At 40.2% G+C, this 57,671-nt stretch carries 44 protein-coding genes (1 of these 44 running past the window's edge); 30 read left to right on the top strand and 14 right to left on the bottom strand.

The window, feature by feature from the left end; genetic code table 11:
* Nucleotides 1-495: 495 nt before the first annotated feature.
* Together DUT70_RS00705 and msrB are read right to left on the bottom strand one after the other, a co-directional pair.
* Nucleotides 496-1,065 (bottom strand): fasciclin domain-containing protein, encoded by a 570-nt coding sequence (locus tag DUT70_RS00705; protein ID WP_113645363.1) that lies wholly within the window; start codon nucleotides 1,063-1,065, stop codon nucleotides 496-498.
* 72 nt (nucleotides 1,066-1,137) lie between these two features.
* Nucleotides 1,138-1,668, bottom strand: coding sequence for a peptide-methionine (R)-S-oxide reductase MsrB (gene msrB / locus DUT70_RS00710; protein WP_113645365.1), 531 nt, complete (start codon nucleotides 1,666-1,668; stop codon nucleotides 1,138-1,140).
* A 105-nt stretch (nucleotides 1,669-1,773) separates the two neighbouring features.
* Here msrB and DUT70_RS00715 point away from each other — a divergent pair, with 105 nt between their 5' ends.
* Complete coding sequence (locus DUT70_RS00715) at nucleotides 1,774-2,325, top strand: RNA polymerase sigma factor (protein WP_113645366.1); 552 nt, start codon at nucleotides 1,774-1,776, stop codon at nucleotides 2,323-2,325.
* Between the two features lies 1 nt (nucleotide 2,326).
* Nucleotides 2,327-3,139: an anti-sigma factor gene (locus tag DUT70_RS00720; protein ID WP_113645368.1), complete on the top strand. Its 813-nt coding sequence runs from the start codon at nucleotides 2,327-2,329 to the stop codon at nucleotides 3,137-3,139.
* A 490-nt stretch (nucleotides 3,140-3,629) separates the two neighbouring features.
* On the opposite strand, the gene DUT70_RS00725 is transcribed toward DUT70_RS00720, so the two are convergent.
* A complete protein-coding gene (locus DUT70_RS00725) occupies nucleotides 3,630-4,604 on the bottom strand; it encodes a GntR family transcriptional regulator (RefSeq protein ID WP_113646517.1) in 975 nt (324 codons plus the stop codon).
* Nucleotides 4,605-4,970: 366 nt separating this feature from the next.
* Here DUT70_RS00725 and DUT70_RS00730 point away from each other — a divergent pair, with 366 nt between their 5' ends.
* The 14 genes from DUT70_RS00730 to DUT70_RS00795 all read left to right on the top strand — a co-directional run bounded on the left by DUT70_RS00730 (nucleotide 4,971) and on the right by DUT70_RS00795 (nucleotide 34,393).
* Nucleotides 4,971-7,478: a beta-glucosidase gene (locus DUT70_RS00730; protein ID WP_113645370.1), complete on the top strand. Its 2,508-nt coding sequence runs from the start codon at nucleotides 4,971-4,973 to the stop codon at nucleotides 7,476-7,478.
* A gap of 66 nt (nucleotides 7,479-7,544) precedes the next feature.
* On the top strand, nucleotides 7,545-10,688 hold the full coding sequence (locus tag DUT70_RS00735) for a SusC/RagA family TonB-linked outer membrane protein (protein ID WP_113645372.1): 3,144 nt from the start codon (nucleotides 7,545-7,547) through the stop codon (nucleotides 10,686-10,688).
* 25 nt (nucleotides 10,689-10,713) lie between these two features.
* The gene (locus DUT70_RS00740) at nucleotides 10,714-12,321 is read left to right on the top strand and encodes a RagB/SusD family nutrient uptake outer membrane protein (RefSeq protein ID WP_113645374.1); all 1,608 of its coding nucleotides are present in this window, start codon (nucleotides 10,714-10,716) and stop codon (nucleotides 12,319-12,321) included.
* A gap of 27 nt (nucleotides 12,322-12,348) precedes the next feature.
* Nucleotides 12,349-13,227, top strand: a complete 879-nt coding sequence (locus DUT70_RS00745) for a DUF5017 domain-containing protein (protein ID WP_162926546.1) — start codon at nucleotides 12,349-12,351, stop codon at nucleotides 13,225-13,227.
* Nucleotides 13,228-13,346: 119 nt separating this feature from the next.
* Nucleotides 13,347-15,971 (top strand): glycerophosphoryl diester phosphodiesterase, encoded by a 2,625-nt coding sequence (locus DUT70_RS00750; RefSeq protein WP_240431987.1) that lies wholly within the window; start codon nucleotides 13,347-13,349, stop codon nucleotides 15,969-15,971.
* A gap of 2 nt (nucleotides 15,972-15,973) precedes the next feature.
* Nucleotides 15,974-19,432, top strand: coding sequence for a hypothetical protein (locus DUT70_RS00755; RefSeq protein WP_128353265.1), 3,459 nt, complete (start codon nucleotides 15,974-15,976; stop codon nucleotides 19,430-19,432).
* Nucleotides 19,433-19,438: 6 nt separating this feature from the next.
* A complete protein-coding gene (locus DUT70_RS00760; RefSeq protein WP_113645379.1) occupies nucleotides 19,439-20,881 on the top strand; it encodes an SGNH/GDSL hydrolase family protein in 1,443 nt (480 codons plus the stop codon).
* 123 nt (nucleotides 20,882-21,004) lie between these two features.
* Complete coding sequence (locus tag DUT70_RS00765) at nucleotides 21,005-21,955, top strand: DUF4886 domain-containing protein (protein WP_240431988.1); 951 nt, start codon at nucleotides 21,005-21,007, stop codon at nucleotides 21,953-21,955.
* A 46-nt stretch (nucleotides 21,956-22,001) separates the two neighbouring features.
* Entirely contained in the window at nucleotides 22,002-23,687 is a 1,686-nt protein-coding gene (locus DUT70_RS00770) for a sodium:solute symporter family protein (protein ID WP_113645380.1), read from the top strand.
* Nucleotides 23,688-24,156: 469 nt separating this feature from the next.
* Nucleotides 24,157-25,221 (top strand): hypothetical protein, encoded by a 1,065-nt coding sequence (locus DUT70_RS00775; RefSeq protein WP_113645382.1) that lies wholly within the window; start codon nucleotides 24,157-24,159, stop codon nucleotides 25,219-25,221.
* A gap of 19 nt (nucleotides 25,222-25,240) precedes the next feature.
* Nucleotides 25,241-26,833 carry a T9SS type A sorting domain-containing protein gene (locus tag DUT70_RS00780; protein WP_162926547.1) on the top strand — a complete coding sequence of 531 codons (1,593 nt, stop codon included), beginning with the start codon at nucleotides 25,241-25,243 and terminating at the stop codon, nucleotides 26,831-26,833.
* A gap of 125 nt (nucleotides 26,834-26,958) precedes the next feature.
* Nucleotides 26,959-28,575, top strand: a complete 1,617-nt coding sequence (locus DUT70_RS00785) for a T9SS type A sorting domain-containing protein (RefSeq protein WP_113645386.1) — start codon at nucleotides 26,959-26,961, stop codon at nucleotides 28,573-28,575.
* A 10-nt stretch (nucleotides 28,576-28,585) separates the two neighbouring features.
* Nucleotides 28,586-31,996 (top strand): glycoside hydrolase family protein, encoded by a 3,411-nt coding sequence (locus tag DUT70_RS00790; RefSeq protein WP_205529706.1) that lies wholly within the window; start codon nucleotides 28,586-28,588, stop codon nucleotides 31,994-31,996.
* Nucleotides 31,997-32,116: 120 nt separating this feature from the next.
* Nucleotides 32,117-34,393 (top strand): FAD-dependent oxidoreductase, encoded by a 2,277-nt coding sequence (locus tag DUT70_RS00795; RefSeq protein ID WP_113645388.1) that lies wholly within the window; start codon nucleotides 32,117-32,119, stop codon nucleotides 34,391-34,393.
* Between the two features lie 92 nt (nucleotides 34,394-34,485).
* On the opposite strand, the gene DUT70_RS00800 is transcribed toward DUT70_RS00795, so the two are convergent.
* Entirely contained in the window at nucleotides 34,486-35,637 is a 1,152-nt protein-coding gene (locus tag DUT70_RS00800) for a galactokinase (RefSeq protein ID WP_113645390.1), read from the bottom strand.
* On the bottom strand, nucleotides 35,618-36,694 hold the full coding sequence (locus tag DUT70_RS00805; RefSeq protein WP_113645392.1) for a UDP-glucose--hexose-1-phosphate uridylyltransferase: 1,077 nt from the start codon (nucleotides 36,692-36,694) through the stop codon (nucleotides 35,618-35,620). The genes DUT70_RS00800 and DUT70_RS00805 overlap by 20 nt, the downstream gene beginning before the upstream one ends.
* A gap of 142 nt (nucleotides 36,695-36,836) precedes the next feature.
* On the opposite strand from DUT70_RS00805, the gene DUT70_RS00810 reads away from it, so the two are divergent.
* Nucleotides 36,837-37,532, top strand: coding sequence for an NUDIX hydrolase (locus tag DUT70_RS00810; protein WP_113645394.1), 696 nt, complete (start codon nucleotides 36,837-36,839; stop codon nucleotides 37,530-37,532).
* A gap of 2 nt (nucleotides 37,533-37,534) precedes the next feature.
* Here the strand turns inward: DUT70_RS00810 and DUT70_RS00815 are convergent, their stop codons facing one another.
* From DUT70_RS00815 to DUT70_RS00825, 3 genes are all read right to left on the bottom strand, one after another.
* Nucleotides 37,535-37,744, bottom strand: a complete 210-nt coding sequence (locus DUT70_RS00815; RefSeq protein WP_113645396.1) for a hypothetical protein — start codon at nucleotides 37,742-37,744, stop codon at nucleotides 37,535-37,537.
* A 17-nt stretch (nucleotides 37,745-37,761) separates the two neighbouring features.
* Entirely contained in the window at nucleotides 37,762-38,478 is a 717-nt protein-coding gene (locus DUT70_RS00820; RefSeq protein WP_113645398.1) for an FAD-binding oxidoreductase, read from the bottom strand.
* A gap of 72 nt (nucleotides 38,479-38,550) precedes the next feature.
* Nucleotides 38,551-39,408, bottom strand: a complete 858-nt coding sequence (locus DUT70_RS00825; protein WP_113645400.1) for a helix-turn-helix domain-containing protein — start codon at nucleotides 39,406-39,408, stop codon at nucleotides 38,551-38,553.
* Between the two features lie 82 nt (nucleotides 39,409-39,490).
* On the opposite strand from DUT70_RS00825, the gene DUT70_RS00830 reads away from it, so the two are divergent.
* On the top strand, nucleotides 39,491-40,354 hold the full coding sequence (locus DUT70_RS00830) for an AadS family aminoglycoside 6-adenylyltransferase (protein WP_113645402.1): 864 nt from the start codon (nucleotides 39,491-39,493) through the stop codon (nucleotides 40,352-40,354).
* Here the strand turns inward: DUT70_RS00830 and DUT70_RS00835 are convergent.
* The 4 genes from DUT70_RS00835 to DUT70_RS00850 all read right to left on the bottom strand — a co-directional run bounded on the left by DUT70_RS00835 (nucleotide 40,338) and on the right by DUT70_RS00850 (nucleotide 43,953).
* On the bottom strand, nucleotides 40,338-40,979 hold the full coding sequence (locus DUT70_RS00835; RefSeq protein ID WP_113645404.1) for a YceI family protein: 642 nt from the start codon (nucleotides 40,977-40,979) through the stop codon (nucleotides 40,338-40,340). The genes DUT70_RS00830 and DUT70_RS00835 overlap by 17 nt on opposite strands.
* The gene (locus DUT70_RS00840; RefSeq protein WP_113645406.1) at nucleotides 40,972-41,592 is read right to left on the bottom strand and encodes a dioxygenase family protein; all 621 of its coding nucleotides are present in this window, start codon (nucleotides 41,590-41,592) and stop codon (nucleotides 40,972-40,974) included. The genes DUT70_RS00835 and DUT70_RS00840 overlap by 8 nt, the downstream gene beginning before the upstream one ends.
* A gap of 82 nt (nucleotides 41,593-41,674) precedes the next feature.
* On the bottom strand, nucleotides 41,675-42,499 hold the full coding sequence (locus tag DUT70_RS00845; RefSeq protein WP_113645407.1) for a LytR/AlgR family response regulator transcription factor: 825 nt from the start codon (nucleotides 42,497-42,499) through the stop codon (nucleotides 41,675-41,677).
* A gap of 5 nt (nucleotides 42,500-42,504) precedes the next feature.
* A complete protein-coding gene (locus DUT70_RS00850) occupies nucleotides 42,505-43,953 on the bottom strand; it encodes a serine hydrolase domain-containing protein (protein WP_113645409.1) in 1,449 nt (482 codons plus the stop codon).
* 203 nt (nucleotides 43,954-44,156) lie between these two features.
* Between DUT70_RS00850 and DUT70_RS00855 the strand changes: the two genes are divergently transcribed.
* The 5 genes from DUT70_RS00855 to DUT70_RS00875 all read left to right on the top strand — a co-directional run bounded on the left by DUT70_RS00855 (nucleotide 44,157) and on the right by DUT70_RS00875 (nucleotide 47,556).
* Nucleotides 44,157-44,735, top strand: a complete 579-nt coding sequence (locus tag DUT70_RS00855) for a Crp/Fnr family transcriptional regulator (RefSeq protein WP_113645410.1) — start codon at nucleotides 44,157-44,159, stop codon at nucleotides 44,733-44,735.
* A 60-nt stretch (nucleotides 44,736-44,795) separates the two neighbouring features.
* Complete coding sequence (locus DUT70_RS00860; RefSeq protein ID WP_113645411.1) at nucleotides 44,796-45,650, top strand: alpha/beta fold hydrolase; 855 nt, start codon at nucleotides 44,796-44,798, stop codon at nucleotides 45,648-45,650.
* A 42-nt stretch (nucleotides 45,651-45,692) separates the two neighbouring features.
* The gene (locus DUT70_RS00865; protein WP_113645412.1) at nucleotides 45,693-46,130 is read left to right on the top strand and encodes a DUF1801 domain-containing protein; all 438 of its coding nucleotides are present in this window, start codon (nucleotides 45,693-45,695) and stop codon (nucleotides 46,128-46,130) included.
* A 648-nt stretch (nucleotides 46,131-46,778) separates the two neighbouring features.
* Complete coding sequence (locus tag DUT70_RS00870; protein WP_128353266.1) at nucleotides 46,779-47,141, top strand: hypothetical protein; 363 nt, start codon at nucleotides 46,779-46,781, stop codon at nucleotides 47,139-47,141.
* A gap of 19 nt (nucleotides 47,142-47,160) precedes the next feature.
* The gene (locus DUT70_RS00875) at nucleotides 47,161-47,556 is read left to right on the top strand and encodes a hypothetical protein (protein WP_113645415.1); all 396 of its coding nucleotides are present in this window, start codon (nucleotides 47,161-47,163) and stop codon (nucleotides 47,554-47,556) included.
* Between the two features lie 402 nt (nucleotides 47,557-47,958).
* Here the strand turns inward: DUT70_RS00875 and DUT70_RS00880 are convergent, their stop codons facing one another.
* Nucleotides 47,959-48,309: a hypothetical protein gene (locus tag DUT70_RS00880; RefSeq protein WP_113645416.1), complete on the bottom strand. Its 351-nt coding sequence runs from the start codon at nucleotides 48,307-48,309 to the stop codon at nucleotides 47,959-47,961.
* Between the two features lie 10 nt (nucleotides 48,310-48,319).
* Complete coding sequence (locus DUT70_RS00885) at nucleotides 48,320-51,826, bottom strand: hypothetical protein (protein ID WP_113645418.1); 3,507 nt, start codon at nucleotides 51,824-51,826, stop codon at nucleotides 48,320-48,322.
* A 1,105-nt stretch (nucleotides 51,827-52,931) separates the two neighbouring features.
* Here DUT70_RS00885 and DUT70_RS00890 point away from each other — a divergent pair.
* The 7 genes in view from DUT70_RS00890 to DUT70_RS00920 are tightly spaced (at most 30 nt apart) and all read left to right on the top strand, a layout consistent with a single transcriptional unit that may run on beyond the window.
* Entirely contained in the window at nucleotides 52,932-53,828 is an 897-nt protein-coding gene (locus DUT70_RS00890; protein ID WP_205529707.1) for a hypothetical protein, read from the top strand.
* Nucleotides 53,828-54,337: a hypothetical protein gene (locus DUT70_RS00895; protein WP_113645422.1), complete on the top strand. Its 510-nt coding sequence runs from the start codon at nucleotides 53,828-53,830 to the stop codon at nucleotides 54,335-54,337. The genes DUT70_RS00890 and DUT70_RS00895 overlap by 1 nt, the downstream gene beginning before the upstream one ends.
* Nucleotide 54,338: 1 nt before the next feature.
* Complete coding sequence (locus DUT70_RS00900) at nucleotides 54,339-54,944, top strand: toxin-antitoxin system YwqK family antitoxin (RefSeq protein WP_113645423.1); 606 nt, start codon at nucleotides 54,339-54,341, stop codon at nucleotides 54,942-54,944.
* A gap of 30 nt (nucleotides 54,945-54,974) precedes the next feature.
* Nucleotides 54,975-55,811 (top strand): hypothetical protein, encoded by an 837-nt coding sequence (locus tag DUT70_RS00905; RefSeq protein WP_113645425.1) that lies wholly within the window; start codon nucleotides 54,975-54,977, stop codon nucleotides 55,809-55,811.
* 1 nt (nucleotide 55,812) lies between these two features.
* A complete protein-coding gene (locus DUT70_RS00910) occupies nucleotides 55,813-57,039 on the top strand; it encodes a polymer-forming cytoskeletal protein (protein WP_113645427.1) in 1,227 nt (408 codons plus the stop codon).
* Nucleotides 57,027-57,389 (top strand): PilW family protein, encoded by a 363-nt coding sequence (locus DUT70_RS00915; protein ID WP_113645429.1) that lies wholly within the window; start codon nucleotides 57,027-57,029, stop codon nucleotides 57,387-57,389. The genes DUT70_RS00910 and DUT70_RS00915 overlap by 13 nt, the downstream gene beginning before the upstream one ends.
* On the top strand, nucleotides 57,376-57,671 hold the 5' portion of the coding sequence (locus DUT70_RS00920; RefSeq protein WP_113645431.1) for a PulJ/GspJ family protein. Its footprint extends 175 nt past the window's final position; only the first 296 of its 471 coding nucleotides appear in the window; it begins with the start codon at nucleotides 57,376-57,378; the stop codon falls past the right edge of the window. The genes DUT70_RS00915 and DUT70_RS00920 overlap by 14 nt, the downstream gene beginning before the upstream one ends.

The following is a 57,671-nucleotide window of genomic DNA, read 5'->3' on the forward strand; positions in this document are numbered from 1 at the left end:
AACAGTTAACCAGTTAAACGATTAAACAAATAACCATTGCTTAAAGAGTTCCTTCGGTACCGAAGTGTCGGTACAGGTACGGTCGAGATGACGAAACAGTTAACCAGTTAAACGATTAAACAAATAACCATTACTTAAAGAGTTCCTTCGCTACCGAAGTGTCGGTACAGGTGCGGTCGAGATGACGAAACAGTTAACCAGTTAAACGATTAAACAAATAACCATTGCTTAAAGAGTTCCTTCGCCACCGAAGTGTCGGTACAGGTGCGGTCGAGATGACGAAACAATTAACCAATTAAACAAAAACAGCGGTAAAAAGAAACGGGGACTCGGCATACCGCCTTGTCCCCGCCATCTAAATTAACGCTCTCAATAATATAAACACCATTATATCGGTTTTATTGTACAGCAATTAAAAAACTTATAAAAATATTTTTGCGCTCATAAAAAAAGTCCCAACTGGTGGGACTTTTCTATATAATCAAAAACAAAAAACTATGGCATCAATACAGCGTCAATCACATGGATGACCCCATTCGATTGGTTCACATCAGCAATGGTTACTTTTGCGTCGTTGCCTTTGGCATCTCTCACATAAAGGTCTTTACCTTTAGTCCAGAAAGTTAGTTTTTCTCCCTGTACGGTAGTCATGGTGGCTTTACCCGCACCTTTAGCTACAGCTGCCCAAATAGATTTAGCGCTGTGTTTGCCTGCAAGTACATGGTAAGTTAAAATTTTAGTCAACATGGCTTTGTTTTCAGGTTTTACCAAAGTTTCAACGGTGCCTTTTGGTAGTTTGTCGAAAGCCGCATTGGTAGGTGCAAGTACCGTAAATGGTCCTTTTGATGATAAGGTTTCTACCAAGCCTGCAGCTTTTACGGCCGCTACCAAAGTGGTATGGTCTTTAGAGTTTACGGCATTTTCTACAATGTTTTTGCTTGGATACATAGGAGCTCCACCAACCATTACTGTTTTTTCTTTACTCATTTGTGCAACCGCTACGTTTGCGAACATTACGCTTAAAGAGAATGCAGCTAAGGCGGTAATTTTTGTTAACTTTTTCATGATGTTTAATTTTATGATTTAAGATTTTTCTTTTTATACCCACACTTACGAAGACCGTTTGTCGTTTGGTTTTTATTTGTTAAAGTTTTTTTGTGAAAAGTTTTTATCCGCCTCAAAATCAAGACAAATAGAATTCATGCAATAACGTTTGCCAGTAGGTTCTGGGCCGTCATCAAATACATGGCCTAAATGGGAATTGCATCGGCCGCACAACACTTCGGTACGTACCATGTTGTAAGACTTATCTTCTTTATAGATAACGCTTCCTTTACGGTCGGCCTCAAAAAACGAAGGCCAACCACAGGTGCTGGCAAATTTGGCGTCGGAGCGGAATAACTTGTTGCCACAAACGGCACAGTAATAAGTTCCTTTGGCATCAAACTCGTTGTACTTTCCCGTAAAGGCTCTTTCTGTAGCGCCCTCTCTGGCTACTGCATATAAATCGGAGCTTAAAATTTTTTTCCATTCCTGATTGCTAACCTTCAGTTTGGTTTGATTCGTTCGGGAGTAATATGGATTTTTAGGTGCCGACTGTGCCGAAGCAGAAGCAACCCCAAGCAAGGCTAATAAAATGCATAGTGGAGTGATGATGATCTTTTTCATATCCTGTGTGATTTTTTAAGGTATTTACGAAAAGGCACTTTATAAAGATTTTTAATTTGATAGACTTTCAATTATTTTTCTATTTTTGTTAAAAGCACTTAACGTTTGAACCATCAAATCAAATTATCCGAACAAGAAATCATCTCGCTGTTATTGCAGCAAGATGAAAAGGGCTTTAATTATCTATATGATCATTATGCTGCGGCGATTTATGGGATCATTACCAGGGTGGTGAACGAAAAGGAGTATGCAGACGAAATTATACAAGATGTTTTTGTGAAAATTTGGAAAAACATCAAACAATTTGATCCTGAAAAAGGGCGTTTGTATACATGGATGATCAATTTAGCTAGAAATACGGCCATTGATTATATCAGATCCAAAGGTTTTCAGAACGAACAAAAAAACCAAAGTATTCCAGAATCCGTAAATGATAGCGAACAGTATGCAACTACTTCAAATGTTGACTATATCGGAATGAAGGAAGTGCTATTGCAATTAAAACAAGAATGGCGAGAATTGATAGAACTGGCCTATTATAAAGGATATACACAACAAGAGATTGCCGAAAGGTTGGATATTCCCATAGGAACGGTGAAGACACGAACGAGAAACGCATTGATTGAGCTAAAAAGTTTGTTAAAAGATTACAGGTAAATTGGATATTAAAGAATACATATCGTCTGGCATTATTGAAGCCTACGTGATGGGCTTAGCTTCTGAGGAGGAAATACGCATTTTGGACTGTGTCCAAAAGAACAATCCAGAGGTTAAGCAGGCTATCTTAGACGCACAAAATACTTTAGAGGATTTTGCGTCTCAGCAAGCTATTGCCCCACCGCCAGCGTTAAAGTCGGCGATATGGGCCAAGATTTCCGAAGAAAGCCAACCAGAAAATTTGGTGGAAGAAGTTCCTGTAAAACCAATGGAGGCACCTCTTTACCCATCAAGTATAGAACCTAACAAAGTTCCATTAAAATGGTTTGCCATTGCTGCAAGTATTTTATTGGTGGCTAGTGTGGCTTTGAATTTATACCTTAATAGCAACCAAAATAACTTTAAAAATGAATTGGCGAGCTTAAAGGCTGCTCAAAAAGAGAATGCACTTGCCTATCAGAATTTGAAAAGTAAATGGGATTTGGTTACTAATCCTACCGTGAAAGCCATTCCGTTGCTTGGCGTAGAAAAACATCCTGACATGAAAGCAATGGTGTACTTTGAGCAAAACTCTAAAGAGGTTTACTTGGCTTTGGATAATTTACCCCTAGCACCAAAAGATCAGCAATATCAGTTATGGGCCATTGTAGATGGCAAACCTGTCAGTTTAGGAATGTTTGATCAAGATGCAGAAGCCGCAGTGCAAAAAATGATTTCTGTAACCTCGGCACAAGCTTTTGCCATTACTTTAGAAAAGAGAGGCGGCAGCCCAACACCAACCATGGAGAACATGTACGTGATGGGGAAAGTGTAGGCACTATCTTTAAGTAACGTGTTTTGGACCTTAAATTTGCTCTAACAGACCCTGAAATAAATTTATTACGTAGCTTTCCGCTTCGCTACAGGTCAGGGTGACGCTAAATGGGCGTTTCGTCATGCTGTCCCGAACATTCGGGATCAGCATCAGTATTAAGAGTGTTATAATCAATTTGCACCTGTGTTTGGTGTTGTCACCAAACATTTTTCAGCTTAATATTCATAGGCATCCTTTTCTGTTAAAATGAGTTGACTATGTGCCTATGTGGTTCATATAAGTTACTAGAAAATATAACCACATAGACACATAGGGTATTGTTTAAAACTATTGCATCTGTGGTTGACGTAATACCAATCCACTTTGCAGCTGTACAACTAATAAACCCAATGGTATTAAATGACTATGTGCCTATGTGGTTCATTTAGGTTGCTAAAAAATATAACCACATAGACACAAAGGGTATTGTTTAAAACTATACCGATCACCCCTAAAGCGAGTTTCTTAAAATCACCTTGGCAGGATCACGCATTTTAACCACTTCCTTTTTCAAGATCGCTTTGGCTGCTTCTTCGCCCATTTTATTAAAATCGGTACTGATTACGGTAATGCCATCTTCTAAAACTTCCTTCACGGCAGTATCGTTATACGAAAGCAAACCAATGTCTTTGCCTAGTTTCCAGCCTTTTTTGCGAGCGATCTTAATCAGCGTCACATCATCCTGATCGTAACGACTAAAAGTGATATAAGCATCACCTTTTTTCGCAAATGCATCCTCAATGGTGTTGACGATGGTATGCTTTTTCGAGTTAAGTTTAGAGAACAATTCAAAACCAGCAATCACTTCCTTGGCGTGGAAAGCTTCCAGCGGAGCAACCAGTACCAACCTCGAATATTTTTCAAGCTGCGGAAGCAATTCAGTAAGAGATTCCTGAATGTCGGTTTTATAGTCCTGGTAAATGCAGGTGTAGTCGCCATCCAATTTTTTCTCCTGATAATCAATGATGATTCTTTTTTGAGGCGGAATGCGGTTTAAAACTTCCGTGGTGTTGCCATGCAAAAAAGTAGTGATTACAAAGTGGGTGTAATTAGGAAGATTTTCGTCGACCAATTTCTCAAAAACCTTGAAGTTGTGGTGATGAAAATAAACGTCAACATCAGCTTTATCCTTAATGGTTTCTAAAAAGGAATGATAGATCCGATCCCTCAAAACGTTCATCTTATCAAGAATTAAACAGATGCGATAAGGATGGTACTGTTTTTTCTTTTTTACATAATACCCTTTTCGATATTCAGCCTCAATAATCCCTTTTTCCAAAAGGTAGTTCAAACCTTTTAAGGCAGTTTCCTTGCTGATTTTCAGTTGCTCGGTCAATTGATTTAATGAAGGCAAGCGATCATTAATTTTCAATTTGTTGGTTTCGATCAGATGATTAATATGCTCAGCAAGCTGAAGATACTTCATTCTGTGTGTAGAAACATTCTGGTTAGCCTCTGCTGTCTTTTTAGTCTGGTCCACTGTTTTAGGTTTTTCAATGCAAAGCTAATGGATATTTCTGAAAAAAAAGTCCATACCATACCAAACTAATTATAAACTACCTACAGCAATGTTTTACCGCAAATTTTAGGTTCGAAAGCAAAAAAAATAAAATGTTTGATAATTAAGAATATTTTATACTTTTGTTTAACAAATTAAACCAAACCAAACCAAACCAGTTGCCCCGACTGAATGTAACCAAGTATAATGATTAAGCCATGATGCTGCCAGTGTACCAAATGGTGCTGTCAGCGATAGTAAGATCACTATAAATAATATAAATTACTTATATCAATGACTAGATCGATTTCTTTTAAGCGCATATCCCTGTTCTTTTTCGCAATTTGCTGTTCTACGCATACCTATGCACAAGTGTATGCCAATGCTAAGGCTCCTGTAGAAGATCGAGTGAAAGCCATTTTGGCCCAAATGACGCTGGAAGAAAAACTAGATTACATTGGCGGATACAAAGGTTTTTACATTAGACCTATCCAGCGATTGGGTTTGCCAGAAATTAAACTTACCGATGGCCCAGTAGGTACGCACAAAGACGGAAGGGCAGTAGCCTATCCAGCCAGCATTTTATCGGCAGCTACTTGGGACACCCAATTGATCACCAGATTAGGCAAGGAATTGGGCAGAGACTCAAAAGCACGTGGGGTACACATCTTGCTTGCCCCTGGGGTAAACATTGTGAGGGCACCGATGAGCGGAAGGAACTTCGAATATTTTAGTGAAGATCCCTTCCTAAATTCGAGAATAGGGGTAAGCTACATACAAGGGCTCCAAGGAGAAAACGTAGTGGCTACCGTAAAACACTATGCGGCCAATAACCAGGAGTGGGACCGTAACAATGTAAGTTCAGATATTGACGAACGTACCCTTCACGAGATTTATTTCCCTGCTTTTAAAGCCGCAGTTCAAGAAGCAAAAGCTGGATCGGTAATGAACAGCTACAATTTGGTAAATGGCGTTCATGCTACCCAAAGTGGCTATTTGAATAATGAAATTTTAAAAGGACTTTGGGGTTTTGATGGTTTTGTGATGTCTGACTGGTCGTCTACCTATAACGGGGTGGAAGCTGCCAAAGGTGGTTTAGACTTGGAAATGCCCAGAGCAGTGCGAATGAATAAAAAAGACCTTGATTTGGCCATTAAAAATGGTGTGCTGAATGAAGAAGTGATTAATGATAAGGTGAGAAGGATTTTGCGCATCATTTTCAGATTTGGTTTTTACGATAAACCTCAATTGGATACTACTATCCCGAAAGATAATCCTGATGGTGCAAAAGCAGCCCTTGATTTGGCGAGAGGTGGTATCGTGCTATTAAAGAATACGAAACAAGTATTGCCTTTAGCTACAAATATTAAAACCCTAGCGGTTATTGGTCCCAATGCCGATGCTTATGTGTCAGGTGGTGGTAGTTCTTATACTTTTCCATTTCATTCTGTTTCAGTGCTTAAGGGCATCCAAGAATATTCAAAAGACATTAAAATTATTCCATCTACGGGTTTGCCTGTACTTTCTGATCAGGTGGCCAAATCGGTGTTTTACCACAACTCAGGTGCGCCAATCCGTGGCTTAAAGGCAGAATATTTCAACAACACCAAATTGTCTGGAACGCCTTTTAAAACAACTGTAGATACCATTGTGAGTATCAATAATGGCTGGCACATTGCTGCGGAAAACAGGGGATTCCCTTTCGATCACTGCTCTATGCGCTGGACAGGTTTTGTGAAGCCAGAAAAGAGTGGAAAATATAAATTTACTGTGAAAGGTTTTGATGGTTTTAGATTGGAAGTAGGAAACGAGAAAGTGATTGACCTTTGGAAAGACCAAGGCATTACCACTAAAAGTGTAAGCTTGCAACTTGAGGCGGGTAAAGAATATGCCGTGAAACTAGAATATTATGCGGGTCCGCATCCAGTAGACATTAATTTTGCTTGGGCTCCAGATGTGTTAGATTTCTCGGAAGCCGTTAATGCTGCGAAAAGTGCCGATGCTACCATTGTTTGTGTGGGTTTTAATGAAAGCAGCGAGCGTGAGGGAAATGACCGTCCGTTTGAATTGCCTGATTACCAAGATAGCTTGATCAATGTGATTGCGGGTCTTAACCCTAAAACCATTGTAGTTTTAAATGCAGGTGGCAATGTAGATATGCAAAAATGGATTGCTAAAGTACCAGGTTTATTATATGCTTGGTATCCTGGACAAGAGGGCGGAACGGCCATTGCCGAAATCCTTTTTGGAAAAACCAACCCAAGTGGTAAACTTCCGATTAGTTTTGAGAAAAAATGGGAAGATAACCCTGCTTTTAACTATTATTACGACGAGGCTAATAGCAAAAAGGTGAGTTATAAAGAAGGCATATTTATGGGCTATCGTTATTACGACTCAAAACATGTAAGCCCGCAGTTCCCTTTTGGTTTTGGCTTGTCGTACACCTCTTTTAAATACAGTGACCCGAAAGTTACGGTAAGTAGCAAAGGTAAATCGCCTCAAGCTACGGTGAGCTTTAAGCTTAGCAATACAGGAAATAGCGATGGTGCCGAAGTGGCACAACTTTATGTGAGAGATGTGGTAAGTCCAGTGCCACGTGCTTTTAAAGAACTTAAAGGCTTTTCGAAGGTATTTTTGAAAAAAGGCGAAACAAAAACCATTACCATTAAACTGGATGAATCGGCTTTTGCTTACTACAAAACCAAGCTTAAAAAATTTGGATATGATCCAGGTGCATTTGAAATCCTAATTGGGTCATCTTCCGCAAATATTCATTTAAAGAAAACGATCATTTTAAAATAAACCGCCTTATTAAACAAGGCAAGGCAAGATTTTTAACCAAATATGTTGTACTAACCAAATTATGTAATGAAATTTTATGTTGTTTTACTCTGTGCCATTCTGAGTTTTCAAAACGCGAATGCACTAAAGCGCCTCAAATCCAATACTAATCCCGCACCCGTGTATATTACGGGTACAGTAACCGATGATATGGGTGAACTGTTACCAGGTGTCAACGTTAAATTAAAAGGAACCAACAGTACAACACAAACTAATAATGATGGAACTTTTAAGTTCTCCATTCCAGAGCTAAAAGGCACCTTGGTATTCTCTTACACGGGCTTTATCACCAAAGAAGTACCCATTACCGCTGCTACCGTTTACCGTGTAAAGCTTACCAAGGATTTAAAGGTTTTGGATGAGATTGTGGTGATTGGTTATGGAACCACTACCAAAAGAGATTTAACAGGAGCCGTAAGTCAGGTGAGTATTGAAGATTTGCAAAAAGCACCTGTAGCCTCATTGGAAGATGCTTTAGCGGGTAGGGTTGCAGGGGTTCAGGTAACGGCATCAGACGGCCAGCCAGGAGCGCCCATGCAAATTTCCATTAGGGGAAATAACTCTATCACCCAAAGCAATTCACCTTTGTACGTGATTGATGGTTTTCCGATTGAAGACCCAACCAATAACGTAATTAACCCTGCCGAGGTAGAATCGATTGACATCTTGAAAGATGCATCGGCCACCGCCATTTATGGGGCTAGGGGTGCAAATGGGGTCATTATCATCACCACCAAAAAAGGGAAAATAGGTGATCCTACCATTTCTTATCAGAACTATTTCGGCATTCAGCAAAACCTTAAACAGCAGGAGTTATTAAGTCCTTATGAGTTTGTTAAATATCAACTGGAATTTAATTCGGCCGTTTATACCCCCATCTATCTTAAAGATGGAAGAGATTTAGAATACTATAGAAATGTACCAGGAATCAACTGGCAGGATAAAGTATTCAGAACAGCACCGATGCAAAACCATTTCTTATCCATTAATGGAGGTACTGATAAAACCAGATATTCCATTTCGGGCTCTGTTTTAAATCAGGATGGAATTATCATTAATAGTGGTTTTAACAGGTATCAAGGTCGAATTGTATTAGACCAGACCATTAACCCTAAACTTAAAGTAGGGATTAACCTTAATTACTCGGCCACTAAAACTTATGGTACCATTGCTACCGAGCAAAATGGGAGTGCTACCGCCAGCTTAATGTACAGCGTTTGGGGTTACCGACCTATTACTGGCGATGCCTTGACCGATGAACAATTGGTGGAACAACCTTTTGATCCAGATGTAAACCCTACGGCAGAATATCGCATCAATCCAGCCATCTCTACCAGAAACGAATATAACCCAGCTTTTGTAAATGCGATATTGGCCAATGCTTATGCCGAATATAAGTTCTCGAATTATTTTACTTTCAGAGCTTCTGGCGGTATCACCAAAAGAGACACGAGGAAAGAAATCTTCAATAATTCTAATACCAGATCGGGTAACCCACTGTCGAGCAGTAATGGCGTAAATGGTTCCATTATGAATTACGACTTGAATAACTATTTGAGTGAAAACACCCTGACCTTTAAACGAAACATCAATAAAGTACATAACATTACGGCACTTGGAGGTTTTACCCTTCAACAAATATCGGCTTTCAGCTCTGGTTTTGCCGCTACGCAAGTACCTAACGAATCGTTGGGCATCAGTGGAATTGAAGAAGGCGTGCCTAGTCGAGTATACTCTACCAGTTCAAAATCGGCGTTAATGTCATTTCTAACCAGGTTAAATTATAGCTATAAATCAAGGTATTTGTTCACGGCTTCATTCAGGGCTGATGGTTCTTCTAAATTTGCTTCGGGCAACAAATGGGCCTATTTCCCTTCGGGTTCTTTTGCCTGGGTAATGAGCGACGAATCTTTTATGAAAAGCATTAAGCCAGTGAACAGTGCTAAATTAAGAGTGAGTTATGGCTTAACAGGAAACAATAGGGTAACTGATTTTGCTTATTTATCATCTTATCAAATTATCTCTAACTCTGGCTACAACTTTAACAACAGTCCAGTGAACGGATCTATTCCAAATCTTTTAGGAAATAAAAACTTAAAATGGGAAACGACCTCTCAAGCTGATATTGGTTTAGATGTGAGCTTGTTAAAAAACCGCATTTCGGTAACGGCCGATTACTACGATAAAAGAACCTACGATTTATTGATCAATTCATCGTTAGCACCTTCGCAAGGCTTTTTGAATGGGATGAGAAACATTGGTAAAGTGGGTAATAAGGGTTTTGAATTTACGTTGAACACCACCAATGTGAAGAATAAAACTTTCTCTTGGAACAGTAGTTTCAATATCTCCTTTAACCGCAACAAAGTATTGGAGTTAACGGAGGAAGATCCATCAATCTTATCAAGAATCAACTGGGGTAACTTCAACAACGCCTACCCGTACATTGCTATTCCAGGGCGCCCAATAGGACAATTTTATGGTTATGTTTGGGATGGCGTTTATCAGTATAGCGATTTTAACCAGTTGGCCAATGGCAGTTATGTATTAAAAGACAATGTGCCTAACAACGGTCAGTCCAGAGCAACCATTCAGCCTGGATTTATTAAATACAAAGACATTAATGGGGATGGACAGGTCAACAGTTATGACCAAACCATTATTGGTGATCCTAATCCAAAACATACGGGTGGTTTTTCTAATAACTTCACCTACAAAGGATTTGACTTGAACGTCTTCCTTCAATGGTCGTATGGCAACGAATTGCTGAATGCCAACCGTATTGAATTTGAAGGTGGCGAAAATAGAAACTCATTAAACATGTTTGCTTCTTATGCCAACCGCTGGACACCAGAAAACCAAACCAACCAACTTTATAAAGTGTACGGACAGGGACCTTTGGTTTATTCTTCTAGAACCATTGAAGATGGATCATACCTAAGGTTAAAAACGGTTGCATTGGGTTATACCCTGAGCCAGTCTCTACTAAAGAAGCTAAAGATTAAAAACTTTAGGGTTTATGCTTCTGGTCAGAATTTATTGACCTGGACAAACTATTCAGGACTTGATCCAGAGGTTTCTACCTATGCTTCGGCACTTACTCCAGGCTTTGATTGGTCGGCCTACCCGAAAGCAAGAACCATCATTTTTGGACTTAACCTTACACTATAAATCATAATCACTTAAAAAATTGAACATGAAAAGGATTATTTATTTGATGTGCATCTTATTCACCTTGCCGCTTACTTCCTGCAAGAAGTTTTTAGAAACAGAACCAACTGATTTTAAAACACCAGAAAATCATTTTAATACCGAAAGCGAATTGAACACCGCTTTGGTGGGGGTATATAATAAATTAGCTGATGAAAGAACTTATCGCAGAGGTTTGTTTACCTATTTAGCTATTAGCGATGAGTTTTTCTATCGCAACGTTTCCACCGCTTCTATTTATGTGTTGGATTTTGATGCGGCACATGTGGATATTGGCAGATTCTGGGAAGCCCTTTACCAAGGCATTGACCGTGCCAACGCCGTGCTTGAAAATATCAACAAACCAGTGATGGATGAGCAGAGGAGAAGCAATGTGCGTGGTGAGGCCTTATTTTTAAGAGCCTACTACTATTTTTTATTGGCAGATAACTTTGGTGGCGTGCCATTGAAACTAGCCTCTACCAAAAGTCCTACAGAAGTCCCATTGCCTAGAGCAGCACTTAAAGACGTATATGCGCAGATTTTAAAAGACATGACAGAGGCCTATCCTTTGGTATTAGATGTTAAAAAAGACCCATCTGATAAAACAGATACAGGCATTGAATACAGCGAAAGAATTACAAAATCTGCAGTAGCGGGCATATTGGCCAAAGTTTGCTTAACCATGGCAGGACAGCCCTTAAATGACCAGTCTAAATATACCGAAGCCCTACAATGGTCTGAAAAAGTGATCAACTCTGGCCGACATGCTTTAAATACCGACTACAAACAGATTTTCATTAACGCTGCCAAAGATGTACAGGACCCTAAAGAATGTATTTGGGAAGTTGGTTTTTATGGGAACAACACAGGTACTTTTATGCAGGGCGGCACCTTGGGAATTAGCAATGGCATTACCAGTACAGATTTAGTTGATCCTGGATACTCTACAGGAAGTATCAACACTACCGCACGTTTGTATAATTTGTACGACGCTACAGATGTACGACGCGACTGGTGTATTGCACCATTTAGGTACACTACTACCAATAATGTCACTACCCAAACCCCTTGGACAGCCGCACAAATTTACGATCGTAACATCGGTAAATGGCGTAGAACTTATGAAAGTGTAATGCCTAAAACAAAAGATTTTAATGCTGTTAATTTTCCTGTATTGCGCTATTCGGATGTGTTGTTAATGTATGCCGAAGCGGCCAATGCCATTAATAACGGACCTAATGCTCTGGCAGAAAACTACCTGAACCAAGTAAGAAGAAGAGGACATAACAAACCCGTAAACGTAGCGGACCCAACGGTGGATGTTGCCACAGGATTAGCTCCAGCTAGATTTTTGGAAGAAATTCAAAATGAAAGAGCCAGGGAGTTTGCTTTTGAGGGGATGAGACAACATGATTTAAAACGTTGGGGCATTTATGTGAGCAAAATGAATACCTTGGCAACGGAGATTACCGCAAGTGCACCATCTAACTGGAGATATGCAAGCTCAGCAGGTAAAAATACCTCGGCCAGAAACCTCCTTTTCCCAATTCCAAATTCAGAATTGGTGCTTAATCCAGAGATTGGCGTTCATGATCAAAATCCTGGCTGGTAAAATTTGATGACCATAAAAATTAAAAAAATGAAACACTTGATTTTTGCGATAAGTACTTTATTGGTTGTCTTATCGGGATGTGCAAAAGATAAGGTAGAAGCGCCTGAATTTGAGGTGAAAACTGCTGCCCTAACCTATAAAGTTGGTGAAGAAATAACCTTCAAATTTTCGGGAAACCCAGATAATATTACCTTCTTTTCTGGAGAAGATGGAAAGAAATACGAATTCCGTAACCGTACTTCGTTGTCTGGTAAGCTGCAAGTTCAATTTACCTCTTTGGTAGATAGGGGCGTGAGACAAAACCTTCAGTTAATGGTAACTTCAGACATTACGGGGCCTATTAATGCCACTACTGTTAGTGCAGCAAAATGGACCGATGTTTCCAGTCGTGCGGTATTTTCTACTGGTGCGGACAATACGCCTTCTGGGGCCATCGATTTATCTGATTTTTCAGATTTAGGAAAACCAATTTCTGTGGCCTTTAAATATACCGACGTAAAAACTGCTGCCCAGCAAAACCGTTGGGTCATCCGTACTTTTAATGCTAATTCGGTTCGTGGTACCTCGGTGACGCCATTAGCCGTGATGGCAGATGCAGGTTGGGTGGGAATCAACTACAAAAACCCAGCAGCCGTATGGACCATTACCAGTGCACAACTGCTCATGTATGGTGGCGCAGCTAACTCAGATGATAATGAAGATTGGGTGGTGTCTAAACAATTAGATCCAAATTTAATCAAGTCGGATGTAGGTTATGTACTTAAGAATATCAGCACGCAGCCTTCGGATTTTATTTACAAATATGATAAAGCAGGTGTCTATAAAGTTTCCTTCTTGGTTTCAAATAGACTAGGTTCATCTGTTAAAGAAACCGTAAAAGAATTGACGTTAAATATTGTTCAGTAAAAAATAGTGAAATACAAACCATTCGTCATTGCGAGGTACAGCCTGTCCCGACTTTTCGGGAAAGCAATCTGCCTCGCAATGACGCCTCACATTAAAACAAAAATCCCCATTGCTTAGCCATGACTTTTAAGAAAAAAAATGCGTTTTATATTGGCCTTTTGAGCTGCCTTGCCATCATCGCTTTCAGTAATATTGCTTGGCAAAGTAGTGAGGAACTGGTGCTCAAAGGATCAAAACTGGACCTTCGATGGAAAAAAGGAGAGAAAGGGTGGCGCATTACCAATATTGCAGTTAAAGGCCAACAAAAATGGATACAGTTACCCAATCCAGTTGGGAATTACACCTTGCTTTATACCCCCGTTAAACCAGATACGGTAGAGGCTCCGTTGTTTGATAAAGATGGCAAAAAGTCAAATTTCCCTGAACCTATTTATAAGTACATCACTTCCCATTGGAGTCAGGTAACGCAATCGGTGCAGTTAAATACGGCGGGGGAGGCTGTTCATTTTTATCCAGATCAGATCACCAAAAATAAAGATCAGTCCCTCAACTTCTCTAAAGAAACAGGAACGGCAAGCATCAATGCCCTATGGCAAATTGATCCAAAATTTCCTACAGATATTACGGTTAAAATCACCTTGAAAGCCAATAAAGATGGCTATTATTCTATTGCAAGCCCAACCTTGGCAACGGTTTCAAATGAGCAGCTCTCTTGGGGTTTAATGCCTGGATACTTTCAGGGCGCAACGCTGGAAAAAGACTTGGTGAAAGCTTATGCCTACGGGCAGGGCATCCCAGATCGGCCAATTGTGGTAAGAGAACGTACCGCAAGTACACTTTCGCCATTGATCAGTTCAAAAAATGGCGTAACCATGGCCGTTATTCCAGAACCAGGTACAGGAAGAAACCCTTGGAGCAAGGATAAAAACACCCATAATGAATGGTTGTTGGGCCTTTCGCTCATGAATAGAGAGGCGAAACTTTCACCAACGGCTTATCATCCCGTTTTAGGACAAAAAGGATCCTTCCTTAAAAAAGGAGAAACCACAAGTTTTACTTTTAGGTACTCGCTTCAAGCGGCAGATTGGTATACGGTATTTAAACACGCCGTGTATGATATTTATCGTTTCAAGGACTTTTTGGACTTAAAGCAAACTTCGCAATCGCTAACAGATCGCATTTTGGCTATGCATAAATATGTGGTCGACGACAAAACCTCCATGTGGCGTATCGAACAGTATAAAAACTTAACCATAGGTGCACAGGCCTATCTTGGCGGCGTATTGGGATCCGATAAAGATGCCATGAAAAATTCTGATTACGGGGCGATGTGGATGCTTTCGAACATCATGAAAGACTCCGTTTTACAAAAACAACGTTTACCGTTTGCCCGTAATTTCAAATTACTCCAACAAGAGGAAAAACCAGGCTTTTTTGAAGGCTCTGCTGCGGGACAATATTACCTATCCAAAAGCAAAAAGTTTACAGAAGAGTGGGGCCCATATGTTGAACCTATTGGCGTAACCTATTACACCATGATGGATATTGGCAATATCTTGCTGTTTGAACCAGGTGATGCCGAATTAAAAGAGAAATTGAGGAAAGGCGCAGAACGATTGTTGGCTTGGCAAGGGCAGCAAGGCGAATGGGCGGTAGCTTACGACCATGCATCTGAAAAGCAGCTCTTTACAGAACTTCAAGATTTGCGCCCAACGTTTTACGGATTGCTGATTGCCTATCGAGTTTTGGGGGATCAGAAATATTTGACAGCGGCTTGTAAAGGTGCCGATTGGTACATCCAACAAGCAATTGATAAAGGGCAATTTCTAGGCGTTTGTGGTGATACCAGATTCGTTCAAGATTTTGCTACAGGACAAAGTATCCAAGCATTATTGGATTTGTATGAACTGACCAAAAAAGACCTTTATCTAAAATCGGCCATTAAAGCGGCTAAATTTTATACCACTTCTATTTATACACACCCTATTCCTACAAAAGAGGTGAAAACGGTGAAAGGCATCAGTCGTCAAGATTGGGAAATTAGCCAAGTAGGTTTAAGCTTTGAACATGGTGGAAGCATAGGTTCTGCCAATTCCCTAGGACCCATTTTATTGGCTAGTCATGCGGGTTTGTTTGTACGTATTTACGAGCTCACCAAAGATCCTATTTATTTAGATATGGCAAGAGCCGCGGCATGGGGCCGTGATGCTTTTGTGGACAAAAAAACAAGCGTAGCTTCTTATTACTGGACGGCCATGAATGCTGGACCAGGTTCATTCCCTCATCACGCTTGGTGGCAAATTGGTTGGATCACGGATTATCTTTTGTCTGAAGCAAAGCTCCGTTCCAATGGCGAGGTTTCGTTTCCAAGAGGATTTATCACCCCAAAAGTAGGACCGCATCAAAGTTATGGCTTTGCACAAGGGGAAATTTACAACACTCCCGTTTCATTAATGCTTAGTGACGGTTTGCTCAAAGCAGACAGCCCTTACTTGGATTACATCGAGGCCATCAATACAGATCAGAAGAAATGCTTTTTGGTGTTGCTCAATAACAGCAATAAACCACTAAGCACAAAAATTCATATCAATCCCGAGAAAATTCAGGGGGCTTCGGTAAGCAAAATTAAAAGCACAGTGTTTATAGACGCTGCTTCAAAAAAACAACAATTAGCCGCTGCCGATCAAACGTGGAATATCGAAATCGGAGCTTATGGTTTAAAAGTGATTGCCTTAAATTATTGATGATGAAACAAGGGCCTAATGCTGATAGAAAGTATTTGAAAATAGGTTTTACCATATTGCTTGCTTGCTTTTTTGCGGTTAAAACTCACGGACAAGCACCAACAAACTATCTGATAGAAGCCGAAGATTTTCAATTTCCAGGCGGATGGGCTTTTGGTAAAGAAGCAGGAACAAATGTCTCAGGAAAAGGAGCACTCATTGGATCTGCTGCTGCGGAGCCTACTACTGATGCCTTTACCGTGGTTAAAATAGCCAACAAAGGCAGTTACTTTGTATGGACCAAATCAAGAGACTACGCTGAAAATAAACCAGGAACAAGAAAATATTTGTTGATCTGCAATGACGAACCAGTAACCACCGAATCTGGCGCCCATTTAAAAGAAGGATACCGTTGGGAAAAAGTAGGCAAAGTGACCTTAAATGCTGGCGAAAATCTGCTGAGACTAAAAAATACCAAGTTAAGCTTTGCCCGCTGCGATGCTATTTTTTTCACTACCGATGAATCTTTTGATCCTAACGAAAAAGCGCAATCGCTCCATAGCTATTATTTAAAACCAGTTGAGGTTGCAGCAAGCCAAGCGCAGGTAAATATCACTACGCCAATTCGCTTCACTAAGAAAGAAAAAGTACTAGGCACCTTAACCAATGGCAAGCTAAAACTCACCATACAACAAGTTTTGGATGCGAAGACAAATAAAAAACACATCGTTACCCTCTCCGAAGTTTTTCAGGATAACAAATGGGTAAGTCTTAGCCAAAATGCAGAAGAAAATAGGATTTTCCTGTTAAGGGCTAAAAAGCCTAAAATTGAATTTGGACCCTATTATGCTTCGTGGAAAAATGCAACGAGCATCACCACCTTTTCTGCTAATGGGAAATCTTATCAGGTAATGGATCCAAATGGGGCTAAAAATCCATTTTTTGCTGGCGATTTGCTGTTGTGCAAACCAACAACCATTACACAAGTATCCCCCGAAGAAATTAAAATCACCTATTTAACCGAAGAAGGAAATGAGGTAAAAGGCACTTGGAAACTAAAACCAGAATCGGCCAATTACGAATTGAGTTTGGAGTACGCAGCCAAGGAAGAAGGTTTTTACAGTTTTGTGGTTTCGGCTTTTCAAGCTGTTGCGGCTAATAACGTAAAAAATGTACAATTGCCTCCCATGTTCAATTATACCCGTATTCCGCAGGAACCGCTATTGGTGCCTAGCGCCATGACACCCCAACCTTTGGCTATTGTAGAGGTCGCCAATACAGGCAAACCCCTAAGCTTATTTGTGTCGGGCGTAGCCGATGAGTTTCCTTTAGATTGGGCAAAAGATGTGAACTCACGCATGGGTTTTTCACTTAAAAATGAGTTGAATGAAATACAGCCCGTGGCTTTTGCGCCAGTGCTTGGTTTAAGCGATTCGAAATTGCTGAAAGGCGCCACTTTAAAAAGAAAATTCAACATTGGTGCCATTGCTGGCAATTGGAATGAGGCTTTGGTCTATATCTCTAACCATATTTATCAGGTAAAAGATTATCGCCTACAAGATTCTACCTCCTTAACCAATGCCGCCTTTAACATCATCGATCTCATCAAAAATGAGGATGCTTCCGGATGGAACCCAAAACTGAAGGGTTTTTATGATATAGAAGCCGATCCTAAAATTGCACCAACCGTAGCACAATCATCGCCTTTGGCTATTATTTCTGCCTCGGTACTGGGTAAAGATGAAGATTTATATTTGACCCGTGCCCTGCCAACCATAGAATACACCCTTTCGCGTAGTGCATTCAGATGGGCAACGGGGGTAGGGGCACCATATAATCCTACCAAGCAGTCGCTCGAATTCAATCCTTACAAAAACGTACAATTTAACACGGCTTATTTCGAATCCCTTAATCAATTGCTAGGGCAGAAAAACCCTTGGTTGTTACAGGTTGCCATGCCTGATCAGTTGCCTCGCAAGCTTTCGGGTTATTCGGTAAACATCCCTGCTTGGACGCAAGAACTAGCCGCCTATCGCCTTACCAAAGATAAAAAATGGCTTAATGAGGCCGTTTCACATGCCAAAGACTTTATACAAAATGACGTGTATGGCGCTAAAAGCAATTTGCTCACCGCTCAACCATTTTACAACACCTCTTTTTATCCCTATTGGTGGGATTTGATGGACCTTTATGAAGTAACTAAAGAGGCTTCGTTTGCAAAAGCAGCCGAGTACGCTTCGTTTTTCACCATTGCGGGCATTCGTTCTTATCCAACGGTTGAAGATAAAATGCAGTTGATCCACGAAGGAAACCAATATGAGGGCAATACTAATTTATGGTGGAAGAACGGCGATAAATTTCGTCTAGGCTTCCCTCGTCGTGCTGGAGATGTGAAAGAGAAAGAAGTTCCGCAATCATTAATTTCCCCAGTGGGACTTGGTTTAGAGCAACCCAGCACCTTCTTCCTGCCGAATAAAAATGTTCGCCATATTTTCATGTCAACCTGGGCGCCGCATTTGCTAAGGATGGCTGATTATAACAAACTGGATATTTTTGAAATATACGCTCGCAACTCCATTATTGGACGTTTCTCTGGTTATCCTGGCTACTATGCCACAGGTTATACAGACCTTACTTATCGTGCCGAATATCCTTACAAAGGACCAGATATCAATTCAATTTACTACCACCACATTGCTCCGCATCTGGCTTTTACCTTAGATTTTTTGGTGACCGAAGCCGTACAGAGATCACAGGGACGTATCAGTTTTCCTTGGGGCAAGCAAGAAGGCTTTGTTTGGTTTAACAACCGAATTTATGGTGGTGGAAAAGGAACCATTTACGACGATAGTAATGCCAGTATTTGGCTAAAAAAAGGTTTAGTGAACATTGATATTCCCGAAATCAATTACCTTACCGCTAAGTCAAAGGACCGCTTTTGGGTCATCTTATTAAACGAATCTAAAAAACAGCAACAGTTTAACCTTAGGCTTAATGCCAAGGAAATAGGAATTAAAAATGCAGGAATTAAGCTTTATCAGGGTCAAAATCCTGAACCAGTAGATGCAATGTCTGCTGAGCATCAAATAAAAGCAACAATAGCTGGAAAAGGTATGATCGCTTATGCTTTCCCACTTCAAACCAACACGGTAGAAAAAGAGCTTTTGCCTGTGAAGGAGGGAATGAAAGAAATTAATTTAGGAGCACCTTGGGGCACCCTTTACGCTTTCAGAATTCGTTCGCCATTTGGTTGGGATTCCATTTATACCTATTTGAGTACCTCGCCAATAACAGGTGCCGAGGCAGAATTGGTCATCAATGATGATGCAGCTACCGCGGTTAAATGTTTGGCTTACCCTTACGAATGGTCCTTTAATAAAATTGATCCGCATCAACCTGTGAGCATTAGTGTAAACTTGAAAAGCAAAGATAAAAACGAAGTGCGTCAGGTTCATCTCACCTTAGAAGGCGTAAAACCATAATCACAAATGAATTTGACGATGTTTTATAAAAAAGCTTGTTTAACGGTCGCATTGATGCTCTCTTTAGCTAGTTACGCACAAAAAAATACAACATTGAGCAAAGAAACTCAAGAAAGGGAAAGACTTATTGCCGCCAGTCAAGCAGGAGCAATGCCCTTGTTTTTCGATCCTTTAGTGCCAGCAACACCTGCAATTACACCAGGAACTTTTAGTGATCCCAACGATTTCTTTGTACGAAAGGGACTGCCTAATTTTTTTAACAAGGCGAAAAAGAAACAACCGCTAGTGGTAGGATATATAGGCGGAAGCATTACCCGTGGCATCAACTTGTACCGCATGCAATCGGCCAAGTTTATCCAAGAAATGTACCCTCATATCAAAATGCAATTTATCAATGCAGGAATATCTGGTACAGGAACTGATTTGGGTGCCTGTAGAATTCAGGAGCAGGTGTTGCAGTACAAACCCGATTTGGTTTTTGTAGAGTTTGCCGTTAACAATGCTTTTGCAGAAGGAATGGAAGGCATCATCCGCCAGATATGGAAAGCTAACCCCCAAACGGATATTTGCTTACTATACACCATTTACAGTGGACAGACCAAGACTTACGCCAGCGGAAAAATTCCTCCAAATATTCTTGGCCTCGAAAAATTAGCAGATTACTATCAAATCCCTTCGGTACACATGGGCCTTGAAGCCAGTATGCTCGAAAAAGAAGGTCAACTCCTTTGGAAAGCACCAGCGGGAACCAAAACAGACAAGATTATTTTCTCTAACGATGGTACGCATCCTGTGGAAGCAGGAGGAAACCTATACGCACAGGCCATCGCACGATCGTTCCTTAAAATGCAAGACTACGCCGAAAATAAAAAGCACGAATTGCCAAAGCCTTTGTTGGCAGATAATTGGGAAGAAGCAAAAATGCTTGCCCCATCTGTCGCCCAGTTTAGCAAGGGTTGGACTAAGTTTGATCCCAATGGATTGGCAGATTTTAAGCAGTTTGCAGGTTGGTTCCCTTACGTTATGAAGGCCGAAAAACCTGGAGAATACTTCACGTTTAAATTTAAAGGCAACATGATTGGTTTTTTTGATATTGGTGGTCCAGAAGTAGGGCAGCTCACTTTAGAAATTGACGGGAAGAAAACAACCATTCATAAACAGGCGGGAACCCTGGTATTAAAAACCGAAACAGCAAATCATACCGAAGACCTGATTAACAGGTTTAACTTCTATTGTAATAACAGGTATAGGGGACAGGCAGAATTTTTTGAGTTACCAGATGGTGTACATACGGTGAAGTTTACAGTATCGGATATCATCCCTGATAAGAAGCAAATTTTGGGAGAAAGTCAGGCGGCTGATATAACGGCTAATCCAGCTAAATACCATAAAATGGTAGCTTACATTGGGAAAATATTGATCAAAGGGGAGATACTTCCAATGAATTGATTTTGAAAATTAGAAATAATTCATAAATTTGATTTTTAACCATACCAGACCAAACCAGTTTCGTTTTTCATTGACGGCTAATTGATAAGCTACTTACTGAATTCGAATATTATAAATACACAAATGAACTACACTAAAATGATCGCACAAAAGATCGAGCATACCAAAAAGATTTTCTTTTGGGCAATTGCCTTCATGCTACTAAGCAATGTTACCTATGGACAAACTAAAAGCGATACCCTTCGCATCTTTCTGATTGGCAATAGCTTTTCTCAAAATGCATCTGCCTACTTGCCCGAAATGGCTAAGGAAAAAGGAAAGCATTTAATCATTGGTAGGGCCGAATTAGGCGGTCATTCATTGGAGCAGCACTGGAAATACGTAGAGGCCGCAGAAGCCAATCCCGAAAGTGCAGCAGGCAGACCCTATAAAGGAAAATCTTTGCGTATGCTGCTGTCAGAAGGAAAGTGGGATATCATTACCTTACAACAAGCTTCTTACCTTTCTGCAGATAAAGAGAGCTATACCCCGTATGCCCAAAAGCTTTACGACTTTGTGAAGTCCATTCAACCAAAAGCAGAAGTAGTATTACACCAAACTTGGGCCTACCGTACCGATGCAAAAACTTTTGGTAGGGTAGCTGCTGGACAATTGGCACAAAATCAGGCTGAAATGTGGCAAAAATCTAGAGAGGCTTACCACGCAGCAGCCAAGCAACTGAAAGTAAGACTAATCCCCGTAGGAGATGCTTTTGAGGAAGTAGCTACAGGTAAGCAATATGCTTATCAAAAAGATGCTGCATTTGATTTTGCTAATCCTACGTACCCTAATTTACCAAACCAGGTGAATTCATTGAACATGGGGTATTCTTGGAAAAACAATAAGGAATTTACTTTTGATGCCAACCATGCTAACGAAGCTGGAAGATACTTAGGCGGATTGATTTGGTATGCTTTTCTATTTAAAGATTCTCCTGAAAACATCCAATTTGTACCGAATAAAGTTCCTGCAGATTTTGCAAAGTATTTGAGAAAAGTGGCTGCACAAACGGTTAAGAACTCAAATAAAAAATAACGAAGAAATAAAGTCCAAGCCTCTATATAACAATGCTTAATTAAGAATGAACTCGCTAATAGATACCTCCGTCATCGTTGTTTTCTCCGTATTTATCATGGTAATTGGTCTGCTGTTCTCGCGGACAGGCCGTAACCTCAAGTCGTTTTTCGCAGGCGGCGAAGCAGTGCCTTGGTTCATCGGAGGTTTATCGTTGTTCATGAGCTTTTTCTCAGCAGGTACCTTTGTGGCATGGGGTTCCATTGCTTATAAATATGGTTGGGTTGCCGTTACCATTCAATGGACCATGTGTATTGGTGGTTTGGTTACAGGTTTGTACCTAGCACCCAAATGGAAAGCTACGGGAAGCTTAACGGCAGCAGAATTTATCAAAGAAAGACTTGGCGAGAAAGTTCAAAAAAGCTTCATCTACATCTTTATGTTGGTGTCATTGTTCATCAAAGGCTCGGTGTTATATTCAGTGTCTAAATTAGTGGGCTCATCTCTCGAATTCCCATTGGTGCCTGTAACCGTGGTATTGGGTATCTTGATGATTGCTTACACCGCGGTAGGTGGTTTGTGGGCTGTAATGGTCACTGACATATTGCAATTTGTGATTTTAACGGCTGCGGTGCTGTTGATTATTCCTTTGGCTTTTACGGAAGCAGGAGGTGTGCAGAATTTCTTAACCAAAGTTCCTGATGATTTTTTCCAGCCTGTTAACGGCGAATACACTTGGGGATTTATTGGAGCTTTTGCCTTATATCACATTTTCTATATTGGCGGTAATTGGACTTTTGTGCAACGTTATACCAGTGTAGATACACCAAAATCGGCTTCTAAAGTGGCCTTTCTTTTTGCTGGCTTGTATATCTTAAGCCCAGTATTGTGGATGTTGCCACCCATGATTTACCAGACCATTAATCCTGGTTTATCAGGGATCGAAACCGAAAATGCCTACCTCATGGTTTGTAAGCAAGTACTGCCCGCAGGCTTAATGGGCTTGATATTAACGGGGATGTATTTTTCTACTTCTGCCTCTGCAAATACGGCATTAAATGTGGTTTCTGCAGTGTTCACCAACGATATCTATAAAGGCAACATTAACCCTAAAGCAAGCGATGAAAAATTAATGAAAGTGGCGCGTACTTCTTCTTGGTGCTTCGGTTTTGGGATGATCGCCATTGCCTTAATTGTACCTTACATTGGCGGTATTGTAGAGTTTACCTTAAGTGTTGGTGCCATCACTGGTGGTCCATTGTTAGCACCGCCAATTTGGGCTTTGTTCTCTAAACGAATCACAGGAAAGGTAACTATTTTGGTGACCATGATCAGTTTAGCGGTAAACCTCATATTTAAAATAATGCTCCCGTTGGTATTTGATTATAAACTGAGTCGTGGAAGTGAAATGCTACTAGGTGTATTGTTGCCATTTGCTTTGTTGCTGATTTACGAAATCTATGCCGCATCAAAAGGATTGATCAGTAAAGAATACTTGCAATTACAGGAGCGCAAAGCCGTGCGTAAAGCAACGGTTGTACAAGTGGATGAAGCCGAACTTGCTGAAACCAGAAAGCAGAATAAATTTGGCTTACAGGTGATTTCATTTTCACTGGCATTTATTGCGCTGTTGCTGTTTGTACTTTGTGCCTTTACGGCAAAAGCAACAGGGATGGTCGCAGTTATTGCAACAATCATCTTGTTAAGTGCATTAATTCCATTTAGGGCTTCCAGAAAAGCAGTGGTGAAGTAATTTAAGTTGTTCCTGAAATAAGTTTCAAAGCCTGGTTATTTGCAAATAGTCAGGCTTTGAAGTATCAATAGATATGTTTGTGATATGTTTGGGCACAGCACCTACCATTCATCAGAACGTCATCCCAAATTTATTTCGGGATCTTAAAGCGTTATAAAACCTAACTATTGCTTTACGATGCCCAATCGAGTTGGGCATAACGACAAGCCTAAAGTCGTGGCACCTTCCAGCATCGGCATCCTCACAACAAAAAGTTTTTTCAAAAAAAATTGCTTTTACGAAAATAACTGATACTTTTGGTTAAAATAAAAAACCAAACCAAACCAAACCAATATAAATCTTTTAATTCAACTCACCTACGGGTTTTGCACAAGCTCCTCATCGAATGCTCCCTTTGGAAATAAGCATGGTTTCATTCGTCAAAGTTTTAGATGCTTCTTAACCAACCCGTATACTTTAAAGAACGGATATGAATAAAAAACTTTTACTAACCTGTTTATTTGCAATCGCTGTACGTACTGCTTTTTCTCAAACTGCCTTTACGCCAGGCAGCTTATCGGTGTTAAGGGTTGGAGATGGAACAGCAACTTTGGGAACAGCTGCGCTTCCAGTATTTATCGACGAGTATTCGACCAGTGGAAAGCTGATCAGAAGCATTGCCTTACCCACTGCATTCGCTGGAAAAAACAAACGACTAACCTTAGATGGTAACACGCCCAGCGTTTCTTCTTTCGAGGGACTTTTGTCGCTTTCTCAAGACGCTAAAAAGCTTTCACTAGCAGGTTACGATGCTGCCGTGGGGACAGATGCTGTTGTTGCTTCGGAAAGTGACCAAACTAACAGAGTCATTGGGGTAATAGATGGGGCAGGCAATGTAAATACCGCTACGGCTTTAAATATTTATTCCAAGACTTATATCGGTTCGGCAGTAACCGATGGAAACAACGTGTGGGTTGCTGGTGGAAGTGCCAATATCTACAGCACTACTATTGGTTCAACCGATGCAACTTCTATTATTGGACGTTCTGGAAGGTCTATTCGCATCTTTAAAAATCAACTATATGTTTCTCAATCTTCTGGTTTGGTAGGCCCTTTAGTGACTATTGGAACAGGTTTGCCAACCTCGGCTCCTCAAACAGCCGTCGCAGTTCCTGGTATCACCATTAATGGCACTAGCCCAACTGGACGAGAATTTTTCTTTGCAGATATCAACCCAAATATTCCTGGCTATGATGTGCTATACATTGCCAATACAGGAATTACTGACGGCATCACCAAATATTCTCTAATAGATGGTTCTTGGGTTGCAAACGGTACCGTAAAAGGACAATACACTGGTCTTACCGCTACCGTATCTGGTAACGAAGTAACTGTTTACGGAATTAAATATGGAGCTACCTCATCGGAACTATTTAAAATTACCGACAATACAGGTCACAACGGGTCTATTTCAGCATTAACCCGCTCGGTATTAGCTAAAACTGGTGCCAATACAGTATTCCGTGGACTTTCATTATCGCCTCAAAAACCCTAACCATTTAAACCAAACTATGATGAAAAGAAAACTACTATTAAGTTGTTTGTTTGCAGTGGCGGCCCATACTGGGTTTTCACAAACCGCATTCACCGCAGGCAGTTTATCCGTCCTACGAGTTGGCGACGGTTCAGCAGCCTTAGGTACAAGTGCAACAGCTGTATTTATTGATGAATATTCCACCAGCGGAACATTAATTAGAAGCATTGCATTACCTACTGCGGTGGTAGGAGCTAATCGACGACTAACCTTGGATGGAAATACATCAGGTGTTTCTTCATCTGAAGGACTTTTATCGCTTTCGCAAGATGGAAAGAAGCTTACCTTAACAGGCTATGATGCGCCTACAGGAATGGCCACAATAGCAACATCGGCCAGTGCAACTTACAATAGGGTGGTAGGAGTGATCGATGGAACGGGTAATGTAAATACAAGCACCGCACTAGATATTTTTAACTCGCAATTGATTTCCTCAGCTGTTGCAGATGGAAACAATTTATGGATATCAGGGGGAACTGCAAATATTTATTATACCACCATTGGAGCGACTACGGCAACATCAATAGTTGCACGTACAGGAAGGTCTTTACGTATTTTTAATAACCAGCTTTATGCCTCGCAAGTATCAGGCGTAATTGGTCCGATAATTACTATTGGTACAGGCTTACCTACAACCAGTGGCCAGTCTATCGCTGGATTACCTGGCATGCCAATCACTACACCATCTGGTCGAGAGTTTTTCTTTGCTGACCTTGACCCTACGATAGCTGGCTATGATGTTTTATATATTGCCAACTCGGCAAATACCGATGGGATTTCTAAATATTCATTGGTTGGTGGTAATTGGGTGTTAGATAATGTGATCACTGGACAGTATACAGGTTTAACAGGAGTAGTTTCTGGGAACGAAGTGACACTTTACGGTATAAGGTTTGCGGCATCAGCCAATAAATTATTTAAAATTACGGATGCAACGGGTTACAATGCTGCAATGACGGCAACCACTACAGATATTGCTACAGCAGCGGCTAACACGGTATTTCGTGGTTTATCCTTTTCGCCAACAGTAACCACCACACCAGTAAAGCTGCTTTCTTTTACAGGTAAAGAATCTACTAATGGCGTTCGTTTAAATTGGTCTACGGCCTCTGAGCAGAATAACTCACATTATGAGATTTACAGGTCTGCCGATGGACAGAACTTTGCCAAAATAGGTAGCGTTAAAGGAAATGGAACTACCAATGAAGTCCTGAACTATTCGTTCACCGATTTATCGCCATTATTGGGAACGGTTTATTACAAATTAAGTCAAGTAGATTTCGATAATCGTTTTGAAGACTATGGCCCCATTCCAGTAAAATCGAGCCTTCAGAAAAATGACTTAAAAGTTCAGGTGAAAGACAACAGTTTACAAGTTTCCGTATTTGCTTCAACAAACGCAACTTCTGAAATTAAGGTCTACAACATTTCAGGAAATGCCTTGGCAAAAGTAAGCGCAAACCTAACCAGCGGATGGAATACTGTTGAAGTACCATTTACCGCTAGCAGAGGCGTATATATCGTCGCTTCTAAAATTGGGAATGAAATCACCAAAACAAAAATTGCAAAATAAATAGGAGAGGATGGTATGTAAATGCCATCCTTTTCACTTTATAAAAAGAACTGCTGCAATAAATATTTCAGCGGTATCGAATGACTGTTGCGAATACAATAAGTTAAACTAACCAAAACTGTAGTATGAAACGATATGGCTATTTACTGCTGCTGCTCATCTGCTGCACAGTACTGGAGCTGCATGCTCAAAATTTATCTAACAGAAATCTGTTTGTAGTAAGAATTGGCGATGGTAGTGCCTCACTTACCACTGCTGCAACCCCTGTTTATCTGGATGAGTACAGTACGGCTGGAACTTTAATCAGGACCATTGCAATGCCAGTCGTCAACTCGGGAATTAATAAAAAGCTAACCCTGTCTGGTAAATATGCTTATGAAGGTTATCCAGTACTCTCTCCCGATGGGCAATCCGTTTGTTTATTTGGTTATGATGCCGCTCTTGGAACAGCCTCCATTGGCACTTCCGCAAGTAGTACGATCAATAGAACTGCAGGCATTATTTACGCTAACAATACCATCAATACTTCTACCAGTGTAACCGATGCTTTTTCAGCCGTAAATGCTCGTTGCGCGGTATTTGACGGAAATAACGGCATTTGGATGACGGGTGGAACTACGGGGGTTCGCTATGCACAAGTAGGTGCCACCACCTCTACAGCACTAACTACCGTTACGGGGCGTGCCATCAATGTTTTCGACGGACAATTGTACATGTCTTCTACCAGTGGCGATACCAGAATAGCGACTGTTGGACCAGGCGTGTTGCCTATTACAGGACAAGCGGTGACCAATTTACCAGGTTATCCTGCAACAGGAAGCCCTTGCCAGTTTTTTTTGGCTGATGTATGCAATACCGTACCCGGTCCAGACGTGCTTTATGTGGCTGATAATACTGCGGGCGTTTTTAAATACTCGCTCGTTAATGGAACATGGGTAAGCAATGGAAAAGTAGGAATAGCCAGCGACCAATATGTGGGAATAACAGGTAATGCCACTAATGGCAGTGTGGTGATGTATGCCACTCGTAAAAGTGGTACTGGCGACGCAGGTGGTGGCGAATTGGTGAGCATTACAGATCACAGCGGTTTAAATGGAACATTTTCGGCAACACCAGTAGTTTTAGCAACCGCTGCTGCGAATACCGTTTTCAGAGGCCTGTGTTATTCCTTTACGCCAGTTCCTCCAGATGAGGTACTGCCTATTTCATTGCAGGCATTTTCAGTGCAAAAAAGTAACCTTACCACCACAATTAACTGGTCTTCATCTTCAGAAAAAGAAAGCGCTTATTTTGAAGTACAACGGGCACAGGATGATGGACAATTTAAGGAAATTGGGAAGGTTTTAGCCCATGGTTATTCCGATAAAACCATTCATTATAGATACGTAGATGCCAATCCGCTCAAAGGGTTAAACTATTATCGCTTAAAATCGGTAGATACTAACGGACAATTCAGCTTATCTGATATTCGTTTTACGCAATTCGCAAATACGGCTGCTGCCACCATTCAAGCCATCTACCCCAATGATAAAGTACTGGAAATGCTCATTAGCATGCCAGAACCAGGTTTGACCACCTTAAGGATCATTGATATGAGTGGAAAAGTGGTAAGCACAGAGCAACTCAATCTAGACGCAGGCTTTACCAAGATAAAACCACGGGTTAACCTTATTCTAGGCACCTACATTGCAAGCATAAGCACTACGCAAGGCGAGATAAGTACAAAATTTATTAAACAATAATGTTTGAGGTATGAAACAACTTAAAGTATTGTTCACGGGCTTTCTTTTTTTCATCAGCTGTCTGGTTCAAATTAAAGCACAAACCACCACCAATACCTTTTTGGTAGAAGCCGAAGAGTTTCAGTTTCCCGACAGGTGGGTGAGTAGTAATGAAATTGGCGTTTCCAGCGGGGCCATTTTAAGTGTGGGGCAAACCACTACACCAAACGCCAATGCCTACACCGCGATTAGCGTTCAAACCCCTGGTACTTACGATATTTGGACCCGTTCTAGGGATTATCCCGATAATAGACCTGGTACAAGACGATTTTTGATTTACGTGAATGAGGTGGCCATGAGCCAGGAATCTGGCATACACGGACAAGATGGCTATTACTGGGAAAAGGTGGGCACCGCTACACTCGACACTGGTGAAACGCTTTTACGCATCAAAGACACCAGAGGTTATTTTGGACGTTGCGATGCCTTGCTATTAACCACCGTTACCTCGTTTAACCCCAACCTGCAAAGCTTAACCGCATTGCAGGCTTTCAAAATAAGTCCTAAAAAACTGGAATCAATTCCGCCCTCAGCTTTAGTGGCAGCGCCGTATCTGCCCATCACTAGCTCCGCAACCACCAATGCCGAAATGAACAACGGCAAGTTAAAATTGCAGTTTGTGACGGTGATAGATGCGGCCACTAATTTACCTCGTATCGTGAGCACCACCAGTTTGTATAATGTTGGCCAATGGACTGCCGTAAATACAGGAGTGGAATCTAACAGGATTTTTTTACTACATGAAGCTACGCCCGATGTCAACTTTATTGGGGTGAATCCCGCTTGGGAAAATGCAGCAGGAATGAGTACGTTTCAAAGCATGGGGCAAACCTTTTCGGTATTTGACCAAGCTAACGGTAAAAATCCGTTTAGTGCTGGCGAATTGCTGTTGTGCAGGGCTACAGCAGTTACCAAAATATCCGATGAGCAAATAAATGTAACCTATGCGAGCGATAGTGGGCATACCTTAACAGGAACATGGAAATTAGCAGCAGGAGCAAATCATTTGAGTTTAACGCTTAATTATCAAGCAAGCGCAACAGGCTATTACAGTTTTGCCGTGGCGGCCTTACAGCCCGTTGCCACAAGTGCGGTAAAAAATGTGCAGTTACCACCCATGTTTCAATACCAGCGTTTGCCCGACCAGCCGTTGATGGTTCCAAGTGCGCTTACGCCACAACCTGTAAGTATTGTTGAAACGACAGTGAACAATACGCCCTACAGTTATTTTGTGGCAGGTGCCTTATCAAACTTTCCTTTAGAATGGGCCACGGGCGAAACTTCTCCAATGGGATTTTCGCTTAAAAACGAAAGTAATCAGGTACAACCCTTAGCTTTCGGGCCCATTTTAGGTTTTGCCGATTCTAAGCTGAACTCAGGTCAGTCCATCACTCGCGAATTTATGATAGGGGCCTTGCCAAGTACTTGGGATGGTGCTTTAGAATACCTGTCCAATAAGGTTTACGAGGTTAAAGATTACCGCAAACAAGGCACGATCTCCTTAACCAATGCGGCCTTAAATATGGTAGACCTGATTAAAAACGACAACGCATCAGGTTGGGATACCACCATGAAAGGATTTTACGACATTGAACAAAACCCTGTCATTGCGCCAGTGGTGGTCAATACTTCACCCTTAGCGTTGCTTTCGGCGGCCGTACTTGGACAAGACGAAGATCTGTACCTGAAAAGAGCCCTCCCCGCTATTGAATACACCCTCTCACGACGAGGCTACAGGTGGTCTAACAAGCTTGGAACTTTGTACACGCCTACCGAAAGCTCACTCAAATTAAGTCCATATAGTAAGGAATTTAATGTGGCCTATTTTGAAGGATTGGATAAATTGACCAAAGGCGCTAACCCTTGGTTGGTGGACTTGGCATTGCCTAATGGTGAACTGCGGACCACCACGAATAGTTGGACAGAAAAATTGGCGGCTTACCGAATGACCCAAAGCGCATCGTGGTTAAGTGATGCCATTCGAGGTGCGGATTTGTTTCTCACCAACGATGTATATGGGACCAAGACCACTGCACTGGATGAACACGGTTTTTATAATACCTCGTTTTATCCTAACTGGTGGGATTTGATGGATATCTACGAACTCACAAAGTACAGCCGTTACCTGACAGCGGCAGAGAAATCAGCCTTTTATACCATTGCGGGGATCAGGTCTTATCCTAAAGTAACCACCAATCAGCAAACCATTCATCCAGGCAATAACTACAGTGGAACCACCACTATCTGGTGGAAAGGTAACCAACAATTTCGTTTGGGCTACCCTCGTGTGGCTGGCGATGTGCAAGAAAAACAGGTTCCTGAAGACCTCGTTTCTCCCGTAGGTTTAGGCTTCGAACAACCGGTGACGCTTTTCTTTCCTAAAGCTCAAATTCTACATGTTTACATGTCTAACTGGGCACCTAATTTACTTCGCATCTTCCAACACAATAACCGAGATATTTTTGAAACCTATGCCCGTAACTCTATTATTGGCCGTTTCGCCAACTACCCAGGTTATTATGCAAGGGGTTTTACCGATGTGCCTTTAAAAGCAGATTATCCATACGTAGGTCCTGATGTGACTTCTATTTATTACCATCATATTCCTTCTCAATTGGCTTTTTCAGTTGATTTTTTAGTCACTGAAGCCATGCAACGTTCACAGGGAAATATCAATTTTCCATACAGCAGGCAAGAAGGATTTGTTTGGTTCAATAATCGGATTTTTGGAGGCGGAAAGGGAAAAATCTATACGGATAAAGAAGCTACACTACTATTTAAGAAAGATTTGGTTCAATCAAGTAACCCCGATGTGAATTACCTTGCAGCCATTTCCGAAAACAAATTTTGGGTCATCGCCTTAAACGAATCTCCGAACCCCGCTGCGGTGAGTTTAACCCTTACAGATAGCGTAAAAGTGGCGTCTAATTCGTCAAGTGAGCTCTATACCAATGATAATTGTACACCCACTGCTACGGTAATGAATGGTCGTACCACTCAGCTTACTTTAGGTGCAAAAAGTGTTTCGGCGCTTTCATTTCCATTAAGCACCCCATTTAAGGAAGCCAAGGCTCCTAAGTTGCCACAGGGCATGTACACCACTACGGTAGATAGTAATTGGGGCACTTTTTATGTGTTCAGGATAAGGTCTCCATTTGGTTGGGATTCTATTTACGCTTATTTGGATACCCCGCCATTGGAAAATGCAGAAGCTAATCTGACCAGTAATCTTGATTCGGCTACCCTGCAACGAGTGGCTTATCCCTATGAGTGGTCCTTGAAAAAAATCCCTTATGGCCAACAAGTGGTGCTCAATTTACAATTAACACTGAATGGGGCAAATAAGAACCTGTCTGTAACGGTAAACGGCACCAGTAATTAGCCGCCATTTTATACGGATAATTTTCGGGTGAGGGTAAATTTATAAGATTTATTAATATATTTACAGACCAAACCAAACCATACTAGATTTATAATAACCAAGATAACCGAGTATTTTAATATGATCATATCAGAGGCAACACATTCCCGTAATTTAAAATCTAATCAATTAACCACAGATTTTGCAGTGATTGGCGGTGGACTGGCAGGGGTTTGTACTGCCATTACAGCTGCACGTAAAGGTGTAAAAGTAGTTTTAGTACAAGATAGACCCGTTTTAGGTGGTAACTCATCCAGCGAAGTTCGTTTATGGATTTTGGGTGCAACCTCTCACATGGGTAACAATAACCGTTGGAGTAGAGAAGGTGGTGTTATCGACGAAATTTTAGTAGAAAATACCTATAAAAACAAAGAAGGAAATGCCTTAATATTTGATGCCATCCTATTAGATAAGATATTGGCCGAGCCCAATATCACGCTTTTGTTAAACACCGCAGTTCATGAAGTACATAAATCTGACCCAGAAAAAATTTCATCAGTAAAAGCTTTTTGCAGTCAGAATTCTACCGAATACCATATCCATGCTCCTTTGTTTTGTGACGCCTCTGGAGATGGAATTGTTGGCTTTTTAGCAGGTGCTGCTTTTAGAATGGGGGCCGAAAGTACGGAAGAGTTTGGTGAAAAATTTGCACCATCCAAAGAGTACGGCGAATTGCTTGGCCACAGTTTGTATTTCTACACCAAAGACACGGGCAAACCTGTAAAATTTACTGTGCCTAATTTTGCTTTGCAAGACATCACTACAGAAATTCCACGCTTTAGAAACTTTAACACCAAAGAGTACGGTTGTAAGCTATGGTGGTTAGAATATGGTGGAAGATTGGATACGGTACATGATACCGAAAAAATTAAAATGGAGCTGTGGAAAGTCGTTTACGGTGCTTGGAATTACATTAAAAATTCGGGCAATTTCCCAGAAGCGGAAACCATGACCTTAGAATGGGTAGGAACCATTCCTGGTAAAAGAGAAAGCCGCCGTTTTGAAGGCGATTACATGTTGCGCCAACAAGATATCATCGAACAAAACACTCATGATGATGCTGTTGCATTTGGCGGATGGTCCATAGACCTTCATCCAGCGGATGGTGTATTCAGTGAAAAACCTGGTTGCAACCAATGGCACAGTAAAGGGATTTATCAAATTCCTTACCGTTGCTTATATAGCAAAAACATCAAAAACCTTTTCCTTACAGGACGTATTATTAGTGCTACCCACGTGGCATTTGCTTCGACGAGGGTAATGGCAACCGCGGCACACGTGGGCCAAGCGGTGGGTATGGCTGCTTTTATAGCAAAGGAGAATAGTGTAAATCCAGCGGAAATCATTCATCAAAATCTGATTGGTCGATTGCAAGATGAATTGCTGAAAAGTGGTCAGCATATTCCTGGCTATGCATTAAATGACCAGCAAGATTTGGTACAAACAGCCAAGCTAACAGTATCAAGTGAATATGTATTAGACGAGTTGCCATCGGAATTATTGAAAAGCCTAGAAATTGCTACTGCACAAATGTTGCCGTTAAACGAAGGTAAAGTGCCGCAAGTGATTTTTCATGCAGAGGCTGATGAAGCAACCGAGTTAGAAGTTGAACTTCGAATCAGTGGAAAATCGGCAAACTATACACCTGATGTTATTCTTGAAAAACAAACCTTGGCGATACAACCTGGTCGCAATTGTTTGCATGTAGATTTTTCTGCCCAGCTTACCGAAACGGCGTATGCGTTTATCGTTTTCCATAAAAATCCGAAAGTAAAACTACACCTTACCCAACAACGGGTTACAGGAGTGATTTCTGTATTTAATTCGGTAAATAAAGCGGTGTCTAATTTTGGGAAGCAAGTTCCAACGGAAGACATTGGTGTAGATGAATTTGAGTTTTGGTGCCCTCAACGCAGGCCAGAAGGACATAACGTAGCTTTTAAATTGAATCCATCCTTAAACAAATTTGGAAAAGAGAACATTAAAAGCGGTGTTTACAGGCCTGTTAACGAGCCAAATGCATGGGTGGCTGCAAAAGAAGACAAAGCGCCTAGCCTTCAAATAGCATGGGATGAGGTACAGACCATTCAAAAGATAGAACTGTTTTTTGATACCGATTACGACCACCCAATGGAAAGTGTTTTAATGGGCCACCCAGAAGACGTAATGCCTTTCTGTGTACGTAATTACACCATTAAAGATGATTTGGATAATGTTGTTTTTGAAAAGTCGGGTAATTACCAAACCATTAATACCATTGTTTTAGACAAAGCTATTAGTACGAAACACTTGACGGTAACACTAGAACATCCATCAGAAAATGTCCCAGCAGCTTTGTTTGGGGTAAGGTGTTACTAGATTAAACCTGCTGAAAATGTAGGGATAAATCCTACTTCAAGTAATTTATGTTTCGCTTGAAGTAGGATTTTAACTTTTAATAAGAATTGAAATTACTCCACTACTTGCGAACCATTTCCAGTTTCTACCACATAAGTGCTCAAGTTTAAGCCAAACTGCTTGTCGTAAAGCTGTGTAAGTTTAGCGGTCAACTCATCAATGGCTTCATCCTTTACAATGTTGATGGTACAACCTCCAAATCCGCCACCCATCATCCTGGCACCCAATACTTCGGCTACCTCTTTCACCTGTTCTACCAGAAAATCTAATTCCTTACAACTCACTTCATAAGCTTTGTTTAATCCCTCGTGAGTTTCAAACATCAATTTACCTAACTCGGCTAATCTGCCATCTTTTAAGGCTGCGGCAGCTTTTTTTACTCGTGCTATTTCTGCTACTACATAGCTACATTTGGTGTATACCTCTGCATCTTTAGGCAATACGTATTCCGATAGCATTTCTGGACTGACATCCCTTAGATACTCAACTTCGGGATGCTGTGCTTTAACCCAAGCTACACCCTGTTCACATTGTTCTCTTCTCTTATTATAAGCCGATTCGCTTAAGGAATGCTTTACATTGGTGTTAAACAATACCAATTTGTAGCCTTCTAATTTTAAAGGGATATATTCATGCTCCAGCGATTCGCAATCCAACATCATGGCGTAATCTTTTTGACCAAATACCGAGGCAAATTGGTCCATGATCCCACAGTTTACACCTGCAAACTCGTGTTCTGCTTTTTGAGCAATGAGCGCCAAATCCATTTTTGGAATAGTAAGTTGATGGAGTTCGCTTAAGGCAAAAGCGGTGGCGCATTCAATAGCTGCTGAGGACGATAAACCCGCACCTAATGGCACATCACCATAAATGTAAAGGTTGAAGCCCGAAAGTTCAAAGCCTCGTTTCAATAAGCCATGAACCACCCCAAGGATATAATTGGCCCAAGCTTTTTCGCTTTTGCTGACTGCGCTAATGTTGCCAATATATTTTTCCTCGTAGCTTTCAGCGTACAATTGGATCTGTTCATCATCTCGTTTAGAAATGGCTACATACACCGCTTTGTTAATGGCGGCAGGCATCACCAATCCACCATTGTAATCGGTATGCTCGCCAATGATATTGATACGGCCAGGCGATTTAACGAGTATAGGCTCCGCATCGAAAATTTTTCTGAAGGCGTCTTTAAGAGATTGGGGATTCATGTGTTAGTGTTTTATTTTTATAATGTTCGGTAGAAAGTTCTTTTAGTCGAGCGGCGGCGTATTCAGGGGTAATGTCGCGTTGTGGATTGGCCAACATTTCGTAGCCTACCATAAATTTCTTTACCGTTGCCGAGCGTAATAAGGGTGGATAAAAATGCATGTGCCAATGCCATTCTGGATGGTCGCCGCTATTTACAGGCGCTTGGTGCATACCAGCCGAGTAGGGGAATGAAGTTTCGAAAAGGTTGTCGTATTTGGTGGTCACTACTTTCAGTGCTTCCGCAAGCAAAAGTTTTTCCTGCTCGTCAAAAGCCAATAAGTTTTGCACGTGTCTTTTGCTGATGATCATGGTTTCGTAAGGCCATACCGCCCAAAAAGGAACCAGTACCACAAAAGCATCATTCTCAAAAATAATACGTTCTTGCTTCTCTAGCTCAAGGTTCAAGTAATCACTCAAAAGGCTGGTTTGATGTTTGTCAAGATAAGCCTTTTGTCTTTCACTTTCCTTAATAATTTCTACAGGCAATTCGCTTTGTGCCCATATTTGCCCATGCGGATGGGGGTTGCTACAGCCCATAATTTCACCTTTGTTTTCGAAAATCTGGATGTATTTGATCCATGGGTGACCTGAAAGGCTTTTAAATTCGTGTTGCCAAAGGTCTATCACTTTACTGATTTCGGCTACGCTTAACTCTGGTAAAGTAAGGTGATGTTTGGGGCTAAAGCTGATCACCTTGCAAATGCCACGTTCTGTTTGGGCAACTAGCAAATCCTTTTGGTTATAGCTTTCGTTGGGCGTGTCTTCCAGCAATGCCGAAAAGTCATTTTTAAAAACAAAGCTTTCCTGATAATCTGGATTGGTCTCGCCATCAGCTCTGGTGTTGGTAGGGCACAGGTAACATTTGGGATCGTAAGCAGGTCTGTTGTCCTGCGGTAAATCCTCAATTTTCCCCTGCCATGGTCTTTTGGTGCGGTGGGGCGATACCAGCACCCATTCGCCAGTAAGTAGGTTTAATCTCCGATGTGGATTGGTGTCTAGAGGTTGCGATCCGTGCATGTAAATTGATATTTGATTTGTAATTAGTTGGCACTAATTTACAGATAAATTTATTAATAGTCTGTATGACTATTAATAAATAGCTAAGGTTTGTTAATTTTGGGATATTAATCTTAACAGCAATCCTTAAATAAGCTTACAAATGATCGAATATTCTAATCAAACGCATTACCTGGTTGCCGTAGATTGTATTGTGTTTGGCTTTGATGGGGAGCGCCTAAAATTGCTATTGGTGAAGCGGGGGCTTGAGCCTGAAATCGATAAATGGAGTTTAATTGGCGGTTTTGTGAGTGCGGGAGAAAGTACTGACGAGGCTGCTGCCAGGGTATTGAAAAAGAATACGGGGCTGGATGGGATTTATTTAGAGCAGTTTCAGGTGTATGGAAAGCCAGATCGCGACCCTATTGAAAGGGTACTTTCGGTAGCTTATTTTGCCTTAATTGATATTCATAAATATAGCGCACAAATTAATGCTGATTATCATGCGGAATGGTTTCCCATCAACGAGAAACCCGCACTGATTTTCGATCATGAAACCATGGTGACGGATGCTTGGAAAAAGCTTCGCTACAAAGCTGCTTTACATCCCATTTTGTTTGAACTGCTTCCCAAAAAGTTTACGCTTCCTCAGCTGCAGGTGCTTTTTGAGGAAGTGAACGATATGAAGATTGATACAGGGAACTTCAATCGAAAAATAAAATCAACAGGGTTGCTTATTAAGTTGGAAGAAAAGGACAAATCAAGTTCCAAAAAAGGCGCCTTTTACTTTAAGCTAAACCAAAAGCGGTACCAATCCGATTTCCATTTGGTGCTTAATGTGTTTCGTAGTTCTAAGTAAGTTCAATCTAATTCTTCACACGCAAAGCCTTTTTGATTTAATATTTCCACAATTCTTTCGGGGTTTTCCAAAGGCGTATCGGCACGGAGGATACGGTCGCAATCTTCGAGATCGAAATTCCAATCGATTTTGGCCAAAGCATTATCTAAAAGAGGTTTTAATAAACGCACCTCATTTTCGGTTTGTACGGAAGTTTTGAATACGTATATCATGATGATGGGGTTTAAGTTTACAATCCTTTTTTACCTTCAAGCCAATAACCATGTGAGAAGATTTTGGCTTTGGTACTATTCTTTATGACTTTTTTGAAAGCTTGTACCGATTTTGCATTTCCTGTAAGTACAAAAGTGGTGTCATTACTTGTTGGGCCTTGAAAAATGGGTAGGTTGCTGATCCAATTTTCGTTAAGAAAGGAACCATCCTTGGCAAATACCGTATAGTTTGGAATGCCCAGCAGTTTGGGAACATGCTGATTTACTTGCGCTAATTCAAAATAAAAATGAAACTGATGATGATTGTTGATGAGCACGGGTAGGAAAGCGCAAGCCAATGCCAAAGAAGTTTCATCACCAAAAATGAGGTACTTTTTGAACGACTTTTCGTAGCATTTGTGTGCTCTGGGCGCACTTACGACTACTTTATCGCCTACTTTTAAATCTTCCATAAACTGTCTACCTTGGCCTTTGCCATGCAGGTGAACAATAAATTCCAATGTTTCCTTTTGCGGGTCGATGTAGGAAACGGTGTATCTTCTAGCTTCGGTATCCGAAACCCTAAAATCTAGGTATGATCCTACTTGGAATTGCAAGGAATCAAAAGTTCCTTTAAACTGTATTTTTTTAATCGATGGAGATAAATATTCGCTCATCGAGACTTTCATTAAAGGTACGTTAGGAAGTAATAGGCGTTCGACCACGTCGAATAACCATTTTGGTGCACTTGGCATAAGCTATGTTTTTTTTACAAAGCAAGCCTAAATGTGCTGGATAGGAAAGGAGAATGCAAGGTGATGATTGGACTAATCGAGGTTTTTGTTTCTGAAGCTCAATGCCGACATGCCCACCACTTTGGAGAAAAGACGAGAGAAATAAGGGTAGTCATCGTAACCAAGTTCGGCGGCAATCTCTTTTACTGATCTGTTAGAATGGTACAACAGGCGTTTGGCTTCTAAGATAATGCGTTGCTGGATATGGTAGGAGACTGGATAACCCGTAGCTTTTTTGAGGCATTCGTTCAAATATACAGCCGAAATGTTTAATTTCTCTGCATAAGCCGCTGGACTTTTAGATTGGATAAATTCTTGTTCCAAAAGTGTTCTGAAGTTGCTGGTAATGATTTCGGCTCTGTTTAATTTGGCTTTTGGTTTAGCTTGCCCCAAATATTGTGTAATCATGAGGCCCACCAAGGCATTACAACTATCTCTTAAAATAGACTTGAAAAGTTGTTCGGGCTTGCTTTCCCAAAACTTAAGACATAGTGTAACGGTTTCCTTAAAAAGGATAAGCTCTTGCGATGTTAATTTTAGCGGTGCAAGTGGTGCTATTTCCTGTAAAAGGTTTAGCCATTCTACATGGAGGCTTTCATTGCTGATGATCAATACATTCACATTGATATCCTGTGCCGCCAACATGCGATGGACCTGATTGGGATGAATGTAGGCAATGGCGGGACCAGTAATGCTATATTTCTGAAAATCGATTTCCATGGAAGTAGTCCCCGTTTCCTGTATAAAAAAGCAATGGTAATCATCTCGGTGGGCGTGCATGGCAGGCTCATAGGAAGCCAATTCGTCCATAGATAACTTTGCGACATACATTCCTCTTTCGAATTCATCGGACATGGTTTTTAAAGGAATGGTGGATTTGCTTTTTGGCATCGGTTTCGGTTGAGTAGGTAAAGATAATGACAGTTGAGTATTTTAAATATTGCTATTTAATTATTCCTGTAGATTTGTATATATGGAAAAAAGAGGTCAAAAATTACAGGATATTATTAATTGGGCGAAGAAAAATGAAGAGGTAAGAGCCCTTTTACTAACCAGTTCTTTAGTAAATCCCTTGGCGCCTGTTGATGAATTTAGTGATTTAGATATAGAAGTCATTTTTGAGGATAATGCCTCTTATGTCCATAATTCGTTATGGCTTAACTTGTTTGGTACACCTATCGCGGTTCTTGAAGAGGATGATGCCTGTTTTGAGGGTAAACATGCAATGAAAATGGTTCTTTACGAAGACCATGTTAAGGTTGACTTTAAGCTATTCAGTAAAATCCAGTTTGTGGCAGAAACGCAATTGGAACAATTGCCCGAAGATTGGGATATTGGCTATCAGGTGCTTTTGGATAAAGATGATATCACTTCATTCCTTAAAAAGCCTAGTTACCAAGTTTCTATCATTAAAAAACCGGTTATAGAAGAGTTTCAACGCATTTTAAACGATTTTTGGTGGGACACTACTTACGTGGCGAAATGTTTGGCTAGGGGAGATCTCTTTTATGCCAAATTCATGTCTGAAGACAATATTCGTACGGCTTACCTAGTGCCTTTAATTGAGTGGTACATTGCAAGCCAACATCAATGGAACATTACCACGAACAAACATGGGCGCTTATTCAAAAAATACCTTAGCGATAAGGAGTGGCAAATGGTAGAGGCCACCTTTAGCGGAAGCGATGTGGACGAGAATTGGAAGGCCTTGTTTGCCATGGCCGATTTGGTGAATAAAATGGGTACTTTACTATCTGAAAAGTTGGAAACTTCTTATCCGATTGAATTGGAATTGAAAATAAGGACTTATTTGAGACAAGTTAGGGCGGGGTATTAAACACCAATTCAATCGCTAATTCAATATCACGATCTACCAGGGTTTTGTTAGCCCAGCTTCCCGTATAAGCCACTTTCCAATCTAATCGGTTAAAGGTGAATTTGGAGATGATTTGATTATCTTTTTGTTGGGCAAAAAAGGTGATGTTTTTGGTGACATCTTTAATGGTTAGATCTCCACTGATTTTTAAACCGTTATGGTCGACTTTTTCAACATTGGTTAATACTAAAGTCGCTACTGGGTAGGTTTCAGTATCGAAGAAATCTACATCCTTTAAATGAGCAATTAGATTTTTGCGGGCGACGACTTCATGCGCAGGAATATCTGTTACGTCTATCGTTTCCATATCCACGATAAAATTTCCGCCAACAAGTATTTGTTGTGCAATGAATAGGTATCCTTTGCTCAAGGACATTTTTCCAGTTCGTTTTTTAAGTCCCCTCATTTCTGTCGCTGTCCATTTGATGTTGGATTTTAAAAGGTCAATGCTGACGGTATCGGTATTGATTGTTGCAGGCTTACTAGCTGTTGGGTTAATGATTACCGCGGGAGCTTTGGTTTGATGCTGCCTAACACAAGCATACATCAGCATTGCTGGCAAAAGCAAAACGAGTAATCTATTCATAATTCGGAATGTTTTTGCCTAAAATGATATTTCTTTTTATCGTCATCATTCCGTTTTGGAGCAATGGTTTTACGATTCCTGAGCCACCACGATTTTGTTGTTTCTTTCGGATATTTGCGGTCAGTAATGGGTCATCTTCAAACAGATAATCATCAATATAATACTCGTTTACATTGGGCTCCTTAATGGTAATGTGGATATGCTCGGGTTCGCTGCGGTCGGGATAGGCGGCAGGACGGAAAGTATAAAAGGTATAACTGCCATCGGCTCCTGTCTTGATCCATCCTCTAATGAATCCATGTCTTTTTGCCCATCCCGTTTCACCACCTTTTAGTTCGTAAATGCCTTGGCGGTTGGTGTGGTAAATGTAAATGATCACATCCTTTGCGGGTGTTTTACCATCAGCTTTGAAAACCTTTCCCATTATTTTTAATTGAGGTGAGCTTTGCTTAAACTTTGGTAAAGTGTCCGTGGCGCTTAATTTTTTATTCCCGTACTCGTAAATGGCTTCGCATCCTTCACAAGGGCCACCCAACTTTTTTGGTTGTTGTGCATGACAAGCGGTAGCAGCCATAGAGAGCAGCATTAGCATGAGATTTGTTTTAAAGTTCATTGTTTTGATATTTTCTGATGATGAAAACAAAACTATGAACGATGGCTTTGTGCTGGAATTAAAATAGGCTAACCTGATGAGTTTATACGTTATCCTGATGAGGGAAGCTGAATTTCTTTTTAAATGCCTCTACATAGGTTCGGCTTAATCTGATATGTTCACCACTTTTTAATTGCAAATCATAATCTCCATTAAGTCGAGATTTAATAGTAGCAATCATGTGGAGGTTGACAAGGGTTGTTTTGTGTACTTGAACAAACACTTTTGGATCTATTTTCTGATAGAAAGCCTTTAGTGTATCGGTATGTAAGTATTCCTTATCTCCCGCATTAATGGTGATATATGGCGTAGCGGAAGTGACTTTTGTAATTTCGTTAACAAATACTAAGGTTTTGTTTCTGCCATGTTGTACCATTACTTGTGTTAACCACTGCTTTTCATTTTGTTCGATCGGATTGCGGCTCACTAAAAAATGGAATTGTATGAAGGCGAAACAGGCGTAAACTACCACCATTTTATAAAAATCTTGCGCAAGGGTGTAGGTAAAGACTTTGTACAAATTATACCTGCCCTCAAAAAATAGCACAGAGAATGACCAAGTAGTTACAGCAACGATGATAAGGTGTACGATACTTGCCACCAGTACAAAAGGGATGATTTGAGCTGCGCCAGTTAATTTGGTTTGCTGAAATGCTCGATGAAACAGCGCTAGCATAGGAATAAAAAGGAGCCAAATTGCTTTAAAGAGTAGAGATTCCTCGATATAAAATGAGGAGCTATTTCTGATGGATTCAAGGAAATCTTGTCCGATGGTAAGCGAGGTAATGGCCATAAATACCACAGAAAGAATGGCTAGCAATTTGCCAGTAGGGATAGTGGTGTGTTTTTCTGTCTGTGCTAGAAGCATGATTTTTAATTTTCTTTCAGTTTATTAACAATGAAATTCCAATGCAGGTTGAAAGGTTCTAGTTGTGCCGCTTTTTCAAAATAAGCTAAAGCTTTCTTTTTGTCTTTTTGGTATCGCTTATAAATTTCACCAAGGCTTTCGTATACCAATGTCGTGTTTGGGTATTCAGCTTGGTTCAATTCAAATATCTTAATGGCGTCGTTAATTTGTTTACTTCTTCTAAGTTCTTGCCCCAAATTGTTTAATTGGTTCTCATCAAACGAATACGGAGCGTTAGTAGCTTTAAGTGCTTTGTAAAGTTGTATCGCTGTGTCTGTTCCTTTGCTTTTTACCGTTTCCCTTAGGGTGTCTAACAGTGCCCAGCTATAGCGATAAGTATTAATGGGCGATGTTGGTTCTAGTATATGTTTGCCAATATCTGTTACCCCATTGTTGGAACTGGACAGTACTACGACACCAAATTTGTTCTTGGCATCTATCCCAATAAAAGTGCGAAAACCAGGAGTGCCACCATCTTTAAAAATAAGATTTCTTCCATCTTTTTCCCATAAGGTCCAGCCCATGGTGGCATAGTCGGGGCCATTGCTTTCCTTTTTGATGTGTTTGGCATGGGTAAGTTGCATGGCAGGTAAAAAATTACTTTGGATAAGCCCCAGGTTTGCAGCAGCAAAGGTAAGCATATCTTTCATGTTGGAACGGAATGCGCCCGCGCCATCTATCGATGAAAGATTAAGGGGAGGAGCTGGTTTACCGTATTCAGAATGCCCAATAGCTGTATTTTTTAATAATGAAGGAGTTAAGGTAATGATGGTACTTTGCATGCCCAAGGGTTTGCAAATTTGTTCTTTAATGAGCTCTTCGTAATTTTTAGCTTTTGATGCCGTCGTTAAGATGTAGCCCAGTAATCCATAGGCAGTATTTGAATAACGCCAGCTGGAACCAATTTCGATATCTGGTTGATAAGCGGAAACGTACTCAAACAAACGTTTGGCGGTATAATCGCCATAAGGGTCATCCAAGTTTTTTGGATCTACATTATAAGGAAAGCGGGGAAAAGTAGAAGTATGGATGGACAAATCCAGTAAAGAAATTTCCTTGCCTTTAGTGTTTGGAGTTTTAACCGATTTTGGTAGGAATTTGGAGATAGGGTCTTGAAGAGAAAGTTGTTGCTTCAGGCTCATGTCTGCCAAAATTAAGGAAGTGAAAACCTTGGTAATGGAACCAATTTCATAGATCGTATTGCTGTCTGGTAACCTTGGGTCATTGTCACTGATTATCCCTTCGCTAAAGATTCTCCTGCCATTGGAATCGATGATGCCGATAATGATGCTCTTGCTTCTTTTACTATCTACAGCTGTTTTGATCATGGCCTTGATCTCTTTTGAAGGGAGTTGCGCCATGGCTGTATTAGCAATAATTGATAAAAAGAGGAGCAATTGCAAGGACTTTTTCATGGTATCTAGTTTGTGTGTAAAGCACTACCTATAATGTTTCTAAGATACCAATATTTATGTTAAATAAGCGTGATGAAGATTGCTTCGTACCTCGCAAAGACGTGAATAGTAACGTTATTGCGAGACACGAAGCTGAAATTAAATTCGGATGCTTTTCTGTGATTGTTATATTTGTTTAAACACCACAAGCCTTAATTAATCCAATGACTACCGAACCCAAAGTCCTTTTATTCCAGCATTTTGAAAAGTACATCAAATTGAGCGACACCTTAAAAGCTGCTTTGGATGAGCGTGCAAGTTTTGTTTCTTTTAAAAAAGGGGAAATGGTACATGATGCTGAAAAGGTGTGTACGAAATCTTATTTTATACAAAAAGGCTTGTTCAGGGCTTATTTTATTAAGGATGGCAAAGAAATTAGCGAATACTTCCCAGCAGAAAATGAATGGAGCAACTCGCCCAAAAGCTTTATCACCAGGCAAAAAGACGTTTATTATATTGATGCCATTGAGCCTACCGAAGCTTTTTGCTTGCAGGTAAACGATTTGGTTTATTTGTTTGAAAATTTTCCAGAAATGGAACGTTATGCCCGATTGTCGATGGGAACTGTGTTTGGCCATCTGATGGAGCGCATCACTTCGTTAAGATTTACCAGCGCAAAGGAAAAATATGCTCATTTTCTGCAAACTTATCACGATATCCATCACCGTATTCCCTTGGGGATGGTGGCTTCTTATTTGGGTATCACGCAAGAGACCTTAAGCAGAATTAGGGGCGAGAGATAACTTTTTGATTTACATCAAAAGCATTTATGTAAATAATCTCCACTTTTGATTAAAAAAAAGATGGACTTGAAAAAAGCAAAACAACTTAGCCTAGCACTATTTTTCTTTCTACTACCTGCTGTCGTATTTTCGCAAGATACTTTGACGGTAAAAAACGTAGAAGCAATTTTATATAGCAATAAACAAGCTAAACAGCCTTTAGTGGTAGGTTTGGGTGGCTCAGAAGGTGGTAACGCTTGGACCAGCGATTACTGGAAGCAAACGCGGAAACAATTTTTAGCTAAAGGTTATGCTTTTTTAGCGATTGGTTATTTTGGATGTCAAGGGACACCGAAAATATTAGATCAAATCGCTATTGATGAAGTTTATCAGGCCATTGCTGCCGCTAAAAAACATCAAAAAGTAGATAGCAATCAAATCGCTGTAATAGGTGGTTCTCGTGGGGCCGATTTGGCTTTATTGTTAGGGAGTTATTATCCTGATATTGATGCGGTAGTGGCCATGTCGGCTAGCCATGCGGTTTTCCCTGGACATACACAGCATTTCACGAGCTCTTGCTGGACTTTTAAAGGAAGGGAGCTTCCTTTTATTCCCGTAAACGATCAGGCGGTGCCCTTTTTAATGAAAAGAGATTTACGCGGTACTTTCACGGCCATGATGCAGGATAGCATTGCGGAACAAAAGGCTTTGATTAAGGTAGAACGTATTCACGGTGCAGTGCTATTGCTTTCGGCGGATAAGGATGAGATGATTCCAGCGGTTCAAATGGGCGAGAAGATGGTGGCCAGATTAAAAACGCATCTGTTTAAATATCCTTATCAACATATTGTTTACCAAGGTTCGCATACCGAGCCCACCAAGCATTTTGACCAAGTTTTTGATTTTTTGGATCGTAATTTTCTGAAAAGGAGATAGTATTGCTAACTTAGCCTAAGTGCTTGTTAAAAAAAATAGTGCATGTCGACTCTAAGACCTATTCACCCAGATTTTGAACGTTTGTTGGGCTTTAAGGAAAAACAGCTCATTGGCCTTTTTGCCGATTTAAGGGCATTTATTTTAGAGCTTTACCCGCAAAGTAATGAGTTGTTATATCATACGCATGCGCTGACCGCTGTTTTTTCTATTTCTGATAAACTGTCGGATGCTTTTTGCATGCTTCCCATTTATACTAACCATATGAACCTTGGTTTTAATAAAGGCACTTTGCTGAAAGATCCACACCAGTTGCTTACAGGAACGGGAAATTTAATTAGGCATATTGATGTGAAGGAACCCAAGGATTATCGTAATTCTAAAGTGCAGGGTTTGATACAGGAAGCGATTGATTTTGCCATTAAGGATATGGATAAGCCTACCAAAGTTATGGCTCAAACCATTTCTAAAATCAAAGGGTAATGTTTGGGATGTGTTTGTAGCCTAAATTAACCACATAGGCACATAGTAAATTCAATACCTTTAACACGATCTGGGGATATTTTTTTGAATTTTATTATCCTGAGCCCCTAGCAAATCCTCTTTATTTTCTAAAGTCGACTTTTTCCTTTGAGGGTTCCAAAATCAAAGGAAAATGCCCTATGTTTCTATGTGTTTGTAGCCTAAATTAACCACATAGACACATAGCAATTAAATAAGATAGGTTTAAGAGCGTTTTTTTGCATGGAGGAAGATCCGATAATCCTTCTTTTGGATAACTGACCTGATGGTGAAATGCCGACTTCATTTTTCGATAGCTCGATAAAGGGGTTTGTAGGTGCCTTCAATTTGATTTTCAATAAGTTGGAGGTTTCTTGATAACTAAGTTCTTACTGATAAAACAAGTAAACTGTTTTCTACTATACATTTTGATGTCACCCTTTTATCGCATGGGAGAAATGTTTTTTTATTTAGATCATATAGATGGATTGTTGAGAAATGAGCTTCGTTTTCTAGTTTTTAATGGTAAAATGCTTATTTTTCGACATCATGTTAAAGCTTCTCTTTATAGGTATGTTGCTGATGGGCTATTGCTGCTTTCAGCAAACTCCATCTCGGGTGGTTAAAAAAATGACAGCCCATATAGTTCATCCAGTCTATAATGGAATAGGTACGGATAGCCTCATCAATTTTAAGGGTAAGAAGTATTTCGTGAATTGGATAGAGGACTATGACGAAAGCAGCAAGCTCATCAAGTTTTCGATATGGAAGCCCTTGGGCTATTTGGAGTTTTCGGAAAAGAACATTATCCATGCCCAAAAATTTCAAAAATATTATGGGCTAAGAGATACTTTGGCATATCGTAAGCTGAATGATGATAGCGTTAAACTGAATGGTGTGGTTTATACCGTCAAGGGAAAAGAGAAGGACAGGTTGTATCTGGTGCGATCTTCCCAAAAAGATGAATTATATATTTTAGAGTTTAAGCCGTGAAAGAAACATTGATTTTGATATGGTGGACGATTTAAGGAAAATAGATAAGACGATCTTGTTCTGTATTTTTGTAGGACCAGTAATTTTGATGTTTTTGTTTGTGATTTATAATATTGTTACTGGAAAATCTACCGCAGAATTGATAATGGAAGATGATTTATCTGAACATTTTCACGGTAAAATAGATACGCAATATGTTGAAACTTTCAATCATGGTATTAAGTACGCCGAACTGTCCACTGGTTATAAGTATCCGATTTTTAGCAACTGGGAGCGCTATTTGGAAAAGGGCGATTCATTAGCAAAAGACAGTAACTCTTTTCAGCTGCGTATATTTAAAATGAAAGGAGATACGCTGGTTTTAGATTACAGGGATACTTATAGGAAGGAAGTTAGAAAAAAGTTGGGGATTTGAATGAATCATCAAAAAATGAATAGACTAAAATTAATACTAACGGGCAAGTTGTGGAAAATGCAAATCTTAATACTTTAAATTCTTGGTTGGTGATAACACCAACCAAAAGTTAAATTCCAAAAACCTTATCAACGAAGAGACACCTTAGAATATCGTAGCCTTAAAAATAACAGGGTTCAGTTAAATGACCTTGTTTATTTTATTATGTTAGTTTTCTTAAAATCAGCTAGTTTTTATTTGATTTCAGTCAGTGGTGGGTGATCATAGCAACAAAAAGTTAAAAACACTTTTTCCGATCCCAAAGCCCAAGTCAGGGTAAGGCTCATTTCTGGGCACTAAGACCTGCGTAAAAGAGAGGATGACTGATTTGGAAGAGTTTTATTTAGATAAAAAGCTTAAAATTTATTTGTTTTCTTTTTGTGGTAATGGAGTCGCTTTTTTTGCAGCAGCTGAGTAATACTCTTTAAGCTTAATCCTTTGTTCAGGGCTCAATAAACTGTCTATACGTTTTGTTCTCGATAAGGATAATTTTAATAATAATTCTCTTCGCTCAAGATAATTAATTGAAGTTGTTTTTGATATTTTCAATACACTATCGCGATGTTCTTGAATGATCTTTTTAAATGTAGCTTGTTGTTGTTTAGTTAACCGAAGTAGGGTTGCAATATTTGTTTTTTGTCCCGCTTCATGTTGTGCATATGAGGTAAGCGAGATTAAAAAAATAACAATGATGATTAAATGTGTCTTTTGCATTTCTATGTTATTATAATGGAGTAGATGTAGCTAATGGAATATAGTTTACATTTGGGATGCTCACTACTTGGTAAGATAAGTTGGTTGAATATATAGTACTCATCCAAGGATTAAAAGGATCTGTTTCTTCATAAACTCTATCTATCGCATATCTGCCAAGCATCACACTTGAAGTACCAGCAGGTATTGTTCTGTTAAAAATGTAACTGCTGCTTACGGGGCCGTAGCCAAGGTCGGAGAGTAAGGTTTCTTCATAAGCAACAGTTCTACTTACGGGAGTAATGTAGGGAATAGTGGCTTCGGCATCTGTAAATAGCTCTAAGGTCACATCAGCAAAAGTGGTAAAGGCAGGACTAAATGGACCGTTGGGATATTCTGTATAAATATTTGATATGGAAATTCTAGCATAATAGTTTGGTAATGCAATGGTTGGTTTTATATTACAATCAACTGTTTGACCAGCTAAATTGTAGCAGTATTGTTTAACGATATTACCTAGGTGATCTTTTACAGACCATAATTTTCCATCGGGTTGATAATCGAAAAAGGTAGTGTTCGAACGCGTATCAGCTTTGGCAGCTAACTGTTCGTAAAAATTAGTGTAAACAAATGTAGTTGATTGCGCATTTTCAGGATGTATTTTGATATCGTCTATAAATGCTGAACCACTAATCTCTACGCTAGATGACAAGGGGGTAAAATAATTTTGATATAAATTCCAACCGTTGGACAAGGTCGTCATTTGTGCCGTTCCAGCTGTTGCGCCACTAATGGTGATGGTACCAGATTTAATGAATAGACTGATTGAATAGCGTTTTCCTGCAATCAAATTGTGTTTGGAAATAGCCCCCATGTTCAGTTTATAGCTAGATTTGCCACTATAAGCTTCATCCATTGAAACAGCCGATTGAGTATATGATATACCATTTTCGCCTCCATTGTCAAAAGAGGCGTAAGCCGTTTCATCATAACTGCTATTAACAAATTCTGCGGTAATTTCGCTTTTATTACTAAAACGATAAGCTGTTGTTTTTAAATTTTGGCTTAAAATTTCTATTGCGTTGCCTTTACCATCATATTTTGTCACTTGTGCTTCTTTTGTTTCTGCTCCACCAAAACCTATTTTTTCTTTAACAGGAAAAGCTTTATTGTAAAAGATATTGTAGTAAATCTGGCTTGTTTGCACTTCAGTAGCTCCTTTGGAAGTCTTTCTCCATAATGGTGTGATGATGTTTTGGTGCAATAACTTATTATTTGCATTGCTCTCAGCCATATTATACGTAATACCAGTAAGGTTAGAAGTGGTATAGCGTATTTGTTCATTAATGGTATCGTCGTCGCTAGTAGTACTGGTAATCTGGTTAGGTTCTATTTCTCCATTTAATTTATCATAAGTGTAATTTTTTTCATTAGTTATTTCTTGTCCTCCTTCATATGTCCTTACAATTTGTTTATCCAAATAAATTACAGGTATATCTAGCCAATAGTCATGTTGTAGAAATTCTTTTCCGTAACATCTGTAGCCTGGGATTTCCAGATCAGCAGATAACGAATGGGTCATCTCGTCTCTTAAGAGCTCTAATCTTTTAATCCAAAAGCGTTCATCCCTTGAATTTTTAGGTTTTCCCCAGAAATCAGGTACAGGGAAATAGTCATCTGCTACAGAATAAAAATTTTCTTCTTTATGAATTAGTTCATTAGCCAACCCTTTGTATACCTCTTTTTCTGTGAGCTTAGGGCTAAGGGAAATCAAAGAAGCTTGGCGGGCCTTTAAATCAAAATGCAAGTAATCATTATACTTATAAATCGTCTTGCCCGCTTCTCCTTGTATGTCGTTGGTATAGTCTATCGCGTATTCGGTTACTTTAGCATAAAATTTTGAAGGCTCCGTCCAAGCATCCAAAAAATTGGTAACCGCTGTGGTTTGCTCAGTAAACACTGTGCAGGTAATAAGCTCTAGTGAATAAAGCGGTAGTGTGCTGGAAACCATTCCGGAATTACCATGCCCAAAAAAGTATTGATTGTCATTACTGGTAAAATCATAATTTATATGTACGCCAGTGATCCCGTAGTCATAATTTTTTTTTCTGGCAATTGTATTGCTCGAAGTATAATCCGTAATTTCCTTGATTCTCAAACCACCCCAAGTGCTTAAATCATATGTAAAAGTAGAACTACCGCCAGTGGGATAGTTAATTTTTGTTAATGCACCAGCCATGGTGTAATATAAAAAGGATCTTCTATCAGATAGGCTAGGAATTAAGGTAGTATTGCTACTTATTCCATTGTAAAAGCCTGCTAGGTCTATCGATTTTGATAAACGGTTAGGTAAAACACTGCTGGTAAAATAATCGAAACCATACACCTCTTGATTATGACTATTAATGATATTTTTAACGTTATCCAATTTCAATCTTAAATTATCATCGCTTGATGTACCAAAATAAGATTGGCCTAAAGTATACCAGGCTTTATTCACATAGAGTCCATCCGAAAGTTCTTGAACCAATATCGTTTCTAGCTTTTTATTCACAGGATGGTCGCTTCGGTTTCCGTAATGAAAACTCACTTTTTGTCCATTTGAAGCTGTAATACTGGTAAGTATAAGTTCGTAAGCAATATTATTTACAGGGCAATTTTTGTTGTCGGGGATAACATCTTGTTGACAGCGTTGGCAATCTAAGGTATTTACGCGTTGCTTAGTTTCATAGTTAAGATCGGTATAAGTGTAGTTTACAGTGTCGTAATTAAATAAAATGCTATCGCCTTTGTATGTCAAAATCTTGCTTAGGCCTACAGAAGCATTAGAAGTAGTGCTAGTAATTTGGCAACTCGTATAGGTAGTTTTACCACCTACTGGTTGAAAAAAATATCTATTGCCGCTGGGGTCTGTAATGATAGTTGATGTTGAATTGGTGACAATTTTGTAATTGCTAATCGGAGCAGTAACATAGGAGGTGTCCCTAAAAAGAAATTTTAAATTCATTAAAGGCGTGTTAACATAGTTAACAATAGGCCTAAATAGTGATTTCTGAGAGATATCCAATCCTGCAGCGATTACATCCAGTTCATTCTCATAAATAACATCGCAATTTCCATAGTAGGGATTATATCTTTTAGCAAGATTATAGGTTCGCATAATTTCCGCGCCCCAGCCCGTTCCGTCCGTACTCGAATTGGTAATATAGCCGCTAGCATTAAGCACCCAACCTAGCCCTACAACTGAAGCAAATTCACTCACTTTATTACCTCCGCCATGATAACTGAGGCTTACAGGCCATGAAAAGTCTTTAAGTTTAATTTCTGTAATAGGAACAGAGATGTTAGCTATTCCTGTACTATAATCTACAGGAACATCTCCATATCTTTGATAAAGAGCCATTTCAGGCGAAGGGGTGACCGATGTTCTGACTACGTTAAAGTTGCCATTTTTGGCAGTTTCATATTGTGCCGAAGCAATTTGTGTAAATGATAAAAATAGTAATAATAAGCAGAATTTGAGCGCGTTAGTTCTCATGAGTAATTTGATCTAAATTGTTTAGTGGTGGGCAGGAATGGAGGTATTATGGGCTTTTGATAGGGTTTGATGAAAAAGTATTGAGAGCATAAGCGATATTTTTTCCTAAATTAAATTATCCTGATAAAAAATCAAAACCTTATCGTTTTTATAAGTGCGTTAATTAGAAATACGTACTGTTTTTTAAAACGAGGAAGTATTATCTAAATCGAAAATATATTCAACCTGTGGTAAGTATGTAGTTAAAGTACAGCTGCACTATAGAAAACCACTAGGAGTAGTACAATATGCACGGACTTATACGGACTTGTACGCACTTCTACGGAGTTTTACGGCGTTTTGGATTTTGTAGAGATGAAGTAGGCGTATCTATAATTTACAAAAAAAAATAAATTTCTGTGATCAAACTTGAAAATTTAATCGTTAGTTGCCTCAAAAACAGCTGGTTTATATTTGATTTCAGCCAGTGATGGATGACTACATCAACCAAAAGTTAAAAATAGCGGTGCTTGGCTGGGTATCGAAGTTTCATCGTACCTGAGTCGTATTTGCGTCGTACCAAGTTCGGGAAAGCATCGGCTGTTGTTCGGTAGTTCTTCGGTGGTTGTTCGGTGGTTGTTCGGTGAAAACGGGGTTTTGTTCGGTGGTTCTTCGGTGAGTGTTCGGTGGGGCTTCGGTGAACGCTCGGGTAATGGCCGAACAAAAGGGGAGCATTTACCGAGTCAAGTACGAAGTTGGTACGACGCTGGTACGAACGGCTACCGTAGTACTGCCGAAAGTTGATCGATCACTAGACGGATAATTGCCAAATCGAAAATATATTTGCCGTTATACGTGATTGTCCCTAACTTAGAAAAGCTCAATGATAGTTTAAATTTACGCTTCAATGGATTGTTTTTCGCTCGCTTCCCCATCGTCAGTTTCTCAAGTTACTGCCGCTGTTAGTTCATCCAACGGCGATATGAAAATGGGAGAATATGCTGCTAATTTTTTTTCATTTGCTACATTTGAACTTAATGAACGCTGTAATTTAAATTAACCTATGTTTACCGAATATATGAAGCCAAAACCACTATATTTCCTTCTTTTAATAGCCTTCACGCTGGTGTCTTGCAAAGAATTCATCGAAACTTCGTTAAGCAACAAGAAGATTTATCCCTTGGCGCCTGCTGATAAAACAGAGATGAGCTATTATCAGATTACGTTTTGGTGGGAAACCCATCCAGATGCGCTTAAATATCGTTTGCAAGTAGTATCGCCATCGTTTAATGCTACTCAAAAGGTGATCTTAGATACTTTGGTAAAGGCCGATAAGTTTACCTACACGCTTGATCCTGGAAATTATGAGTGGCGTATCCGTGCCGAAAATGGCAGCAGTCAAACCCCTTTTGTCACGCAGTCGTTTATTGTGCATCCAGCGGCGCTAACCGACCAGGCGGTACAGGTTTCTGCGCCAGCAAATCAGCTATACACCAATAATGCTTTAACCCAATACGAATGGCTTAAACTATTTGGTGCAACGGGCTATCGTTTGCAGTTGGATAAAAATAATTTCTCTAATGAGCAAAACCTGATCTTGAATGTAACCACTGATAATTTGAGTTATTCATACACTTTACCCTCAGAAGGTGTTTACCAAATGCGAGTGAGGGCCGAAAATGCTACCCAAAATTCTAAATGGTCAACCGTAAGAACCCTTACTTTTGATGCCACACCACCAGCACAGGTGAACCTAAGTACGCCTGCCAATAAAGCAGCGGTAACTAAACCCGTAGGTTTAAGCTGGGGCGCTATTACTGATGCGGTGCAGTATGAGGTGGCCGTTTATCAAAGTGATTCGACCACGCTATATCATTCATCCTATCCGCAATTATTAAGTACCACCAACCACTCTTTTAACATGGGCAACAGTGGCGAAACTTTGGTGTGGCGGGTTAGGGCCATTGATCGGGCAGGGAATAAAGGGAATTGGAGCAGTTTTTACACATTTACCATCCAATAATGGCTAAAGGAAAAACAATTACTTATTTGCTAATTGCAGGCGTAGTTGCGGTTTGGGGACTGATTTTTTATAGGGTGTATGTGAGCATGAGTGAGGAAGATTTGGATACCCCTGTGGCCGCAACCACCAAAGTGCCTTACTTTAAAATGGTTGATCACCATCAAGACCAGGTAAATTTAGATCTTAATTATAGAGATCCCTTTTCGCAAGTGGGGGCCTATGTAGAGACTAAACCCGTGGCCAGTAAACCTGAAAACGTAGCTATGCCTAGGCCAGCCATGCCAGGACCCATGATGTCGAAACCGCAGGTGAATTGGTCAAACATACAATATACAGGTTATGTGAACAACGCGACCAGTAGGCAAAAAATGGTGATCCTTTCGGTCAATGGAAATACCGCCGTGTTAACCGAAGGACAAAGTGCTCATGGGGTAAAACTATTGAAATACCTTGGCGATTCGGTGAGTGTACAGTATCAGGGAGAAAAGAAAAACATCAAAATTAAATAACATGCGTCGTACCTATTACCTTATTCTTTTTGTTTTAAGTCTTGCATTACAAACCAAAGCGCAAAGCTCATCGGCAGATTTGGCGCCTTATAAACACCATATTGCCAATGATGACCATCAGTTTTCGTTTTATACCCTTCCATCAGATAAATCGGTGGGTACTATTAAACCTAATCGTAGTTATTATTGGTGGGGTGGCAAACAAATACAAGTCACCCAAGGCGGTTATAGCGGCAAATTGTTAGATGGGATCTTCACTGTATATTATCTTAATAAGCAGCTTAAACAGCAAGGTTTGTTTAAAAAGGGCTTAAAATATGGGGAGTGGAAGGAGTGGAATGAACAAGGAAAATTAACCCTGAGAACCACTTATGTAGAAGGCATTGCCAATGGTAGTTTTTATAAATACAACGATTTGGGCCAGTTGCAGGAGCAGGGTACTTACAAGGATGGCAAATTGGAAGGCAAACTGAGTAAATATGTCACTGCCGATAGTGTTTCGGTAAGTAAATATAAAAATGGCGTACTGGTTCCAGTGCAAAAAGATACCGATAGCAAACCTTGGTGGAAGTTCTGGAAGAAAAAGGAAACTAACGTAAGAAAGTAATTCTAAGGGTGAAAATAATCTATTAATCTTATGAAAATAAAAATAATATTTTTCCTTTTTGCTATAACAATTAGTATTAATGCTAAATCGCAATTGACCAATTTAGGGAATACTGGTACTCAACTTGGTTGGTATCGGATTGGGACGCTTACACTGCCTCAGCAGGGAAGTAATGCAGAAATCAGTATTTCTTCGGGAGCGGGTTACAATGCTGTTTATCAGCAGAATGGTCAAAGTAAAATTTATTTTAGGACCAGTAATGGCTCTTCAAATAATAATGGTTTTTATGGAAGTGGCGTATTTTACAACGTAGGACAGTCAAAGATTGTTTCCGAAGTCAAAATTGTACAAAAAAGCACAAACGTATGGGATGTATATTGTTTACTTACAAACTATACGGGTGAATATTCATTTGTGTTTTTTCAGTCGGCAACGGGCTCGTTTCAAAGAGATTTTAGTTATGGTGAACCTCCGTTAAATAGTGTTTCAATCTCCTTGAAGGAAGAACTTGTCGTGCTTTCGGATTTTTATGCTAACGGTAATGTAGGTATAGGAACCACTACTCCTCAAGAAAAATTATCTGTAAATGGCAAGATAAGAGCTAGAGAAATTAAAGTAGAAACGGTTAATTGGCCTGACTATGTTTTTGATGATGCATATAAGCAACTTTCTTTAGAAGAAATAGAAAATTATATTAAAACTCACAAAAAACTGCCAGAGATTCCAAGTGCAAAAGAAATAGCAGCCGAAGGCGTGCATTTAGGTGAAATGAACAAACTGTTGTTAAAAAAAATAGAGGAGCTAACACTTTTGATGATAGAACAACAGAAGCAAATAAATGAGCTAAAAAAGAAGGTAGGGCAATAACATGCTGAAAGCAGGTGCCCTATATTTTTCTATTGTGATCGCCTTTTTTATTGCGGTGATTTCGGCCTCGCTCATTATGCTGGTGGCCCATTACCGCAACAGTTACCTTAAGGATGTCCGTTACCAGCGTTTGGTCAACAATATTAATTCAGGCGTTACTTTGGCGCTTAGCCAAGCCCAGCCCAGCGAAGCACAAACCTTGGATTTGTATGGAAAAGAAACCGACAGCTTAGACGCTAAACAAAGCTTTTGGGGCATTTATGAAGTGGTTCAATTGCAAGCTTATATCCAGCAGGACACGGTTAAAAAAGCTTTCCTGATGGGCAAACAACCCGATTCGGTAACTTTATACTTGAGTGACGAAGATAGACCCTTGTCCATTAGTGGCAATACCCGTATTACGGGAGATGTGGCCTTGCCCAAGTCGGGCTTACGACAGGCTTATGCCGAAGGCAAACCCTATACGGGTGAAAAGCTGATCTTTAATGGCGAAATTAAAAACAGTAACCGTGAGCTGCCAGCCATGGAGCAACAGGTGTTAGCTAAAATCATGGCGCCACTTCAATCCAAAGATTTAGGGAAAAGCGAACTGGTGAACAATCTTAAAGTGTCCTTTCATCAAAAGGAAAAACAGATTTATTTGGGAAAGGTAGCCAGATTGGAAAATGTAAATTTACAAGGGCGGATCATTTTGGTCAGCGATTCGATCATTACCATTTCTTCCACTGCGGTGTTGGCCGATGTGCAGGTTTACGCTCCTGTGATTAGGGTCGAAAATGGTTTTAAAGGGCATTGCCAATTGTTTGCCAGCGATAGTTTACTGGTAGGCAACAAAGTGAATTTTAGCTATCCATCAGTATTGGCGGTACTGCGAACGGAGCGCTCGGGAGATCAGCCTAAATTGGTGATTGGTGAGGAGGGAAATATGGAGGGTTTGATTTTTAGTTATGAGAAGAAACGAAGCCCGCAACAAACCTTGGTGAGCTTGGGTAAAAACACCAAAGTAAAGGGTGAAGTGATTTGCTCGGGTTTGTTGAAATTAGAAAAAGAAGTACAAATTAAAGGGAAGGTGGCCTGTAACCGTTTCATCATGAAAACCACGCAGACGCTTTACGAGAATTTTTTGATAGATGTGACCTTTAACCACAAGGCAAGGAGCAAGTACTATTTAAGTGCGGCCTTGTTTGGACAAAAGCGAGCCAATGAAGTAATGAAATGGTTAAACTGATTCGCAAAAAACTCAAAGGTTCCACCTTAATTGAGGTGCTGATTGCCATGGTGATTATTGTGGTAATTTTTACCATTGCCATGCAGGTATTTTCCAATGTGATGCAAACAGGGGTTTCGTTCAGGAACATTAAGGTGCAAAACCAAATGATGGCCATTGCCCAAGAAGTACGAGAAACAGGCGTAGTACCGCAAGAAACTTTGGTGATAGACAGTATTGCTTACGAACTGAAAATAGGGGCGGAAGGTGCCGCTGGATTGCCCCAACTGGAGATTTCGGCCACACAAGCGGGCCAAAAGCTAGGCGAATTGAAGTGTTTGATTAATCAGCAGCAGCATGAAGAAAATTAACGCCTATACTTTAATGGAAGTGACGGTGGCCATGCTGCTTTCGGCCATCTGCATTGGCATTGCTTATTCTGCCTATGATATTATTGGGAATTATTACCGAAGTTTTCAGCAGAAAAATGAAAAGGCGGATGCTTTGCTTTCCATTAGAGAGGTGTTGAGCAAAGACTTCCAAAAATCTAAATTAGTGCTGAATACCACTGATGGGATTTTGTTGGATCAAGATAGCCTCAGTATCCAATATGTTTTTGAGGCCGATCAAATCCTTCGGAAAACACCTTCGTT

The organism is Pedobacter chitinilyticus, assembly GCF_003313385.1.
In the GTDB taxonomy this organism is placed as follows: domain Bacteria; phylum Bacteroidota; class Bacteroidia; order Sphingobacteriales; family Sphingobacteriaceae; genus Pedobacter; species Pedobacter chitinilyticus.

Coding starts and splice junctions, on each gene's coding strand:
- DUT70_RS00705 (WP_113645363.1), bottom strand. CDS start 1,065: ATGAAAAAGTTAACAAAAATTACCGCCTTAGCTGCATTCTCTTTAAGC.
- msrB (WP_113645365.1), bottom strand. CDS start 1,668: ATGAAAAAGATCATCATCACTCCACTATGCATTTTATTAGCCTTGCTT.
- DUT70_RS00725 (WP_113646517.1), bottom strand. CDS start 4,604: ATGAAGTATCTTCAGCTTGCTGAGCATATTAATCATCTGATCGAAACC.
- DUT70_RS00730 (WP_113645370.1), top strand. CDS start 4,971: ATGACTAGATCGATTTCTTTTAAGCGCATATCCCTGTTCTTTTTCGCA.
- DUT70_RS00735 (WP_113645372.1), top strand. CDS start 7,545: ATGAAATTTTATGTTGTTTTACTCTGTGCCATTCTGAGTTTTCAAAAC.
- DUT70_RS00740 (WP_113645374.1), top strand. CDS start 10,714: ATGAAAAGGATTATTTATTTGATGTGCATCTTATTCACCTTGCCGCTT.
- DUT70_RS00745 (WP_162926546.1), top strand. CDS start 12,349: ATGAAACACTTGATTTTTGCGATAAGTACTTTATTGGTTGTCTTATCG.
- DUT70_RS00750 (WP_240431987.1), top strand. CDS start 13,347: ATGACTTTTAAGAAAAAAAATGCGTTTTATATTGGCCTTTTGAGCTGC.
- DUT70_RS00755 (WP_128353265.1), top strand. CDS start 15,974: ATGAAACAAGGGCCTAATGCTGATAGAAAGTATTTGAAAATAGGTTTT.
- DUT70_RS00760 (WP_113645379.1), top strand. CDS start 19,439: ATGAATTTGACGATGTTTTATAAAAAAGCTTGTTTAACGGTCGCATTG.
- DUT70_RS00765 (WP_240431988.1), top strand. CDS start 21,005: ATGAACTACACTAAAATGATCGCACAAAAGATCGAGCATACCAAAAAG.
- DUT70_RS00770 (WP_113645380.1), top strand. CDS start 22,002: ATGAACTCGCTAATAGATACCTCCGTCATCGTTGTTTTCTCCGTATTT.
- DUT70_RS00775 (WP_113645382.1), top strand. CDS start 24,157: ATGAATAAAAAACTTTTACTAACCTGTTTATTTGCAATCGCTGTACGT.
- DUT70_RS00780 (WP_162926547.1), top strand. CDS start 25,241: ATGAAAAGAAAACTACTATTAAGTTGTTTGTTTGCAGTGGCGGCCCAT.
- DUT70_RS00785 (WP_113645386.1), top strand. CDS start 26,959: ATGAAACGATATGGCTATTTACTGCTGCTGCTCATCTGCTGCACAGTA.
- DUT70_RS00790 (WP_205529706.1), top strand. CDS start 28,586: ATGAAACAACTTAAAGTATTGTTCACGGGCTTTCTTTTTTTCATCAGC.
- DUT70_RS00795 (WP_113645388.1), top strand. CDS start 32,117: ATGATCATATCAGAGGCAACACATTCCCGTAATTTAAAATCTAATCAA.
- DUT70_RS00800 (WP_113645390.1), bottom strand. CDS start 35,637: ATGAATCCCCAATCTCTTAAAGACGCCTTCAGAAAAATTTTCGATGCG.
- DUT70_RS00805 (WP_113645392.1), bottom strand. CDS start 36,694: ATGCACGGATCGCAACCTCTAGACACCAATCCACATCGGAGATTAAAC.
- DUT70_RS00810 (WP_113645394.1), top strand. CDS start 36,837: ATGATCGAATATTCTAATCAAACGCATTACCTGGTTGCCGTAGATTGT.
- DUT70_RS00815 (WP_113645396.1), bottom strand. CDS start 37,744: ATGATATACGTATTCAAAACTTCCGTACAAACCGAAAATGAGGTGCGT.
- DUT70_RS00820 (WP_113645398.1), bottom strand. CDS start 38,478: ATGCCAAGTGCACCAAAATGGTTATTCGACGTGGTCGAACGCCTATTA.
- DUT70_RS00825 (WP_113645400.1), bottom strand. CDS start 39,408: ATGCCAAAAAGCAAATCCACCATTCCTTTAAAAACCATGTCCGATGAA.
- DUT70_RS00830 (WP_113645402.1), top strand. CDS start 39,491: ATGGAAAAAAGAGGTCAAAAATTACAGGATATTATTAATTGGGCGAAG.
- DUT70_RS00835 (WP_113645404.1), bottom strand. CDS start 40,979: ATGAATAGATTACTCGTTTTGCTTTTGCCAGCAATGCTGATGTATGCT.
- DUT70_RS00840 (WP_113645406.1), bottom strand. CDS start 41,592: ATGAACTTTAAAACAAATCTCATGCTAATGCTGCTCTCTATGGCTGCT.
- DUT70_RS00845 (WP_113645407.1), bottom strand. CDS start 42,499: ATGCTTCTAGCACAGACAGAAAAACACACCACTATCCCTACTGGCAAA.
- DUT70_RS00850 (WP_113645409.1), bottom strand. CDS start 43,953: ATGAAAAAGTCCTTGCAATTGCTCCTCTTTTTATCAATTATTGCTAAT.
- DUT70_RS00855 (WP_113645410.1), top strand. CDS start 44,157: ATGACTACCGAACCCAAAGTCCTTTTATTCCAGCATTTTGAAAAGTAC.
- DUT70_RS00860 (WP_113645411.1), top strand. CDS start 44,796: ATGGACTTGAAAAAAGCAAAACAACTTAGCCTAGCACTATTTTTCTTT.
- DUT70_RS00865 (WP_113645412.1), top strand. CDS start 45,693: ATGTCGACTCTAAGACCTATTCACCCAGATTTTGAACGTTTGTTGGGC.
- DUT70_RS00870 (WP_128353266.1), top strand. CDS start 46,779: ATGACAGCCCATATAGTTCATCCAGTCTATAATGGAATAGGTACGGAT.
- DUT70_RS00875 (WP_113645415.1), top strand. CDS start 47,161: ATGGTGGACGATTTAAGGAAAATAGATAAGACGATCTTGTTCTGTATT.
- DUT70_RS00880 (WP_113645416.1), bottom strand. CDS start 48,309: ATGCAAAAGACACATTTAATCATCATTGTTATTTTTTTAATCTCGCTT.
- DUT70_RS00885 (WP_113645418.1), bottom strand. CDS start 51,826: ATGAGAACTAACGCGCTCAAATTCTGCTTATTATTACTATTTTTATCA.
- DUT70_RS00895 (WP_113645422.1), top strand. CDS start 53,828: ATGGCTAAAGGAAAAACAATTACTTATTTGCTAATTGCAGGCGTAGTT.
- DUT70_RS00900 (WP_113645423.1), top strand. CDS start 54,339: ATGCGTCGTACCTATTACCTTATTCTTTTTGTTTTAAGTCTTGCATTA.
- DUT70_RS00905 (WP_113645425.1), top strand. CDS start 54,975: ATGAAAATAAAAATAATATTTTTCCTTTTTGCTATAACAATTAGTATT.
- DUT70_RS00910 (WP_113645427.1), top strand. CDS start 55,813: ATGCTGAAAGCAGGTGCCCTATATTTTTCTATTGTGATCGCCTTTTTT.
- DUT70_RS00915 (WP_113645429.1), top strand. CDS start 57,027: ATGGTTAAACTGATTCGCAAAAAACTCAAAGGTTCCACCTTAATTGAG.